The organism is Nonomuraea sp. NPDC003707 (genome assembly GCF_053587055.1).
In genome coordinates this window covers 1-56127 of record NZ_JBSFNK010000026.1, presented here as the reverse complement: position 1 = coordinate 56127, position 56127 = coordinate 1, and the positions used below count along the sequence as shown (strand labels likewise).

Genomic DNA, 56127 nt, shown 5'->3' with positions numbered 1-56127 from the left:
CGGTGAGGGGGCGGTGTCGGCGAAGGCGATCTCCGGGGCGCCACCGTGGTCGAACGGCAGGACGAAGCGGCGCGGCCACGACAGCACGCCCTCCAGCCACCCCGCCCCCATCGTCTGCCCCACGTGCCGCAGCCGCGCCGACGACTCGATCCCGATCGCCACCGTCGTGATGTCCCGCTGCACCCCCTCGTTCTCGTCGTCCCCCAGGATGACCCGCCAGGCCAGCGCCCGGTTCCGGTCCACCTCCATCGACAGCGGGTGGTGCCGCAGCGCCTTGGCACGGTGCCCGAGCAGCTCGGTGTGCACGAGGTCGGGGTTGGCGCCGTTGCCGTTCGAGGGCTGGCGGAAGAGGGCGTACTCCATGGGCGGCGCCGGGCTGCGCAGGTTGGGGGCCGCGTGGCCGTGCGGGAAGAGCCTGTCCACCTCGTGCAGCCACCGGACCTGCGGGATCACCCACGAGGCGCCCGGCCGGTCCCCGCCGCCGTCGAGCCCGGCGAGCAGCCGCGTGGCGGTCTCGGCGGCCTTCTCGGTGAGCAGGGCGGGGTCGAACCAGCTGCGCAGCGACCAGGCGCGCCGCTGCACCGAGCGTTCGATCAGGGTCGCCAGCAGGCACTCGCCGCGCCGCGCCGGCAGTTCGCCCCAGGCGGCGCCCAGGGCTCGCGGAACGCCGGGCAGCGGCCGGTTGCTGACGAAGGCGAGCACGACCGTGTCGCACCAGATGCGCAGCCAGGCCCACTCGGGGGCGTCGGCGAGCACGTCGGCCTCGCGCAGCTCCACCAGCGTGCACGCCTGCCCGGTACGGCAGGACGCGCCGCACGCCGCGGACCGGCGGCCGCGGATGGGCGGCGGCGGGCCGGGCAGCACCTTCTCGCGGGACTCCCCCAGCGGTACGCGGACCCGCAGCGGCCGGTCCATCCCGTCGGCGAAGACCGCGGCCGAGCCCGGCTGCAGGGAGACCACGTGGCGGGACTGCTCGTCGCTGAGGTTCATGGCGGCGCCGACGAGCTTCCTGTCGTCCTCCGCCGGGAGCCGGTGCACGACCTTCAGCGCGGTGTTCTTGACGACGTCGGAGACGAGCTTGGTCGGGATCTGCTCCGCCACCACGATGCCCTCGCCATACGCGCGGATCTCCGCCAGCAGCCCGGCCAGCAGCTCCACCGCGTGCGTGGAGGCCCGGCCGTGGCCGCGGTCGCGCAGCAGCCGGTGCGCCTCCTCGATCACGATGACGTGGCGCAGCTCGTGGGACTTCTCCCGGCGGGCCCGCATCCGCAGGTGCTCGACGATCCGGATGATCAGCGTGCCCATGAGGAACGCCTTGTCCTCGTCGTTGGCCACGTCCTCGATCGCCAGCACGACGTCCCGCTCCAGCAGGCCGCCGATGTCGGCGGGGTGGCCGCCCTCGAAGAAGCGCCCCGCCGAGCCGACCCGCAGGGACCGGAGCCGGAGCGAGATGAAGCCCTCCACGTCGGCCTGGACCTCGCGGCCGTAACCGATCTCCTTGATCACGTCCATGGCGTGCTGCTGGAGCTGTTCGAGGGTGGGGATGCTGGGCGGGACGTTCGAGCCCGGCACGGCGCCGCCGGTGACGACGTCCCAGCCGGTGGCCTCGTAGACGCGCTGCAGCGCCAGCGACATGATCTGCGGGAACGGCTCCTCGGCGTCGAATGCCGCCATGAACAGCGCCCTGACCATGTCGATGTGGGCCTGGACGGGGTAGCCGGGCTCGGGTTCGAGCGGGTTGATGCTGAACGGCACGCCGTCCGGCGCCGACGGGTTGATGACGGTGACCGGGTCGTCGAGGCGCCCGGCCATGGCGGCGTACTCGGACTTGGCGGGCTCGATGGCCAGCCACGGGATGCGGGCCCGGCTGAGCTGCTCCAGCAGGTGGCGCACCGTCTGCGACTTGCCCGAGCCGGTGGCCCCGGTGACGAACGCGTGCCGGTTGAGCGTGGCCAGCGGCACCCGGAACGTCCCGACCCCCCTGTCCTGCCCGTCGAGGATCTCGCCCAGCTCCAGCTCGCCGCCGTCGGCCTCGGACGTCACGTCGAAGAAGCCCGACTCGAGCACGCGCACCCCCGGGACCTCCCGCCTGGGCAGCCCGGCCAGCGCCGCGAGCGCCCCGGCGGTGGCGGCGAACGGGGCGGCGGCGCCGTCCGTCGGGTCCTGCATGGTGATGGCGAGGGCCTCCGACAGGCCGTAGGCGGCGCCGTGCGAGCTGCGCAGCCGGTACGGGTGATGGCTCATCTCGACCGACCCGACCAGCACGGGAGCGATCTGCCGCAGCTCCTCGGCGGTGGCGCCCCCGGCCAGCACGCGAACGTTCCAGAGCCCGGCCTCCCTGAAGGCGTCCAGCTCCTGCATGCGCCGCTCGGCCCGCTCGGCGTCGAAGCGGGAGCGCTCGGAGGCGTCCCCGTACTGCCTGAGCACGTTGAGCTGGGTACGCAGGTGCGCCACCTCGGCGTCGAGCAGGTCGGTCGGCTCGGCCACCACCAGCCAGGCGAAGGGCCTCGACATGAGCGTCACCAGCGTCGACTCGAACAACGTCGGCCGTCTGAGCTCGTCCGGGTCGAACTCGCGACCCTTGTTCCCCAGCGGCGGCGCCTGGCGGCCCGGGCACGGCGTCCACACCAGGTCCGCCAGGTCGGCGAGATACTCCTCGTCGAGCTGGACCCCGCGCGCCCCGCCCGGGAACAGCAGCGGCTGCGGCCCGCTCGGGCGGCCGGGCGCGTCGGTGGACCTGCGCGGCTGGCGCGGCGGCGACAACGGCCCGGCGTTGGTGATGAGCTCGAGCGGCGCGCCGGATCCCCGCGACAGCCACCCGATGACGAACGGCCGGTCGCGTTGCGCCGCCGACAGCACCGCGGGCAGCACGGTGACGAAATCCCACTCCGCCGACGAGCTTCGCGAAGGCGCTGCGATCGACTGGATTCGATACCAGGGCCCATTCAACGACACACTCGGCTGCATTTCATTCCCCCACAGACGGTTCTTTGTTAAATTCCGCCAACCGTCAGCTCGTCACGTTGACATTGACCATGTCATTGCCTGCCCTTGCGCCAGTCCAGGCGTGGCGGTGGTGGCCCGAGGTTCGGTGGGGGTTCCCCGTCGGTGCCCTGTGCCTGGGGGTCGAGCGCGAGCACGGCCTCGCGGACGTCCTCCAGCTCGCCGAGCGTGGTCTTGGGGAAGGTCAGGATGGCGGGGTTCGCGTCGGCGAGGCGTACGCGCCTGCCCTGGGCCGTGGCGTCGGTGACGATCACGGAGGTCGTGGGGAGCTGCTGGAGCTGGTGCGGCTCGACGAGGAACTCGCGCGAGCGCTGCAGCACCCGCTCCTTCTCGGAGATCTTGTCGGCGGTCCTGCCCCACTCGGTGGACTCGGTGATGTCGCCGGCCAGATCCGCGAGGTTCTCGTCGCGGTCCTCCGTGCCGTCGTCGTCCATCTGGGAGATCGTGGAGGTGTAACCGCCGTCGAGGCCGGGCAGCGAGTCGCTGATCGTCTCGGTGAGCTGGGCCAGCTCCAGCCGGTGCTCGGTGCCGACGTGCTCGCTGGCGACACGCGCGTCCTCGGCGTTGCCCAGCCGCATGAACGCCACCGCCGCGTGCCCCCTGCCGAGCCGCTCCCGCACGGTGGGGGTCAAAGACCGATAAGTCAGGACCAGTCCGGTACGGGAGGTCTCGCAGGCGTCCATCAGCCGGTCGAGCACGTCGCCCCTGAGCTTGTCCGCGCCCGCCACGATGATCGTGTGATACCAGGGCCGGTCCGAGGCCGGGGACTGGCGCAGGATGTGGGTGAGCGCGGTGGCCACGTACGTGCCGAGCACCCGGTTGCCGAAGGCGCCCGCCTGCCGGTCCATGCTCACCACCCGCAGCCGCGCCGGCGGCAGCCGTACGGCCTCCGAGCCGAGCGTCTCCAGCTTGCGCAGCTGCGACTCCAGCGCCCAGGCCCGCTCGATCACCACCCGCTCGCTCACCCCGCGCCCGAACAGCGTGCCGATGCGCTCCAGCTGGGTGGCCGTGATCAGCCCGAACCTCAGGTCGTCGCGCGGGTCGCCCACCTGCGCGAGCGCCCGCAGCGCGGCCGTGACCTGGCTGATCGTGGCGTTCTCGCCGAGCACCTCGAGCACCCGCTCCAGGATCGCGTTGTCGAAGCTGAGGTCGCGCGTGGTGCGGTGCTCCTCGCTCACGCTCACCACGTGCGCCAGCACGTCCGCGAACGCCTCCGGCTTGAGCGTGGCCCCCAGGTCGAGCTTGGGCAGATCGACCGGCAGCACCCAGACCAGCGGGTCGTCGCCGCCCTTGCGGGCCAGCTCGATCAGGTCCTTGGCGATCGCGCCCTCGGACAGGTCGAGCACGGTCAGGTGGCCGCCGCTGTAGAGCCGCGTGGCGCCGAGCAGCGTGATCAGCGCCGACCAGCCGGGGAGCGTGCCACCCGCCACGTCGATGCGGTCGATCTCGTCCGGCACGGCGACCGCGTACCACGAGAGCTGCCTGTCGTGGCGTTCCTTGGAGTCCTGCCACTCGCGGTAGCGCTGGGCGTGCTCCTCCTGGGCGCGGAACAGCTCCTTGTCACGTTCCTCGCGCCGGCGCTCGTTCCTGGCCTGCTGCTCCAGCACGCGGTACTTCACCGCCCGGTCGCCCTGCAACAGCGCGTAACTGCAGATGCCCGCCACGCCTCCGGCGGCGGTGAGCCCGGCGATCGCGAACGGCCACGCGAGGTAGCCCGCGATCCCGGCGGCCAGGATGAGCACGGCCAGCACCAGCATGAACGTCCGGACGAGCCGCACGGGCTTGTTGAGCATGTCCTCCTGGAGCCGCTCGCGGCGCAGCAGGTCCGGGTCGACGGGGCCGGGCGGGTCGGCGGGCTCCTCGAGCGGAGAGGGGCGCTTGGGCGGCGGGCCAGGGTCGGAGTGCAGCAGGATGTACTGCCAGCCCAGGTAGATGCGGTCCGCCTGGAGCTGGGCATGCTCGGGATGCACGTCCGTCACGTGACCCTCCGGCCGCCGATATGTCGTTAGGAGTAAGGGCCAACCCTTTCCGCTCCGTGACAGCGTATGAGCTTCGAGGCCCGTAGCGGCAGGGTTTCTCGGCAATTCTCCCAGTCCGATGGGAGTATTGCGGCAGATGGGACAAGCGAGACCTACTACCATCCTTACCCATGACGGAACCCTCCGGCGCAAGCAGTGACAAGCCCAGACGCCCGGTAGTGGTGCCCGCCCTTGCCCTGGTGGCTTTCACCGCCATCGGCATCACCGCCCTCCTGGGCGGACTGAGCGAGGCCGCTGAGGAGCCCGAGGCGCTGGGCGCGGGCGCGGTGCTCGATCAGGGCCTGTACGCCACCAAGTTCGTCGAGTCGCGCGTGACGGTGCAGAAGGCCGAGTCACAGTGGGACGAGGACAAGCGGTTCGTGGAGCTGGTCTTCGAGGTCACCAACAAGGGCGACAAGACCTACCAGGTCGGCCTGCCCCCGGCGAAGCTGGAACAGGCCTTCACGAGCGACTCCTTCGCCGGCTCCCTGGTGAAGATCACCCCCGCCTTCCCCAAGGACGCGGGGCCGTTCACGTTCGCCCAGGCCAAGGGGGGCGAGACCGGCCAGCTCCACCCGGGGGTGACCAACCAGGTCATCCTCCGCTACCGGCTCGAGGACAACGAGCAGCCGCCGGAGAAGATCACGATGGACGTCGCGTCGTTCGAGTACGAGCCCGGCTTCAACAGCAACGTCCCGCGTTGGCAGATGGTCGCCAACGAGGACCTCGACACCATGAAGTTCTATCCCGAGATCAAGGCGCGGGTGACTCTTGCGGTCAAGAAGGGTGACGCAACGTGACCGCCACGCAGCAAAGATCAACTGTCGCGCCCGGTCGCCGCGGCAGGAGGGCCGGCCGGGGACCGGGGATCGGCACCCGGCTGCTCAGCGGCGTCGTCGGGCTGGTGCTGCTGGGCGGCGCCGCCTGGCTGCAGACCCTGCACATGGCCGAGGGTGAGATCACCGACCCGATCACGTACACGGGCGCCAAGGGCGAGGTGGTGGACGCCCGGCGGTTCTCCCTGCGGCTCGACTCGTTCACGGCCGCGAAGTCGATCCAGAGCGGCAGCAAGACGATCGGGACAGACAACCTCTTCCTCGTCGTCAACGTCACGGCCAAGTCCAGCCTCAAGCCCTATCACCTGGAGCAGCCGGAGCTGCTGACCGCCGACGGGAAGAGGTTCGACGCCACCGACCGGGTCAACAACGACCTCACGATGGCCATGTCGTGGGTGCAGCCGGACATCTGGAAGAGCGGGCGCTTCTTCTTCGAGGTGCCGTCGTCCGAGCTGGCGGGGGCGCATGTCGTGTTCGGGCTGAACAAGGGGTTCGTGGTGGAGCCGTACCAGCCGGAGGTCGAGGTGGATCTCGGCCTGGACGACGAGGGCGCGCGCAAGCTCGCGGCCTCGCCTCAGGACGTCTACTCGACCGACAAGAAGTGATCTCAGGATGAGCACGAACGAGCGCGACTGGTTCTCGCCCAGGAACGACCCACGGCGCGAGGACGACCCGGCCCCGCCCCCGCCCCCGCCCAGCCAGGAGCCGCCCCCGGGTCTCGGCAACCACTCCGGCGGCGGCGCACCGCCGCCCGGCCAGGGGCAGCGCTCCGGGCACGACCCGCGCCTCGATCAGGATCTGCTCGGCGAGGAGACGGCGCCGGTCCCCCGGGTGCCGTCCGCGGGCGACCTGCCCGGCCGTGGCGGCCGTGGAACGCCGCCTCCGGGCTACGGCGCGCCGAACGGGCCGCAGGAGGCGATGGGCTGGCCGGAAGCGCCTCGGGAGGCGATGGGCCGGCCCAACCCGCCGCAGGAGGCGCTGGAGTGGCCCAACGCGCCACAGGGCCCCACGCACCCCCAAGGCCCCGCCCACGCCCGGCCTCCGGCGGACGCCCAAGGCCCCGCCTACACCCAAGGCCCCTCGCACGGCCAGGGCCCGGCGCACGGTCAGAGCCCCGCCCATGGGGAAGGCCCGGCACACGCGCGAGGCCCGGCACACGGCCAGGGACCGGCACACGCGCAAGGTCCCGCACACGCGCAGGGCCCGGCGCGGAGGCCGGGGCTGCCGCCTCGCCCCACCCCGCAGCAGCCCCGCGCCCGGCACGCCGCCCAGCCAGACCAGCAGGTGTGGCCCCCGGCCCCCCGAGAGCCCGTAGGCGGCTCCACACAGCCTCTGCCGGCCGTCCCGGCCGCCATGCCCGTGTCGCCGCAGCAGGGCCCCGGCACGCCCCTCCCGCGCCGGCAGAGCCCCGATCCGGAACCCGCGGCCCACCAGATGTCCGGGCCCGAGCCGTCGCCTGACGCTCCGCAGGAAGCCCCTCCCGGGTCGCGGCGGGCCGCCGCCCCTGGAGGCCGCAAGAAGCGCACGGTGCTGGTCGCCGTGGCCGCCGTCGTCGTGTCGCTGGTCACCATGGGCGCCCAGTCGTACGACGGCTACCTCTTCTACGAGAAGACCACCACGAAGGAGACCAAGGAGACCGTCGTCTCCGCCGGCCAGGCGGCCAAGGTGAAGAACATCGAGTGGCGGGCCACGGTCACCCGCATCGAGATGCCCGACAACCTCCCGTACGGCCCCGAGGTGACCGCGCTGAGGGTGGACATCACCAAGAAGGTCCTCGACGCGGGCAGCGTCACGAAGACCGGCCTGTTCACCGAGGCCAAGCTGGAGGACCGCGCCGGCCGCAGCTGGGTCGTGAGCGTCGATCCGCAGAGCGACCGGCCGACGGACCGGCTGGAGGTCGGCAAGGAGTACAAGTTCCTGGCGGCGGCGGTGGTGCCGACCGCTGTGGCGGACGAGGTCGAGCTGTCGTTCAGGCCGAGCAACTACCGTTCGGACACGCCCACGGCGGACCTCTTCAAGCGGGACACCGTGGCCAAGCTCGAGGGCGACGTCGACGTCCTGAGGTTCAGGCGGCGCTGAGCGGTCGCGGCCGGCGACCGCCCGTGGGTCGCCGGCTCAGACGTCGTCGAACGGCTCGCCCCTGAGGCGTGCCCTGGTGGCCGCGAGGTCGTACGTGGCCGCCAGGAGCGCCATCGTGAGCACGGCCACGACCGTCTCGCGCACGAAGCTCAGCGGCGGCCCCTGGAACTGCCACACCCACTCCCGCTCGGTGCCGATGAGCCACCGCAGCCCCCGCTCGGCGTACTCCCCGCCGACCAGCAGGGCCACGTAGCACAGGCACATCATGCCGAACAGCGGGAGGCCGGCCTTGACCACCATCCGCAGGGAGTTGGCCAGCGGCAGCCAGCGGTCCCTGAACCCGCCGGTGAGCTGGTCGAACGACTTCTGGGTGAGGTCGTGGGTGCCTTCCAGCCGGTCCACGCCCCGCTCCAGGCGGGTGCCCTTGACCAGGGCGCGGGTCTCGTCGGAGTACGAGCCGAAGACGAGCATCGCCACGGTGAGCCAGGCCAGCGGGACGGCCACGGCGTCGAGGAAGAACGGCCAGGCGTCGCCGAGGAAGCCGGTGACGCTCTCCCACAGCGGCACGTTCTTCTGCGCCTGCGCCCAGAGCTCCTCCGTGCCGGCCACCACGTTGCGGTGCTCGACCCAGTCGGTGCGCGCGGTGCCGATGTAGAGGGTGGCGTTCAGGCCGTAGAAGACGAAGGCGAACTCCGAGAAGGCCGCGCAGAAGCCGTAGAACTTGCCGTTGCCCTCGGTCTTCTCCAGGAGCTTGGCGAAGAGCAGCTTCAGCCCGAACATGACGGCCATCGCCCCTAGCGACACCCGCCAGTCGAGGTCCGTGAGTCCCCGGCCGACCTGGGACTGCTCCCCGAAGAAGGACGCCGACGTCTGGTCGTAGATGTGGTGGAACAGGTCCATCTGGTAGACGTCCCTGGCGTCCTCCGTCTGGAACCCCCACGCCAGGTAGAGCACGGCGAAGGCCGGGGCCACCCGGTCGAGCACCCGGAAGAAGCGCTCGTCCTGCATGCCCTCCTCGGTCTTCGCGCGCATCTCCCACAGGGCGTTGCGCAGGGAGTACAGCATGCCGGCGGTGACCGTCATCACCGACAGAATGATCAACGTGAGCAGCGTCATCACGAGGACCAGGCGGACCTGCCGGAAGTCGCCGTAGGCGACCTCGGTGGCGGCGTAGAGCAGGACGTAGCGGGTCAGCTGACCGGCGGCGTACCAGAGGATCAGTGGCAGGGCGCACTTCCCCGCCAGCCGTAGGGCGTGCAGGGGCAGCGAATACGGAGACGGCATCCCCTGAGCCGGCGTAGGCCCAGGTCGGGGAGGTGCCGCCACACCTGTCGAACCGGACATCTGCAGAATCGTATCGGTCTGTCACACATGTCGCAGCAGCAACCCCGGAAAGCGCGATGCTCCGCATGCCAGTGCGGGTGTGGTCCCTGGGCAGTGACAAAAGAATTATCGGCGGGGAAATGGCGGTCCCGCGGCGGGGCGCGTGCCATTGCTCTATGGAGCCACGGCCCGCACTCGACGCCGATCCCCACGTCGTGGGAGATCGCCTCCGGCGGCTGCGGCACGAGCGCGGCGTGTCGCTGTCGGAGCTCGCCAAGCGCGCGGGCATCGACAGGGAGACCCTGTCGGACGTCGAGACCGGCAAGGTCGACGCGACGGCGGAGACGCTCTGGGCGATCACCGCGCAGCTCGGGGTGCCGATCGGGGCGATACTCGACGCGCCGCCCGAGCCGCAGATCATGCGGGGCAGGGCGATGGAGGCGGAGCTGCTGGAGGTGTTCGAGGACGACCGGGTCACGTACGAGCTCTACCGGGTCACCGTCCCGCCGGGCCTCACCCAGACCTCGCCCGCCCACCACGAGGGCGTGAGCGAGCACGTCACGGTCTTCACGGGCACGCTCAGCGCGGGCCCCATGCGCGAACCGCTCACCGCCGGGCCGGGCGACCACATCTCGTGGATCTCCGACGTGCCGCACGGCTACCGCGCGCACGGCCCCGACGTCGTACGCGCCACGCTCCTCATGCGCTACCCGATCAAGCCGCCCTAGGCACTGGCGGGCCGGCACGTGCGGCACGGCCGGTAGCCGGCGGCCCTGGCCTGGGCGATGGTGCGGAAGCCGTGCCGGTGCCGCGGCGTGATGCGCCGCGCGTTGTGGCAGGTCGGGAAGCACACCACGCCCGTGGTGTCGCTGGCCAGGTAGAACACCCGGTCCCCCGCCAGCTTCCGCACCCGCTCCAGGTCGGCGCCCTCGGCCAGCAGCAGCCGCTCCTTGGCCACCGGGCCGAACACGTAGTCCCCCGCGACGCCGTCCGACCGGGTGACGCGGTGGCACGGGATCAGCAGCGGCACGGGGTTGCGGCCGAGCGCCGTGCCCACCGCGCGCACCGCCCTGGGCCGGCCGATCCGCTCCGCGATCCACGAGTACGGCCTGACCTCGCCGCGCGGGATCGTACGGACCGTCTCCAGCACGTCGCGCTGGAAGTCGCTCACCCCGCGCAGGTCCAGCCGCAGCCGGCCCAGGCGCCCCGTGCGCAGCGCGGGCAGCAGCCCGGCGGGCGGGCGTTCGGCGGGCAGCAGCGGGCGGGCGAAGCGCCCTCTGAACGCCTCGGCGAACCCGTCGCCCGGGCGCACGTAGGCCACGCCCTGGTCGGTGAACGCGACCCGCAGCTCCCCGATCGGGCTCGGGACGCGTACCCAGCGGGCCGCGATCCGGTCGAGCAGTCCCTCGGGCGCGTCGGCGGCCAGCGCCGACAGCCCGGCCAGCAGTGGATCGTGGGTCATCGGGCACCTCCCAGTGCGCGCAGCCGCCGCAGTCCCCGCGACACGTGCGACTTGACCGTGCCCTGGGGGATCCTGAGCACGGTGGCGATCTCGCTGACCGGCAGGTCGACGACGTGCCTGAGCACCACCGCGACCCGCTGCTCCTCGGGCAGCAGGCCGAGCAGCCCGGCCAGCTCGTCGCCGGTCTCGCGGCGCACCGCGGCCTCCTCGACGTCCTGACCGGGGTCGACTTCCTCGATCGGCTGGTCCCGCAGCTCCGGTGGCGGCTTGCGGGACCTGGTCCTGGCGCAGTTGCGCCAGACGTTCATCAGAATCGTCATCAGCCACGCCCTCGGCTGGAGCGTGGCGATGCGGTCGCGCTCGTATCCGGCCAGCGCCCTGTACGCACGCAGGAACGCCTCCGCGGTGAGATCCTCGGCGTCGGCCCAACGCCCGCTCAGCCGCAGCGCGGTCGAGAAGACCAGGCCGCGGTAGGCGCCGTACAGCTCGGCGAACCCCTCGTCGAGGTCGTCGAGCAGCGCCTTGCGCACCGGGTCGGGACAGTCGGTTTCTCTCACGTTGGTACAACACCGGCGCGCCCGGATCCGTTGCACCGAAAAGACCCGCGTCCGGATCGGACGCGGGTCTTTACCTCAGCAGCCTCAGACGGCGACCGCGAGCGAGGAGACCTCGCCCAGCTTCGCCTCGACCTTGATGTCCCTGGTGACGCCGCCGCCCGCGATGATGCGGACGGTCCAGTCGCCGGGGGCGGCGAAGAAGCGGAAGACGCCCTCGTCGGACACCACGACTTCGCCGGTGAACTCGCCGGAGTGGTCGAGCAGACGCGCGTACGCCGTGCCGGCGCCGGTCACCACGCCCTGGATCACGGCCTGGGTGGACAGGTCGATCCCGGCGGGCAGAGTGATCGTCTGCTCCGGCGCTCCGCAACCCTGTGCAGCAGTCATCAGCGGGCCTCCCCCAGCTCGATCGGCACGCCCACGAGCGAGCCGTACTCGGTCCACGAACCGTCGTAGTTCTTCACGTTGTCCTGCTCGAGCAGCTCGTGCAGCACGAACCAGGTGTGCGCCGAACGCTCGCCGATGCGGCAGTAGGCGATGGTGTCCTTGCCGAAGTCGACCCCGGCCTCGCCGTAGAGCGTGCGCAGGTCGTCGTCGGACTTGAACGTGCCGTCGTCGTTGGCGGCCTTGGACCACGGGATGTTGCGGGCGGTGGGCACGTGGCCGGCGCGCTGCGCCTGCTCCTGCGGGAGGTGCGCGGGAGCGAGCAGCTTGCCGGTGAACTCGTCGGGCGAGCGCACGTCGACCAGGTTGAGCTTGCTGATGGCGCCGACCACGTCGTCGCGGAAGGCGCGGATCTTGGTGTCCTGCTCCTGCGCCACGTACTGCGTCTTGGCCCGCTCCGGCACGTCCCGAACCAGCTCGCGGGAGTCGAGCTCCCACTTCTTGCGCCCGCCGTCGAGCAGCTTCACGTTGGAGTGGCCGTAGAGCTTGAAGTACCAGTACGCGTAGGAGGCGAACCAGTTGTTGTTGCCGCCGTAGAGCACGACGGTGTCATCGTTGGAGATGCCGCGGTCGGACAGCAGGGCCTCGAAACCGGTCTTGTCCACGAAGTCGCGGCGCACCGGGTCCTGCAGGTCCTGCCGCCAGTCGACCTTCACGGCGCCACGGATGTGGCCCTTGTCGTAGGCGCTGACGTCTTCGTCGACCTCGACGAGGACGACTCCGGGGGTGTCGAGGTTGGCCTCGACCCAGTCGGCGTCCACCAGGGCGGCGGAGCGGCTCATTTGGAAACCTCCATTTTGGCGGCGGGCAGTAGACGGCGAATGAGCAGGTACATTTCGCAGCCAAGGCAGAATCCGAAGGCTGCGTTGAGGAAGGCGGCGAGGAGAGCCGCCGCCGTGGCCGCGAGGGCCAGCGGCGTGATCCCGGTGAGATATCCGACCAGGCCCGCGATCGCGAAGACCAACCCCACCGCCTGTGCGAACCGCGGCGGGCGGGCGTCTTCGGTCTCCTTCGGGGCGCTCTTGACGAGCGCCTTGAAGAGCATCGTGTACGGCGAGCGCGCCACGACTCCGAGTGCGAAGACCATCGCCTGGACGGCGAGAAGCCAGGCACTCCCCGTCACCAGGACGAGGGCGAGGACCAGGGTGGTGATGGCCGCGCCGAAGCGCAGCGCTCTAGGATCGGCACGCATCGCGGGATGCTCCTGAAGGGTCGACGGGGCGGACCGGATGTCCGCGGGATCGTCCTCAGGCAGCGCGACAGAGCGCGGTGGTCACGCGGCAGAAATCAACCGCGCGCCGCTTCGTCAGCAGCTCTGTCGTTGGGTACATGCCGAAGACACTACTCGGCGTCTCGTCATCTGTCACATCTCGTCCGGTTGGTGAGACGATTCGTGAGACGACGGCGGCGACACGGCCGCGGCGAGGGCCGCCAGGACGTCCGCCTTGCGGGGCTGGCCGGCGGCCCTTTTCACGATCTTTCCGCTGGTGTCGAGCACCAGGACCGTCGGGGTGCGCATGATGTCCAGCCGCCGTACGAGGTCAAGCCGGGACTCGGCGTCGATCTCGACGTGGGTCACCCCCGGCACGATCCCGCTGACGTCGGCCAGGATCCTTCTGGTCGCCCGGCACGGCTGGCAGAACGCGGTGGAGAACTGCACCAGCGTCGCCCGCTCCCCGAGACCGGCGCCGAGGTCGGCCTCGGACAGCCGGTCGCCACCCGTGTCACGCACCCGTCCGTCGCGGCGCAGGCGAACCACCCCGATCACAGAGCCGAGCGCCAGAGTCGCCAGCGCCACCCACCAACCAGTCATCTCCCGATGCAACCACGCGCACCCGCGTTTACTTCCGCACCGGGATCCTGATCAGTACCTTCTCCTTCTGGTCGACCACGTAGAACGCGGTGATCTCGGACATGGGCAGCGTCGTCGACCGCTTGAAGACGGCCTTGTCCTGGTACGCCTCGCGGCTGATCGTCCAGCTCTCCGTCAGCTCGTGCCGCCCGCCGGCCACGACGAGGAGGCTGCAGGTCGTGTCGACGGGCACGCCCCGCACGCTCACGTCCAGCTCCGTGCCGCTGCCGCCGGGCCAGACAGACACGGTGGCGGAGTACTTCTCGGCCCTGTTCACGCCGGAGAACTTCAGGCCCTCGGCCATCTTGAACGGCGACGCGGACGGCGCCGCCTTGCTGGGCCGTTTGGCCTGCGGCGTCGGCTCGGCCAGACGGCTCAGCGGCGCCTGGTCGGACTCCGAGGCCGAGTCCCGCATCGTCTGCGGCTCCTCGCTGGACACGGGAGCCGCCACCCCGGAGGCCACCTGCTGCTGGGTGCCGCCGTTCACGACCGACACGATCGTGCCGCCGACCCCCAGCAACGCGACGGAGGCGGCCGCCACCAGCAGCAGCCGGCCGCGCCTGTTGCGCTTCGCGCTGGCGTTCAGCAGCCGGTCGAGCACCTGCCGCGGCGGGCTTGCCACCAGCTCCACGTCTCGTTCGGACACCTTGCCAAGAAAGGAGGCCACGCCTTCGAGGTCGAGCAGCTCGCGGCCGCACTCCTCGCAGGTCGCCAGGTGGTTGTCGATCTCCAGCGCCTCGTCGGGGTCGAGCGCGCCCAGCGCGTGCGCGCCCAGGGCGAGCCTTACCTCCTCGCACGTCATCATGGCGCCAACCCCCGCTCCTCGAGGGCCAGTTTGAGCGCCCGCAACGCGTAGTAGGTGCGGGATTTGACCGTGCCCGGCGGTATGCCCAGCGTCGCCGACGCCTCCTTCACCGATCGCCCCCGATAGTAGACCTCCAGCAGCACCTCACGGTGCTCCTGCCTGAGCACGGCCAGCGCCTCGGCCACCGCCCACGACTCGACGGCGCGCTCCAGGTCGTCGTCCGCCGGCATGACGGCCAGCGCCTCGTCCCCGGTCTCCTGCGGTCTGGCCTTCTTGGCCCGATGCTGGTCGACAACAAGGTTCCGGGCCACCGTGAACAGCCACGCGCGCACCGGCCGGCCCGAGAGGGCGTCGGGATGTCGCCAGGCCCGCAACAGGGTCTCCTGCACGACATCCTCCGCCCGCCCGGAATCACCGGTCAGCCGCAGGACGTAGCCGTAGAGTGGCCCGGCATGCTCGTCGAAGAGGGTTCTCACGAGTTCCTCATCCGCGGTGGTGCCGGCTGCGCTCACTCCCTCTTCACGTACGGAGCCCAGGTCCGGTTCAGACTCATCCACGGATCGGCACGTCAGACGCTTCGGCCGAGATCTCCAATCCTTCGGCCACGCTCTTGACCCCGGTCACCTTCACGTCGAAGGGCAGTTTCCCCTTGAACTTGATGGTGTAGGAGACGAGCGACGCGAGCTGGTCGGGCACGCCCTCGATCTTCTCGGCCTGGATCTTGATGCCGCCGTCGACCAGCTCGACCCGCATCTCGGCGTTGAACTTCACCTTGTTCACCCCGACCGTCACCTCGCCCGACGCCGTGAGCCGCTCACCGTTGCCGCCGATCTTGACGCCGCTGGGGGCGTACTTGTCGATCGTCGCCCTGGTCAGGGTGCCGGCGATGGCCACGCGCCCGGCCTGGATGTTGGCTCTGTTCTGCAGGACGTCCGCCAGGGGAGCCGTCACGTCGTAGGCGGCGCCCCGGAGGTTCTTGATCGGCACGCCACCGTAGGTGAACGTGCCGAGATTGAACCGTACCTCCGGATAGCGCCCCGAGATGGCCTGCGTGAGAAAAGGGATGCCCTCAATTGTCACGGTCGGCTTGTCGGACAGGTCGGTCGCGGCGGCGATCCGGTTGGAGAGATCGCGCTCCACGCCCGCCACCGCGACCCGGTCGACGGCGACAAGGAGAATGACCAGCACGATCAGGAAAATGATCAGCTTCCGCATGGGGCTCCCTGTCTGTGGCGGGGGTCAAGAGCCTATCGACTGGCCCCACTCATTCCCCCACGGACGGCCCCATCACCCGCCGGCGAACGGCGGCAGCACCTCTACGGTCGCCCCGTCGGCGAGAACGACCTCGTCATGAGGGCGTTTTCCGACCGGAGAGCCGTCCACGAGGAACGAGCAACGCCTCACCACGCGTGCCAGATCTCCATGGTTCTGTGTGATTTTCGTCATGAGTTCACCAAGAGTGACCGCGTCGAACGGCTCCTCCGCCACCCCGGCCGCCTCCTTCGCCGCGGCCCAATAACGTACCTTTCCCGTGGCCATGGGCACCTCACAATCCCTTTCCGGTCTATTGTGCGTCGCCCTTAACAAGGTTGTTTCGAGAGACGCGCTGTTCACCTGCTGGACGCGCAATGGACGCGACTTACTCGTGGGATATCCTCGCCTACAGGACCTGGGCGACGAAGCCCCCGGGTCCTTGCGTGTTTGAGGAGGCCGTAATGAGCAACCTGCTCCTGCTGACCAACGCCCTCGAGCCGTCCGCCGAGGTGCTCCCGGCGCTGGGCCTGCTGCTCCACTCGGTCCGGGTCTCACCCGCGGAGGCGTCCGCGCTGATCGACACGCCTCCCGCCGACGCGGTCCTCGTCGACGCGCGGAAGGAGCTCGTGCAGGCCAAGAGCCTGTGCCGGTTGATCCGCACGACCGGCATCGACTGCCCGCTGCTGGTGATCGTCACCGAAGGCGGGCTGGCCGCGATGACGGCCGAGTGGGGTGTGGACGACGTGCTGCTCGACAGCGCGGGCCCGGCAGAGGTGGAAGCGCGCCTGCGCATGGCCACAGGCCGCATCTCGCAGGCCGCGACGGAGGAGGTGCCCGACGAGATCCGCAGCGGCGACCTGTCGATCGACGAGGCCACCTACACCGCGCGGCTGCGCGGCCGGGTGCTCGACCTCACGTTCAAGGAGTTCGAGCTGCTGAAATACCTCGCCCAGCACCCGGGCCGGGTCTTCACCCGCGCCCAGCTGCTGCAGGAGGTCTGGGGTTATGACTACTTCGGCGGCACCAGGACGGTCGACGTCCACGTGCGGCGCCTGCGCGCCAAGCTCGGCACCGAGTACGAATCCCTCATCGGAACGGTCCGCAACGTCGGCTACCGCTTCGTCCCCGACCGGCAGGACACCGCCGCCGTCTGATCGTTGACAGAGGCACCCGCCGATATGACACATTGTCGTTGAGGTTGTTTCGCGTCTGTCATACGAGGACACCGCCGTCCCCAGATTGGTGGTGTCGGGGTGGGTCTGTTCCGGTCGTTGGTGGACGAGGGCGCCAGGCCCCGCGTCTTCCGGCGTAACGAGACCATTTGCTCGCCGTTGCGGCCCGCCCACCGGATTTACCTCATCGACCACGGCTACGCCCGCGAATACACCCCCGCGGGCGAGCGCGATGCCATCCACGACCTGCGCGGCGCGGGCGACCTCGTCGGCGAGCTCGCCTTCTGGAACCCGGCCGAGCGCGCCAAGGTGGACGCGCTGACCGAGGTGCGGGCCTGGCCCATCGACATGCGCCGGCTGCGCGAGCACGCCGCCGCCGGCCCGGCCGTGGCCACGGCGCTGGTGCAGGAGCTGTTCGCCAGGAACGTGGCCGCCCGCAGGCACGAGTCGCTGGCCCGGGCCCCCGTCGCCGCCCGGCTGGCCGTGTGGCTGCTGCACCTGGACGAGCGTTACGCGCTGGCCGCGGAGTCCGCGCCGCCGCTGTCCATGGAGACGCTGGCCGATCTCGTGGGCAGCTCCCCCGACGTGGTGCAGCGCCAGCTCACGCAGTGGGTCCAGCGGGGCTGGCTGGTACGGCCCGGCTACCGGCGGCTGCGCATCGCGGACCCGTCCGCGCTGCGTGATGTGGCGGGCGGCTGGGAGCACCTGTCGGAGCCGTGGCAGGGACGGGTGACGCCGTTCCTGACCAGGCCGGGGGCGCTCGCGGAGCCGCTGCCCCTCGGCGAGGTGCCGAAGCCGCGCCAGCTCCCCGCCGACGTGTCCGACTTCACCGGCCGCCAGCAGAGCCTGGACCTGCTCACCGCCTGGCTGGAGCGGCCCAGGCGGACGAACACCATGATCGTGCAGGGCCTGCCGGGCGTGGGCAAGACCGCGCTGGTGACGCACTGGGGGCACCTGCACGCCGGCCGGTTCCCCGACGGCCAGATCGTGATCGACCTGCGCGGGCAGTCGCCGAGCCAGCCGCCGATGACCCCGGCCGAGGCGCTCGGGCAGATCCTGCGCTCGCTCGGGGTCGGCGAGCACATGCCCGCCGACGACGAGGCCGAGCTGACGCTGCTCTACCGCAGCAGGATCGCCGGGCGCAGGCTGCTGCTCATCCTCGACAACGCCGCCGACCCGGCGCAGGTGCGGGCGCTGCTGCCGGGCGGCAAGGACTGCGTGGTGCTGGTGACCAGCCGCACGCGGATGGCGCCGCTGCGGGCCACCGGGCACGCCGACCTCATGGACCTGCCGGTGCTCGACCCCGGCAACGCGGTGGCGCTGCTGGTGGCCGTGCTCGGGGAGCACTCCCCGCGGGCCGCCGACCGGGACGCGCTGGCCGAGCTGGCCAGGGTGTGCTCGTACCACCCGTTCGCGCTGCGGATCTCGGCGGCCAAGCTGGCCGAGAGCCCCGGGCTGAGCGTGCAGGAGCGGGTCCAGGAGCTGCGCAGGCCGGGCACGCTCCTGGTGGGCGATCCGGAGGAGGCGTTCAGGTCGGCGCTCGACCTGGCGTACGAGTCGCTGAGCCCGGGGCAGCGGCGCGCGTTCCGGCACGTGGGGCTGCTGCCGGGCCGGGACTTCACGCCCGAGGTGCTGGCCGCCGCGCTCGGCGCCCCGGTCAGCGAGGCCGTGGTGGCGGTGGAGGGGCTGCACCGGGCGTATCTCGTCGAGCCGCTGGCCGGGCCGCGCTACCGGGTGCACGACCTGGTCAAGCGGCTGGCCAGGGAGCTGGGCCGGCACGCCGAGGCAGGCGTGCGGGAGGCCAGGGCGCGGCTGCTCGACCACTACCTGGCGGTGGCCACCGACCCCGCGACGGCGCCCGAGTGGTTCGAGGCCGAGCGGCGCTCGCTGGTCTCGGCCGTGCGGCTGGCCGAGGAGAGCGGCGCCCAGGGGATGGCGTGGCGGCTGGCCGAGGCCGTGTTCGAGCCGTTCAGGAAGCTGCGGTACAACGAGATCAACCTGGAGATCCAGCAGGCCGGGCTGACCTCGGCGATGCAGGTGAGCAACCGGCGGGCGATCGCGCGCATGCGCAGCAACCTGGGCTCGATCCACCGGGACATCGGGCCCTCGACGCTCGCGGCCAGGTTCATCGGGGAGGCGCTGGAGGAGTTCGCCTCGCTCGGCGACGCCGAAGGGCGGGCCCGCGCGCTCAACGACCTGGCCGAGGTGCACGGCATCGCGGGCCACAACGAGGAGGCCCTGCGGTGCGCGGGCGAGGCGCTCGACCTCTACCGCGAGATCGGCGACCTGGCCGGGGTGGCGAGCTGCCTGCACACGCTCTCGCGGCTGCACCTTTCGCAGGAGCGCTACGAACTGGCGTTGCAGCACGCGGGCCAGGCCCTGGAGGTACGCGAGGAGCTCGGCGACCGTAGGGGCACGGCGCAGAGCCTGATCATCCTGGCCACGGTGCAGCGGGACCTGGGCGAGCCGAACGCGGCGCTGTCCGAGGGCCTGGAGGCGCTGTCGATCTGCCACGAGCTGGGCGACGAGCACGCCGAGGCCGAGACGCTGCTCTGCCTGGCCGAGATCTACGACCTGCTGCGGCTGCCGCACGACGCGCAGCGGGACGCCGAGCGGGCCCTGGCCGGGTACACGGCGACGGGCGACCAGCACGGCTGCGGGCGCGCCCTGTGCGCGCTCGGCCGGATCGCGCGCAACGGCTCCCGGTACGACGAGGCCCTCGCCTACTACGAGCAGGCGCTGGCCGTGCAGGTGGAGCTCCACCACGAGCAGGGCAAGGCGGAGACGCTCGGGGACATCGGGCTGGTGCACTGGCGGCTGTCCGACTACCTGCGGGCCGACGACTACCTCAACCAGGCGCTGACGATCAGCCGGGTGATCCGCGACGAGCCGGTGGAGGCCCGCATGCTCAACCGGCTGGCCAGGGTGCGGCGGCGGCAGGGGCTGCCGCACGTGGCGTTCGTGTACGCGCTCGAAGCCCTGGACATCGTGCAGGGCCTGGGCAACCGGCGGGCCGAGGCGGACGTGCAGGAGACGCTGGCGAACACGTACCTGTCGCTGGGGCAGCACCAGCCCGCGCTGCGGGCGGCCAAGTCGTCGCTGGCGATCAGGGAGGAGCTGCGGGACAACCGGGCCAGCGCGCTGCTGTCGATGGCGCAGGCGCTGCACAAAGCCGGCGAGCCGCAGGAGGCGCTGAAGCTCGCGTGGGAGACGGTCGAGCTGCAGAACGAGACCGGCACGAAGGACCGGTGGGCGGCGGCGCTCACGACGCTGGCCATGGTGCTGCTGGACCTCGGTCTGGCCGGGGAGGCGCTGGTCCACGCGCGCCAGGCCAGGGACGTCCACCTGGAGTGCGGGACGAGGCGGGACCTGGGGTGCGCGCTGCGGGCGCTGGGGCTGATCTCGGCCAGGCTGGGGAACCGGGGCCCGGCCGGCGGCTATCTGCGGGAGGCGCTGCGGCTGCTGGAGGAGGTGGGGGACGTCTTCGAGGTACGGCGAGTGTCGGAGGATCTCCGCGAGCTGGGGACCAGCCCCACGTCCTGAAATATCGCTAAAAGTCGTGAAATCTCGGATGTGAGGTCGCAGATCTTCTCCGGAAATTTCCGTTAGCTGGTGCGACCAGCTACTCCAACGGGGGTGATCCGGATGCTCAAGAACCATCTGCGTCGAGACCTTCAGTGGCTCAAACGCCAGGCGCGCAAGGACCGGCGGATCACTGTTGTCCTGCTCACCGGCGTGCCGGCCGCCTGGGTCCGCCAGCTCCCGCCGTCGGACCTCCTGGGCGGCTCCCCGATCCTGCTGGCCCTCTCCCTGGGGCTGCTCGGCGGGTCGGGGGCGGCCTGGCTGATGTCGGCGTACTTCATCACCAGGACCCTCAAAGCGCGCAGGGAGCCCGCGGAGGAGCTCCGGTGGATCTCCAGGATCAGCCGGGGCAAGGAGTGGGCCTTCTGCTCGCTGAGCGCCTACGTGGCCTGGCACCTGCTGCAGTTCGTCACCGCGGTGGTGCTGGGCTGACCTGGACGACGGCGGGGCGCCACCCTCGGAATGGGGCCGGGTGGCGCCCCGCCGTCATGCTCGGGCCGTCACGCCCGGCCCAGCCGGGCCTCCTCCAGCGCCTTGACGTGGATGCTCGTGTCCGCGAGCACGAACTGCACGATCTCCGCCGTGTCCAGTTCGGCCAGGCCGAGGTCGACGTCGGCGTGGGCGTCGCACCAGTCGACGATCGGGCGGGGGCTGGCGAGCGGGCCGGCGAAGTGGACGAGGCTGATGTACCAGCGGTCGCGTACGCGTCCGTGCTCCAGGTCCCGCACCCCGCGCGAGGCCATCGCGGCCGCGAACCGCTCCCACAGCCTGACCAGCGTGTCGTCCTCCGGATGGCCGCAGACCAGGACGCCGCCGGGATGCGGGCTCACGCCCGCCAGCCGCACCCGCGCGGCCGGGACCCCCTTCGCCGCCTCGGCCAGCGCGTCCCGGTAGACCGCGCGGAGCGGGTCGGCGGCCGGGATCCGGTCGCGGTAGGGCTCCAGGGACCTGAGCGTGACGTGCAGGGTCCGCCTGCCGTGCACCCAGTGCCCCGGCGCCTCGATGGTCCCGGCCAGCGCCGCCAGCCGGTCCAGCACCTCGCCCGAGGGCCGGAGCACGGCCGCCGCTCCCCACCGCCTCGCGCCCTCCACCATGGGACTGTCGTGGGTCGCCCGGCCCGCCAGCAGAGCCGCCCGCCCCTCGATCCGGAAGTCGGCGAAATCGGACATCCGTGCAGTATGCCTGATCACGCCATACCGGCGCGGATACACCAGGACTTGTGCGGGCAGTGGCAGGTGGACGAGGAGGGAGGTGGGGCACGTGTCCGGCGATCTGGTCGTTCCCGACGCCGCTCATGGAGTGGTGGTGTTCGCGCACGGCAGCGGCAGCAGCCGGCTCAGCCCGCGCAACCGCTACGTGGCCGGGGCGCTCAACAAGGCGGGCCTGGGCACCCTGCTGTTCGACCTGCTCACGCCCCAGGAGGAGGCCGACAGGGCGAACGTCTTCGACATCGCGCTCCTGGCCGAGCGGCTGCTGGAACGTACGCGCCGGCTGCGCGAGCAGGAGGACGCGGCGGGGCTGCCCATCGGCTACTTCGGGGCCAGCACCGGCGCGGCGGCGGCGCTGTGGGCGGCGGCCGAGCCGGACAACGCGGTCTCCGCGATCGTCTCGCGCGGCGGGCGGCCCGACCTGGCGGGACCTCGGCTCGCGGCGGTACGCGCGCCCACGCTGCTCATCGTGGGCGGCCGGGATCCGATCGTGGTGAAGTTGAACGAGGAGGCCCAGCAGCGTCTGAGCGCCGAGAGCCGCATCACCGTCGTGCCCGGGGCCACCCACCTGTTCGAGGAGCCCGGCGCGCTGGAGACCGTGGCCGAGCACGCCAGAAACTGGTTCACGACCCATTTCAGGAGTCCCGTATGAGGTTCAGGTGGTCGACCGTCTGTCTGGAAGCGCTCGACGGGCCGGCGCTGGCCGCCTTCTACCGCGAGTTGCTCGACTGGCGGGTCAAGGACGAGGAGCCCGACTGGGTGCTGCTCGCCGCGCCGGAAGGCGGCCCCGGGCTGGCCTTCCAGAGCGACCCCGGCTTCGTCCGCCCGGCCTGGCCCGCGCCGCCCGGCGGGCAGCAGATGATGATGCACCTGGACATCGAGGTCGACGATCTCGAGTCGAGCAGCGCCCGCGCCGTCGAGCTGGGCGCGACCGTGGCCGATTTCCAGCCACAGGACGACGTACGCGTGCATTTCGACCCGGCAGGGCACCCGTTCTGCCTCTGGGTGAGCGGGTAGCGCCGGATCGACACGTTGCGGAAGCGGTCAATTACGTTGCCGTGATCCACTGTTTGTGAAAGCGTCGAATGATGGTCGAGGTCGCGCCGGTTCTTGAGCTGTCCGGCCTCGCCTGGCAGGCGCACGGCACGCGCCGCGCCCTCGCGCCCGATCCCCTGACCGTCGGCCCCGGCCGCACCGCCGTGGTGGTGGCCGCCGACTGCGCCGAGGCCGACGCGTTCACCGACGTCCTGATCGGCCTGGAGATGCCCGACGACGGCCAGATCCGCATCCACGGCCAGGAGATCACCATGCGGCTGCCCGCCGAGCGCGAGATCGGGCTGGTCCCGGCCGGGGCGGGCCTGCTGCCGCACCTGACCGTCGAGCAGAACCTCGCGCTGACCGCCCGCGACGACCAGGCGTCCCCGCCCATCCGCGGCATGGTCGCGTACATGGCCAAGAAGACCGACATCCAGGGCTTCCTGCGGTCGCGGCCGCACGAGCTGGCCCACGACGAGCGGCTGCACGTGGCGCTGGCGCGGGCCCTGTGCCGGCGGACGGCGGTCAAGGTGATGGTGGTCGAGGACCGCACGGGCTGCGGGCCCTGCCACGCGGCCGTGAGCGCGGCGCTGGGCACCGACCCGAGCCTGGCCGTGCTGGTCGTCACCGACGACCGGACCAGGGTGGCCAGCCTCGCCTCCCCCTCGCGCTTCTGGGAGATCGCCGATGCCCCTGACCCGTAGAGCGTTGCTGGCCGCGTTGCCGGCGGCGGCCCTGGCCGGCTGCGCCCGCGAGCGGCCGCTGCAGGTGGCGGTGGTGTGGAGCGGCGACGAGCTGCGGCGCTTCCTCGGCGTGGTCAAGGAGTACGGGCGCCCGGTCCACGTCTTCTCGGCGGGCGACAACATCGCCGCCGTGCTGCGCGGCCCCGCGGAGGAGGTCGTCCCCGACGTGGCCGTGATCCCGAGGCTGGGCCTGCTCTTCGATCCGATGATCCGGCCGCGCATCCGGCCGTGGACGGGAGACCACCGGCAGCAGGAGTTCTGGCGCGGGCTCGTGACGCCGCCCGGGAGCCACGAGGAGCTGGGCGCCTGGTTCAAGCTCGCGCACAAGTCGCTCGTCTGGCACCGGGCCGGGGAGTACACGCCGCCCGCCGACCTCACCTCCTGGCAGCCCACCCCGGGCAGCCTGGCGATCGGGGCGGCCGACGGGTGGGTGCTCAGCGACTGGTTCGAGAACGTGCTGCTCGCCTTCGCCCCAGAGGTCTACGGCGGCCTCTTCCCGCCCGGCCTGCCGGGCAATCCCGACTGGTGGAGCGTGCCGCAGGTCGCGGACGCGCTGGAGCTGCTCGGCACGATCTGGCGCGGCGCGTTCACCCCCGAGCAGGCCCGGCGGGCGCTCACCATGCAGTTCCACGACTCGATCTTCGACGTCTTCGCCTACCGCACCGCCGGCGTGGTGGCCGCGCCGGACTTCGCCCTGCCGGTCATCGAGCACTACGGCGGCAAGGGCGTCGCGGCGCACTTCCGCTTCCCCGCCTACGGCAGCAATCTGCCCCCGCTGGTCGTCGGCGGCGACGTGGCGGTGGCGATGCGGGCCGGGCCGGCGCACGCGATCGACTTCGTCAACTGGCTGACCAGGCCGCGGGCGAGCGGCGAGCGCGACGCGCTGACCGGCTGGATCGCCGACGGCGGCTTCCTGACGCCGTTCACGCCGCCCTCCCACCAGTTGCTGCGCGGCCCCGCCCAGGAGCTGAACGCCGCCGTGAACGCCCACTACGACCTGTCCGACCGGCTCATCGGCGGCCTGGAGGGCGGCGACGGGCGCGGGCTGTGGCGGGTGCTCACCGAGCTGTTCACCGACGTCGCCGTCAACGCGGTCGATCCCGCCACTGCCGCGGCCGCGGCCCGCGACAAGCTGGTCGCGGGCAGCAAGGAGGGGGCCCTGTGAGCCGGCGGAACGCCTTCCTGTTCGAGGCCGCCTCGCACCACGACGCCAGGATCCCGCTGGTCGGGCACGGGATCGGCCGCCTGCGCGCCTCGCTCTACCTCCTCCTGGCGGTCCTGCTGTCGGCGGGCGTCATCCTGGTGCCGCTCTGCGCGACGGTCGTGCTCAGCCTCTCCGCCGGGCCCGGCGCGTACGACGTGCTGCTCGACGGCCGGGTGCTCCAGTCGCTCGGCAACTCGTTCATGTGGCTGGTGCTGGCCGTGGTCGTGTGCGCCGTCGGACTCGGCCTGGCCTGGCTGGCCAGGAACGCGGGCCCGGTGCTCGGCGGCGTGCTGCGCTTCCTGCTGGTGCTGCCGGCCGCGGTGTCCCCGCTCACCACGGGTGCGATCTTCCGGCTGATGTTCGACACCAACCCGCGCCGCGGGCTGGTCAACGCCCTGTTCGGCACGGAGGTGGCCTTCCTCGGCCCCGTGTGGATCTGGCTGGTGTTCGGGCTGGCGCTGGTCTGGCAGTGGGCCGGGGTCGCGTTCCTGGTCTTCCACGAGGCGCTGGCCCGGCTGCCCACCAACCTGCTGCGGATGGCCAGGGCGTTCGGCGTCGGGCGGCGGCGCAGGCTCTGGTCCGTCGTGGTCCCGGCGCTCGCCGGGCCGGCGGCGCTGGCGTACCTGTTCGCGCTGGCGGCGGCGGCCCGCGTGTTCGACGTCGTGCTGATGGGCGCGCCCGGGTCGATGCAGGCCGAGATCGAGGGCGGCGGGCTGTTCTGGTGGCGGCACCACGGCGACCTGGGCGACACGCGGGCCTCCGCGCTCTCCGTGGGGCTGTCGGTTCTCGTGGCCGTGATGGCGGTGCCCGCCCTGTTCGGGCTGCGCGGGCGGGTGACCTGGGCCGAGCCGGTGGTCCCGCCGCAGCCCAGGAAGGGCTGGCGGATCTGGCTGCTGTGCGCGGCGGTGTCGGTGCTCTGGGTGCTGCCGTTCCTGGTGCTCGTGCTGACCTCGCTGCGCGACCCGGTCGCCGCGGCGCTGTCCGGGTGGTGGGGCGGCGGTCCCTGGACGCTGGGCTCGTACACGGAGGCGCTGGCCGACGGCGGGTTCGCGGGCGCGCTCGGCACCACGTTCCTGCGGGCCGTCGTGGTGGTGTGCCTGGTGCTGCTGGCCGCCGTGCCGGCCGCGTACGTGCTGGCGCACGAGCACCTGCTGCCGCGCCGCGCCTGGCGGCCGGTGCTGCTGGTCGCGGTGGCCCTGGCCGTGCTGCCGCCGCAGGCGTTCGCGGTGCCGCTGCAGCGCTGGCTCAGCCCGGTCGTCGGCACCGCTCCGGCGCTGGCCATCGTGCACGCGGCGCTGGTGATCCCGCTGGCGGTGCTGGTGCTGTACAACGCGTTCGTCCGCGTGCCGGCTCCCATGCTGGCGCGGGACCGCTGGGAGCTGTTCCACGTCGTACGCGAGGCGCGCCCGGCCCTGGTGCTGGCCGCGGTCCTGGCCTTCGTCCTGGTGTGGAACGACACGGTCGTCGGGCTGCTGCTCAACTGGCCGTCGGGCGACCACCTGCCGCTGATCCTGCTGGAGCAGGCCCGCCACTTCATGAGCGCCGCCGGGCCGCTGGCGGCGCAGTCGGTGATCGCGACCGCGGTGCCCGTGCTGCTGGTGGTCGTCACCGGGCGCTGGCTGTACCGGGGGCTGACGCGAGGAGTACGCCGATGACGGATATCTCGCGAAAGGACCGGCTGCGCTTCCGCCTGTCCCAGCTCTCCCGGCAGGCCGGGGCGCACCTGCCCGAGCTGGGGCTCGGCGGGCTGCTGACCGCGGGCGGCACGGTCCTGCTGCTGCAGGAGAAGCTGATCGAGCGGGTGACGGAGTGGCTGCCCGTCTGGCTGCTCGTCATCCTGATCGTCTCCCTCCCGGTCGTGGCCGGCTGGCTCACCCATTTCGTACGCAGCCGCCGCAAGGCCCCACCCCAGACGATCTTCCAACGCCTGCCCTTCCCCGACCGGATCGACGGGCTCGTCGGCAGGGACGCCGAGGTCCAGCAGGTCAAGGAGCGCGCGAAGGAGCGCGGCATCGTCGTCGTGCAGGGCGCGATGGGCATGGGCACGTCCTCGGTGGCGACCCTGGCCACGTGGGACCTGACCGCGGACGCCCGCAAGCAGCGCTACGCCGATCTGCGCGGCCCCGACCGGGACCACGCGGAGACGCCGCTGAGCGTGGCCCAGCGGGTCCTGCGCACCCTCGACCGGCCGCCCGGCGCGATCCAGGAGCCGGAGGACGCCACCGCGCAGGTGATCGACGCGCTCACCGGCACGGACCGGGTGCTCCTGCTGGACAACGTCAGCACCTGGAGCCAGATCGCCTGGCTCCCGCCCCGGGTGCCGGGCGCGCACATCGTGGTGGCGGGCACGTTCACCGACGAGCTGCCACAGCACATCGAGCCGATCCAGCTCGGCCCGCTCGCGCCCGGGGCCGGACAGGCGCTGCTGGCCCGCCACATCGGCGACGAGCGCGTCAACCGCGACCCGAAGGCGCTCGGGCTGCTGGTGGACGCCTGCCTGGGCAGCCCGCTGGAGATCGTCAGGATCGGCCGCTGGCTGGCCCGCAACCCCGGCGTCGCGCTCCAGTCCCTGGTCGACGACCTGCGAAACCTGTCCGTCGTCAAGACCCTCGACTTCGTGCTCAACCTCAGCATCAGGCAGCTCAGGCCGACGGCCAAGCAGCTGTTCGTCCTGCTGGCGAGCCTGCCGATCGCCGAGGTGGACCACCGGGCGGCGGCCGCGCTGCTCGGCGTGCCCTCCGCCGCCGACGCGATCGGGGAGCTGGCCGACCTGGGCCTGGTGGAGAACGTACGGATGACGCGCGTCAGGGTGACCGGCGCGTTCCCCAGCGGCACGCCCGGGCCTCCTCCCTCGCCGAAGGACGCAGCGGCCTGGCGCCGGCTGGTCGAGCACTTCGCCGACGAGGCCGACTCGTTCGCCGCCCTGTTACCCGGCGAGGAGGCCCGCGCCTGGTTCGCGATCGAGGACAGGGTGCTGCTGGAGGTGCTGGCGCACGGGAGCCCCGCGCCCAAGACGGCCCGGGCACTGGCGCGCATCGCGGACGGGCTGGAGACCTGGTTCCGGCTCGAACAGCGGCACGAGGACCGGCTGCGGGCCGCGGAGGCGCTGGCCGAGGCGGCCAAGGCGCTGCGCGACGAGCACGTGCAGGCCACGGCCGAGCTGCGCCAGTGCGCGATCCTGCTCACCTGGGGTGACCCGACCACGGCCCGCCAGCACTTCAACCGGGCGGCCAGGCTGCGGGTCAGGGTGGAGTCGTGGCCCGCCGAGCTGCACCTGGAGCACGCGGCCATCCTCCTGGCCGCCGGCGACGAGTTCACCGCCGTCGAGTCGGCGCTCGTACGGTACGGCCAGGCGCTGTCCGGCGGCGACCTGGCCGGGCACTCGCTCCGGCTGATCAACGTGGCCGCGCTGCTCCTGCGCAAGGGGCAGACGCTCGACGGCGACGGGCGCGACCCCGAGGCGCGCCGCCTGTACGCCGACGCCCGCGCCGTGCTGTTCGAGTCGCTCGACCTGGCCACCCGGGCCGACGACGACGGCGCGGCGGCGCACGCGCAGGAGTTGCTCGCGCTCGCGCACCACTACCTGGGGCTGCGCTTCGACGCGAGGTCCAACCTGAAGGAGGCCGAGCGGCTCTACGCGGAGACCGCCGACGAGATCGGGCGGGCCCGCTGCCTCGTGCAGCGGGCCGGGGTGCTGCTGGAGGAGCCCGATCACCGTCCCGAGGAGGTCGTCGCGCTGCTGGCGGAGGCCGAGCCGCGGCTGCCCCCGACGGGGGTGAGCACGGCGCTGGCCCACCTCCACCTGGCCCGGCTGCGGGCCGGGAGCGCCGCCGAGCACCGCGACGCGGGGCTGGCGGCGCTCTCCCCCTGGGACGGGATCGCGGAGCCGCGGCAGGTCCGCGAGCTGCGCGCGAGCCTGTCGGAGCTGTGAGCTCACACCGGGATCGTGGCCAGGCTCCTGCCGTCGAAGGTCTCGACCGTGAAGTGGTTCAGCTCGGACTCCGGGAGGCTGGTGCCGCCGTGCAGCAGCAGGGGGTCGGGGGCTCCGGGCACGCCGTACCCCTTGTCGGGCACGCCCCAGCTCGCCACCACCTCGGAGCGGCCGTCGTTGCCCACCGCCAGGAGGCGGCACTGCAGCGGGCCCTTGACGCCCTTGAGCTCCAGCGCGACGTGGCTGCCCCAGCCCTTGTCCTCCAGCCCGACGAGAGCGGACACGCCGGTGCTCTTGTCGGTGGCGGAGTAGGTGTGGCCGGTCATGAGGAGCGCGCGGGCCGGGCTGTGGACGCTGTCGGGGTTGGGGCCGCTGGTGACCGAGCTGACGGCGAGGAAGACGCCGGCCGCGACGAGCACGCAGGCGGCGGCGGACATGAACGTGCGGTGCAGGCTCCGGCGGCGGCGTTCGGTGGCGGCGCGGCGCACCAGGAGTGATTCGACCTCGGGGTCGGGCGGGCTGGGCAGGAGGTCGTCCGGGTGGACGGTCTTGATCAGCTCCCCCATCGCGGCGAACGCCCCGGCCTCCTCCGCGCAGCTCGGGCAGCCTCTCAGGTGGCGCTCGAAATCGGCCTTCTCCTCCCCGCGGAGCAGGCCGAGCGCGTATGCGGCCACGTCTTCGTGACGCACCTCGGTCATGAGAGCGTCACCCCCCTTGCTGCGTGACGCATCTCCGACATGAGCGCGTCACCCCCCCTTTCGCGGTGGCTTCCGTAGTGACGCGCCTCCCTCGTCATGGCAACGTCACCCCCCTTTCGGTGTGGCTCTCATCGTGACGCGCCTCCCACGTCATGGCAGCGTCACCCCCCTTTCCTCCAGCGCCACGCGTAACGCGCGCATGGCGTAGTACACGCGGGACTTCACGGTGCCCACGGGCACCCCGATGATCTCCGCCGCCTCCTGGACCGTGCGGTCCAGGAGGAACGTCTCCGTGAGCACCTGCCGATGGGCCGGTGAGAGCGACATCATCGCGTCGGTCACGACGATCTCGCGTAACAGCTGCTCGTCCTCCGCGGCCACCGAGTTGAGGCGTTCCGGGACGTCCTCGACGGTGTCGAGCGGGCGCGAGCCGGAGCGGCGCCGGTTGTCGATGACCACGCGGCGGGCGACGGTCGCCAGCCAGGGCATCAGGGAGCCGGAGTCGGTACGCAGGTCGGGGAGGTTGCGCCAGGCGCGTACCAGGGTCTCCTGCACGACGTCCTCGGCCCAGCGCCGATCGCCACCCGTCAGCCGGACGGCGAAGGCCATCAGGGGGGCGCCGTATTCGCGGTACAGGGCTCGGACCATGGCCTCGTCGGTCACGCGGTGATTCACCCGCGACTCCTCGCGCTGCGGATACCAGGGAATATCCCGCCGATATTGGAATCATCACTCTAGCCACGGAGGGGGCCAGATGATGGCAGTTTTCCCTTCTCACCGCTTCGCTGGATTTACCGCCTAAATCATGCTTTGCCCACCTGCGGCGACCCCGCAGACCGACGGCTCAGTGATCTTCCGGCTCGGCGGTGAACAGCTCGTAGCTGTGGCCGTTGGGGTCGCGCACGTACACGCCGCGGCCGCCCGCCAGATGGTTGATCTCGCGGTCCCAGCCGTTCATCGGGCCGGAGCCGTAGTCGATCGCCGGGTCCCTCTCAAGCCGCTCCATGAGCGCGTCGAAGGTGTCGTCGTCCACCAGGAAGGCGTAGTGGCCGGACTGGGGCGCGCGGCGGTCGTCGAAGTCGAGCGTGAGGTCGTCGTTGACGCTGACGGGCGCGAACGGCCCGGCGGGCGGGCCGACCCGCAGCCCCAGCAGGCCGGCGAAGAACGCCGCCGCACCCTCGCGGTCGGCGGCGGGGACGATCAGGTGGTTCATGACGATGGCCATGACGGCATCCCTTCCGGAGAAGATGTATGTGATACGCACATAATCATACGTGCGTATCGCATGCAACCTGTCGTAGGGTGAGGGCATGAGCGAGGAGGCCGACGGCGGACCGGCGCTGTTCCACCTGGTGCGCTTCTGGTCCCGCCGGTGGGCCGGGCGGGCGTCGGAAGAGCTGACCGGGGAGCAGCGTCACGTGCAGCACATCCTGGTGGTGGAGGCCGTGCACACGAACGCGCGCGCCGGCGGAGAGGCGCCCGAGCCGCCCACGGTCGGCACCGTGGCGCACCAGCTCGGCCTCGATCATTCGGGCGCCAGCCGCATGGTCAGGGACGCCGTCGAGGCGGGCTACCTCGCCCGCGACACCTCCGAGCGGGACCGGCGCCGCGCCTCCCTGCGGCTCACGGACAGCGGGCACGCGCTGCTGGCCGGGGCCAGGCAGTGGCAGCGCCGGGCCTTCGAGGAGCTGACCGCCTCCTGGGACGAGCTCGACCGGCGGCAGTTCGCGACCTACCTGAGCCGGCTGGCCGACGACCTCGGCGCCTGATCCCCCGGCCCCGGCGGTCTCAGGCTCCGCCCGTCTCCGTGAGCCGGTCGAGCCTGAGGCCGAGGTCGATCATCTCGCAGCGCAGCGAGTCGATCTTCCCGAGCAGGTCCGAATGAATGGCCTTGTAGTTCTCGGTCATCTGCACGCGGACCCCGGCGACCTCCACGATCAGAGCCTCGAAGTCCTGGCTCACCTCGGTGCGGATGTCCGCCATCTCGGCCCTCAGCTCGGCCACGCCGATCGACACCTGCGCGACGAGGGCCGGCAGCTCGGACCGGTAGGGGCCGGCCTGGGCGGGGATGATGTCGTCGTGCCGGGCGTTGGAGCGCAGGGCCGCTTCGAGAGCTTCCACCCGGAGCTTCAGGTCGAGGATCTCCGCCTCTACGTTCACGCACACCTACCTTCGCTGCGGTCGGAAGGGATCCCGGCCCAGGTGGCCGGGGCCCTTGCTTTGTGTGAGCACATGATGGCAAGCCGTTCATGATCAGGAGTGATCGATCGTCGAAGCGGGTACGGATTTTTCTCCGCCGGCAGGCGTGCTGTCCTCCCGGGACGTGGAGATTCGACCCCGGGCCGGATGACCTCGCCGGTTTGCGGGTGTCATGTCCGCAATGGTGACGGCCATCGCATGAACGCTCCCGCGAAAGAGCCACGCTTCACGTTTCGCGGAGAGCCGACGATGGCCGCAGGGACAGTCTGCTGTCTGGCCGATCGCCGGTGAAGTCCCATCGCGATCGGTGACTCCTACTTGTTGGGTGCGGAGCCGCATGACCGTACTTTCGGCCGGTGCGGCGGGCGGGCGGCGGCTCCTAGCCTGGGCGGTGTGCGGGTGCTGGAGTGGCGGGCCGGGATCGCGGCCGACGTGATGATCGGCGCGGTGTCCGCGGCGGTGCTCGCCTTCTACGGCTACCGGATCGGCGCGAGCTGGGGTGGCGCGTACTGGGTGTCCGGGTGCACCGCCGGGGCGGCGGTCTGCGCGCTCGCGCTCGTCCGCCGGCGGAGCCGGTTGTGGACGGCGGTCGCGGGGATGGGCGTCGCGGCGGCCGCCATCGTGGTCGCCCGGGTCGCTCACCTGCCCACCGAGCCCGGTCCCGGCGTGACCTTCGGGTTGTCCGTCCTCGTCGGGTCGGCCGTCCGGGTGCTTGCGCCCCGTCCGGCCTGCGCCGTCGCCGGTGGCGGGCTCGTGGTGGTGGCGGGGGCCTTCGCCGCCGGCTCCCAGGCGGCCGTGGGGACGATGAGCGCCGTGGGCTGGGCGGGCGCCGTCGTGGCCGGGCTGTGGCCGCGGCTGCTGGCCAGCCGCCGCCGGGCCGTCGAGGAGCGCGTACGCCGTGGCGAGCGCATGGAGCTGGCCAGGGAGCTGCACGACGTCGTCGCCCACCACGTCACGTGCGTCGTGCTCCAGGCGCAGACCGCGCGGCTGCTCGCGCACAAGCAGCCGGAGCGGCTGGCGACCTCGCTGGCGGACATCGAGACGGCCGGCTCCGACGCCCTGGCCGCCACCCGCCGCGTCGTCGGCCTGCTCCGCGACCCGGCCCGGGGCCTGCCCTCCCTCGACGGCCTGGACGAGCTGGTCAGGCGCTTCGGCGGCCACGGACCCGCCGTACGGCTGCGGCTCCCCGAAGGCGAGGACACCTCGCTCTGGCCGCCCGAGGTGGCCACCACCGTCTACCGGATCGTGCAGGAGTCGCTGACCAACGTCTCCCGCCACGCCCCGCAGGCCCGCTCGGTCAACGTCACCGTCACGCGAGCCCGGAACTCGGTCACCGTCGAGGTCGCGGACGACGCCCCTCCCGCCCCGGCCCGGCGGCTCCGACGCTCCGGATATGGCGGATACGGCCTGGTCGGGATGCGCGAACGCGTCGAGGCCCTCGGCGGGACGCTTCGCGCGGGCCCGCGCGCCGGCGCCGGCTGGTCCGTGGTCGCCGCCCTCCCCGTCCCGGCGCGGGAGCACCCATGAGCGCCGCGGACATCACCGTCATGCTGGCCGACGACCAGGCGATGATCCGTGACTGCCTGCGCCTCATCCTGGAGGACCAGCCCGGCATCAGGGTCGTCGCCGAGGCCGCCGACGGCGCCGAGGCGGTCGCCCTGGCCCGCCGGCTGCGCCCCGACGTGTGCCTCGTGGACATCCAGATGCCCGGCCTCGACGGCATCGAGGTCACGCGGGCCCTCGCGGGGCCGGAGGTCGCCGACCCGCTGCGGGTGGTCGTCGTCACCACCTTCGACCTCGACGAGTACGTCCACGGCGCCCTGCGCGGCGGGGCGACCGGCTTCGTGCTGAAGGACGTCGGCCCCGATCTGCTCGTCGAGGCGGTCCGGGCCGCGAACGCCGGGGACGCCCTGATCTCCCCCTCGCTCACCCTCCGGCTGCTGCGCCACCTCACGGCCACCGCCTCCCCGGTCACCCATGCGCCCGCGCAACCGCTGTCGGACCGGGAGTTCGAGGTCGTCCGGGCGGTCGCCAGGGGCCGTACCAACCAGGAGATCGCCGCCGAGCTCTTCATCTCGCTGAGCACCGTCAAAGGCCATGTGTCCGGCATCATGACCAAGCTCGGCCTGCGCAACCGGGTCGAGATCGTCGCCTGGGCCTGGGAGCGCCGCCTGGTCGACTGAGCCGCTACAGATCGGCGAGACCGCCTTGGGCCCGCAGCTCTCTGCGCGACGGGAGGCCCAGCTTGCGCAGGGCGCTGGAGATGTGGCTCTCCACCGTCCGCCTCGACAGGAACAGCTCGGTGGCGATCTCCTGGTTCGTCTTCCCCTCCGCCGCCAGCAGCGCCACCTCCCGTTCCCGCGACGACAGCGTCTGCCCGTGGGACGGCCGTCCGCCCCGCCACGGATAAGGGATCGGCACGCCGTTCTGGCGCATGATCCGGCTGATCCGGGCGAGGTCCCGGTCGGCCCCCATCGCCGCGTACAGGCGCAGCGCCGCTTCGAGCAGGGGCCCACCGTCGCCCGTGCCGCGTTCGCAGCGCCATCGGCCCAGGCGCTCGGCCGCCTGGGCCTCCTCGTAGCGCAGCCCGGCCTCCTGGAGGGTGGTACGCGCCGCGTCAAGCAGTTCGTCGGCCTCCGGCGGGTCCTGGGAGACGACGGCGCGGGCGGTCAGGAGCGCCGCCCGCGCGATCGGGGCGTCGGCGCCTTCGAGGCCGGCGCCCAGCTCGTCCACGAGCTCCACGGTCCCGGACGTCCTGCCGAGCGCGTCCACCAGGCACAGGACGGTCTCCGCGCCCCACACCCAGTTCCCCTTGGCCCGTACGAGGGAGAGCGCGGCGGTAGCGTGCGCGGCGGCGCCGGCGACGTCGTCCAGGGTCAGCAGGAGGCGGGAGAGCGTCATCTTGGCGGGGATGAGCGGCCAGACGGCGCCGGCCCGTTCGGCGACGGCGATCACCTCGCCCAGGCACGCCACGGCCTCCTCGGCCGGACCCGTCGCCGCCAGCAGCGCGCCGAGCAGCAGCCCCGCCTCCATCGACGCGGCCGGAAAAGTGGCCGTCCCCGCGCCCGGGGAGGCGGTCGTCCCGGCGCCCGGGGAGGCGGTCCAGCCGGGCGCGCCACCCAGGCGGCGGACCCGGGCCTCCAGGCCGTCCCAGCGCCCCGCCGCCCGGTCGACCGCGGCCGTCACCAGCTCCACGACCTCCGCGACCCGCAGGTACTCGGCCTGGTCGGCCACCCGGCGCCCCTCCGCCAGCAGGGCCTCGGCGCGCTCCAGGCATCCGATGTGCAGCGCGCCCTGGGCCCAGTTGAGGCAGGCGCGGGCGTGTTCCCGGGGCACGCCACGGAGCCGGTCGTCGCGCAGCAGGTCGTCGATGAGCCGCCCGCTCCCCGGGTGCCCCTGCTCCAGCAGCAGGGATGCCCGCGCGATGCGTACCGCGATGTCCACGTCGGGGTCGCCGCTGCGGCGGGCGGCCTCCTCGGCCTCGTCGCACCTCGCGGTGTGCTCGCTCACGTGCCGGTCCACGACGGTCTCGGGCGCGGCGAGCACGGCCAGCGCCCGCCCCAGCAGCGCGGGCCGGTCGCCGAGGTCGCCGACCGCGCGCTCGATCTGCAGGTGGCCGGCCCGCGCCTCCCCCTGCTGGCGCAGCAGCCGGCCGAGCGCGAAGCGCAGCTCGCCGCGCAGATGGGCGGGCAGCGGCTCGGTGGCGAGGAGGCGTTCGAGCATCGGTACGGCCTCCGCGTGGGCCAGGCCGTCCACCGCCACCCGGCCCAGCTTGACGGCCAGCCGTACCCGCGTCTCCCGGGGCAACGAGCCGACCTCCAGCGCCTGGAGTAGGAAGCGGGCCGCTGTGGCGTCGTTCCCGTGGGACAGGGCGGTGCCGGCGGCGGCCTCCGCGTTCGCCACGAACTCCTCGGTACGCCCCGCGAGCCGGAAATGGTGGGCCAGCCGGGCCACCGGCCTGGGACCTGACCCGGCCTCCAGGGCCTGCGCGGTCCTGAGATGCAGCCACCGCCGCTCCGGCGCGGTCACGGACTCGTACACGATCTGCCGCGCCAGCGCGTGCCTGAACCGGGACCTCCCGTCCTCCTCGTGCAGCAGCCCCACGGCCTGCGCCGACGCGAGGGCCTTGGCGATCTCCAAGGGGCCGCGGCCCGTGACCTCCGCGAGTGTCCGGTCGTCGGGCGTCGTGCCGATGACCGCGGCGGCCCCGAGGATCTCCCGCGCGGCGCCGTCGAGGGAGGACAGGCGCTGCAGCACGACGTCGCGCAGCACCGTCGGGACGGCCAGGGCGGACAGGACGTCGGGGCGGCCGGGGATCTCATCGGCGGGCAGGCGCTCCAGCAGCGTGCGGAGCACCTCCTCCACGACGAACGGGATGCCCCCGGTCTTCTCGTAGAGCAGGGCCGCGAACGTGCCGGGGAGCTCGGCCTTGAGGATGCTCCGCGCGAGCTCCTCCACCTCGGGCGGGCTCAGCGGGGTCAGGCTGACCACCCGCGCCGGCCCGGACGGCGCGCGGGCGAGGGCCTCACGGATCGGCAGCGCCCCCGACCCGGTGCGGACGGTGAGGATCACCGAGACGTCGCTCGGCTGGTGGGCGGCGAGGAAGGCCAGGAAGTCGTGCGTGCCGCCGTCTGCCCAGTGCACGTCCTCCAGGACGAGCACCAGCGGGCTCAGGTGGTCGAGCAGGGCCACGGCCGCCCGGAACACCCGGTGCCGCTCGGCCCGCTGGTCCGGTAACGGGGGCAGCGGCGGCGGCAGGCGCTCGGCGAGCTCGGGAAGGAGCGGCACGAGCGCTCCCACCACTGGGCTGACCGGCCGGGACGCGGTGAGGTCGGCCGCCAGGCGGAAGGCGTCGAGCAGCGGGGACAGCGGCAGGGGCTCCTGGAGCTGCTCGCACTGCCCCACGAGCCGGCGCGCCCCGGACGCGGACAGCAGCTCCCCCACCAGGCGGCTCTTCCCGATGCCCGCCTCCCCCTCGACGAGCGCGAGCGAGGGCGGGGCGGCGATGACGGTACGGAGGAGGGCCAGCTCGGAGCGGCGCCCGATGAGCACATCGGAGAGGGAACCCGAGGGGGCGACGCGGGGCATGCGGCCACCCCCTACCTGCCCTAATGGCGATATATCAGAGGAAAACAGGCTACCTGATCTCCCTCTTGCGATAGGTGCTGCCCAAAAATCCGTATTCGGTACGGATGCCGCCCCCGGCCGTCCTCATTAGCCTCGGCGATCGTTCCGCGTGATCAGCGGGCGATGTACAGAGGGGCGACGATGGACCTGTCCGAACCTACGCGTGGCCGCCGCTTACTCGTAGCGGCGACCGCGCTGATCGCGGTGGCCTGGCCGGGAGCGGCCGCGGCCGAGACCGCGCCCGAAGAGCAGAAGACCTACATCGTGCAGATGGCGGCGGACCCCGTCGCCACGTACGAGGGCGACGTGGCCGGGCTGTCCACCACCAAACCCGCGCAGGGCGAGAAGATCGACCCGGGCTCGGCCGACGTGACCAAGTACGTGGACCACCTGCGCGGCCGGCACGACGCCGCGCTCAAGAAGGTCGGCGGCGGCAGGAAGCTCTACGAGTACGTGTACTCGTACGGCGGCTTCGCGGCCAAGCTGACCGGCTCGCAGGCCAGGGAGCTGCGGGCGATGCCCGACGTCGTGGCCGTGACCGAGGACAGGAAGGTGACGGTCCAGACGTCCTCGACGCCGCACTTCCTGGGCCTCGACGCCCGCGGCGGCCTCTGGGACCAGCTCGGCGGCCCCACCGGCGGCCGGCACGGCAAGGGCGCCGGCGACGGCCTGGTCATCGGCGTGATCGACACCGGTGTCACACCGTCCAGCAAGAGCTTCGCCAACCCCGACGGCAGCGGCAAGCCGTACAAGCCGATCCGCGGCTTCCGCGGCGCGTGCCCGCAAACGAGCCCGGCGGTGTGCAACGGCAAGGTGGTCGCGGCTCGGCACTTCGACGCGGCCTGGGGCGGTGACGCCGCCGTGCAGGAACTGCTGCCGTGGGAGTTCACCTCGCCGGTCGACTACAACGGGCACGGCACGCACACGGCCTCGACGGCGGCCGGCAACCACGCCGTGCCCGCGACCGGGCCGGCGGCGGCGTTCGGCGCGATCAGCGGCATGGCGCCGCGCGCGCGGGTGGCCGTCTACAAGGCGCTCTGGTCGGCGCAGGACTCCTCGACGGCCAACGGCTACTACTCCGACCTCGTCGCCGCCATCGACCAGGCGGTCGCGGACGGCGTGGACGTCATCAACTACTCGGTCTCGGGCACGAGCACGGACTTCCTCGACCCGGCGGAGATGGCGTTCCTGGCGGCCGCGCAGGCCGGCATCTTCGTCTCCGCCTCCGCCGGCAACGACGGCCCCGCCGCCTCCACCGTCAACCACCCCTCCCCGTGGGTGACCACGGTCGCGGCGGGCACACACAACCGCGGCACGCAGGGGTCGGCGACGCTCGGGAACGGCACGACGTACGGCGGGGCCTCGCTGGCGGCGACCAAGGCCGGCCCGGCGCCGCTCGTCGACTCCACGGCCGTGGGACTGCCCGGCGCCGACCCCACCATGGTGGCCCAGTGCTACGCGGCCAGGAACAACGACGGCAAACCGGTGCTCGACCCGGCCAAGGTGAAGGGCAAGATCGTCATCTGCGACCGCGGCGTGACGCCGCGCGTCGACAAGAGCCTGGCCGTGGCCGAGGCGGGCGGCGTCGGCACGGTACTCGTGAACGTCGACGAGAACTCCCTCAACGCCGACTTCCACTCCATCCCCACCGTGCACCTCGCGGTGAAGGACCGGCAGGCGGTCAAGGACTATGCCGCCACGAGCGGCGCGACGGCCACGATCGACCAGGCGAAGATCAGCGACGACGTCCCGGCGCCGTACCTGGCCGCCTTCTCCTCCCGGGGCCCGCTCAGCGCGGGCGGCGGTGACCTGCTCAAGCCGGACCTGACCGCTCCCGGGCAGGACATCCTGGCCGCTACGGCGCCGCCGGGCAACAACGGGGCCGAGTTCGGGCTGTCCAGCGGGACGTCGATGTCCGCCCCGCACGTCGCCGGGCTCGCCGCGCTGCTGAAGGACCTGCACCCGGACTGGTCGCCGATGGCCGTCAAGTCGGCCCTGATGACCAGCGGCACCGACGTCCTGGACGGGCCCGGCACCGACCCGAAGGTGATCTTCGGTCAGGGCGCCGGCCACGTCGCCCCGAACAGCGCCGCCGACCCCGGGCTCGTCTACGACAGCGGGGTGAAGGACTGGACGGCGTTCCTCTGCGGGACGACCACGGGCATCGACCGGAAGGTGTGCGACGCGCTGAAGAAGCGGGGGTACTCGCTGGACCCCAGTGACTTCAACGGCCCGTCGATCTCGGTCGGCCGGCTGCCCGGCACGCAGACCGTGACGCGCTCGGTGACCAACGTCGGCCGCTCGACCGCCACGTACACGGCCTCCGCCTCCGGTCTGGCCGGGATCACGGCCAAGGTGACGCCGAGCCGGCTCACGGTGCGGCCGGGGCAGACGAAGTCGTTCACGGTGACGTTCACGCGGACCACGGCCCCGATGAACGCCTACACGGGCGGGCAGCTCACGTGGAAGGACGGGCGGCACAGCGTACGCGTGCCCGTCCTCGTACGGCCGGTGCCCGAGACCTGGTCGGCCACGTACGGGGCCGCGGGCGGCGCCGACTCCGCCGAGTTCATCGCGCTCGACCCCAAGGGCAAGCAGGTGTACGTGACGGGCGCCAGCTTCGGAACGTCCCCCGGCGCGCTCAGCCCGAGCATCGCCACCGTCGCCTACGACGCGGCCACCGGCGCGCAGCTGTGGAGCAAGAGCTACAAGGGCCCCGCGGGGACGTACGACGAGCCGGCGGCGATCGTGATGAGCCCCGACGGGAGCAAGCTCTTCGTCACCGGCATCAGCGCGGGCACCGACACCGGCAACGACGCCGTCACCATCGCGTACGACACCGCCTCGGGCGCGGAGCTCTGGGTCGCCCGGCACACCGGGCCGGGCAACCTGTCGGACTTCGCCAACGCGGTCGCGGTCAGCCCCGACGGGAAGAGCGTCTACGCCACCGGCATGAGCACGCTGGCCGAGGGCGGCAAGGACGACTACTTCATCGTCGCGTACAACGCCGACAACGGGGAGCGCACCTGGCTGCAGCACTATGACGGGCCCGGGGGCGGCACCGACGACGCCCGGGAGATCGAGGTGACCCCGGACGGGTCCAAGCTCTTCGTCACCGGCCAGAGCCAGGGCGTCTCCGGCACGGGCTTCTCCGACTGGGGCACCGTGGCGTTCAACACGGCCACCGGCGAACAGCTCTGGGCCGCCCGGCACAACGGCCCCGCGAACGGGATGGACATCCCCTCCGGCATGGCCGTCGACGACAGGTCCGTCTACGTCACCGGGTCCAGCGAGGGCCGGGGCACGCAGACCGACCTCGCCACGGTCGCCTACGACGTCGCCACCGGCAAGGAGCTCTGGACGGACCGCTACGACGGGCCGGCGCACGGCAGCGACACCCCGCACGCCGTCGCCCTCGCCGCCGGCAGGCTGTACGTGACCGGCAACACGGAGGGAGAGGGCACGCGGTCCGACTTCACCACGGTCGCCTACGACCCGGGCACGGGTCAGCGGGCGTGGGTGCAGCGCCGCGACGGGCAGGGGAAGGGCGAGGACTACGCCTGGGACGTCGCCGCCACCCCGGACGGCTCCAGGGTCGTCATCACCGGTGAGAGCTCCGACTCCGAGGATGGTGTCGGCGGGAGTGACTACGTGACGGTCGCGTACGACTCGGCCACGGGGCAGGAGGTGTGGACGGGGCGCTACGACGGGGCGGCGGGGGCGCAGGACCGCTCGCACGCGCTGGCGGTGGACGCGGCGGCCGGCATCCGCATCTTCGTCACCGGGGCCACGGCCACGGCTGGGAGCGCGGACTCGATGGATATCGACTTCGGCACGGTGGCCTACTTCAACCCCTGGAAGTAACCCTGACCCACGGAGGGGGCCTTCACCCCGAAGGCCCCCTCCCAAGGATCCCGTCCACCCCGATGTACGGCGGGATGTGGACGCCGGGCGACGTTTCGGGAGCGGTGGCAGCGGGTAAGGCCGTCGGTGATTTCTGAGCTACCTGGTCTTCAGGAGCCACAGATGCCCCGTGTCACGCTCACGCCGGCCGCCCGTGAAGCACTGCGCGACGACGAAGTGGTGTTCTTCGACTGGCACGTGACCGGCCTCTGCTGCGCCGACGCGGGTGAGTTCTCGGTCCGGCCGTTATCCCGCTCCCGGCTCCCACGGCGAGCGCGCCGGCTCGGCGACGAGGACGAGAAGGTCTACGCCCATCCGACCGCCTGGGTGCATCTCGCCGAACTCCCCGTCACGATCGACTGCCGCCCGCTGTGGCGCTGGCGGCGTTTCACGACCGATCTGCCGCCGGACGCCGGACTGCGCTGCTGCCTGGGGCGACCTCTGTATGGCCCTTCACATATGGGAGGTAACCGGTGAAGTTACGTTCCATCATCATCTGGACGGCGGTCGCGCTCGCCGGGGCCGTGGGGTGGGCCGTGCTGGCCCTGTCCAGAGGGGAGAACGTCAACGCGGTCTGGCTGCTGGCCGCCGCACTCGGTTCGTACGCCATCGCCTACCGGTTCTATGCCCGTTTCATCGTCCGCAGGGTGCTGGGCGCGGACGACCGCAGGGCCACCCCGGCCGAGCGGCTCGACAACGGCATCGACTACCAGCCGACCGACCGCCGGATCCTGTTCGGCCACCACTTCGCCGCCATCGCCGGGGCGGGGCCGCTGGTGGGACCCGTGCTGGCGGCCCAGATGGGCTACCTCCCCGGCACCATCTGGATCGTCGCGGGAGTGATCTTCGCGGGGGCCGTGCAGGACATGGTGATCCTGTTCTTCTCCATGCGGCGCAACGGCCGCAGCCTCGGCCAGATGGCCCGCGAGGAGATCGGGCCGATCGGCGGGGTGGCGGCGCTCGTCGCGGTCTTCGCCATCATGATCATCCTGCTCGCCGTGCTGGCCCTGGTCGTGGTCAACGCCCTGGCCAAGTCGCCGTGGGGCGTCTTCTCCATCGCCATGACCATCCCGATCGCCCTGTTCATGGGCTTCTACCTGCGGGTGCTCAGGCCGGGCAGGGTCGTCGAGACCACCGTGATCGGGGTCGCGCTGCTGCTGCTGTCGATCGTGGCCGGCGGCTGGGTGCAGGAGTCGAGCTGGGCGCCGTTCTTCACGCTGAGCCCGTCCGCGCTGGCGCTGTGGCTCATCGCGTACGGGTTCGTCGCCGCGGTGTTGCCCGTCTGGATGCTGCTCGCGCCGCGCGACTACCTCTCGACCTTCATGAAGATCGGCACCATCGTGCTGATCGCGATCGGGATCGCCGTCACGATGCCCACGCTGCGGACGCCGGCGTTCACGGACTTCGCGTTCAGCGGCAAGGGCCCGGTGTTCGCCGGGTCGCTGTTCCCGTTCGTGTTCATCATCATCGCGTGCGGCGCGCTGTCGGGGTTCCACTCGCTGATCTCGTCCGGCACGACGCCCAAGATGATCCAGAAGGAGACCCAGGTCCGGATGATCGGGTACGGCTCCATGCTGATGGAGTCGTTCGTGGCCGTCATGGCCATCACCGCGGCCTGCGTGCTGACCCCCGGTCTCTACTTCGCGATGAACTCCCCGGCCGGCGTCGTCGGGGCCACCGTGCAGAGCGCCTCGCAGGCGGTCACCGACATGGGCTTCGTGATCACGCCGGAGCAGTTGCAGGCCGCGGCGGCAGCCGTACAGGAGCAGACCCTGATCGCCCGGACGGGCGGCGCGCCCACGCTGGCGGTGGGGATCTCGCAGATCTTCTCCGGGTTCATCGGCGGGGCGGGGCTGCAGGCGTTCTGGTACCACTTCGCGATCATGTTCGAGGCGCTGTTCATCCTCACGACGGTCGACGCGGGCACCCGGGTGGGGCGGTTCATGCTGCAGGACACGCTGGGCAACCTGTGGAAGCCGATCTCCAGGGTGAGCTGGTGGCCGGGGCTGGTGGCGGCCAGCGCCGTCGTCGTGGCGGCCTGGGGATACTTCCTGTACGTGGGCGTCAACGACCCGCTGGGCGGCATCAACCAGCTGTTCCCGCTCTTCGGCATCGCCAACCAGCTGCTCGCCGCGGTGGCGCTCACGGTCGCCACGACGTTGCTGATCAAGAGCGGCCGGCTGAAGTGGGCCTGGGTGACGGGGGTGCCGTTGGCCTGGGACGTGGCCGTCACGCTGACGGCCAGCTACCAGAAGGTGTTCTCCTCCGACCCCACGCTCGGCTTCTTCGCCCAGCGCGACCGTTACCAGACGGCGCTGGACCAGGGGAAGCTGCTCGCGCCGGCCAAGACCCGGGACGCGATGGAGCAGGTCGTGCTCAACTCCACCGTGGACGGGATCCTGGCGGCGCTGTTCGCGGTCCTGATCATCATCGTGATCCTCGACGCGCTGCGCGTGTGGGTGAAGGCGGTCAGGTCGCGTGAGCCGCTGCCGACCACGGAGGCGCCGTTCGAGGAGTCGAAGATCCTCGCGCCCGCCGGGTTGATCCCCACCCGCGAGGAGCGGGAGACGATGGCCAAGGCGGCCCCCTAGAACGCGTTGATGACGCGGCTCAGCGTGGTGTTCAGCTCGGCGAGGCCGTCCTCGCCGAGCAGGGCCGCGAGGCGTCGTTCGACGTCGTCGATCGCGGTGTAGCCGACCCTCAGCGCCTCGTCGCCGCGCTCGGTGAACTCGATGAGCTTGGCACGGCGGTCGGCCGGGTCGGGCACCCGGCGCAGGTAGCCCAGCTCCTCCAAGTCGTCGACCAGCGCCCCCATCGCCTGCGGGGTCATCTGCGCCTTCTCCGCGAGCCTGCTCAGCCGGATGCCGTCGTGCTCCATGTGGAAGAACACCGCCGAGTGCGCGGGCCGGATGCGGGCGTCGTACGACCTGCCGACGTCGAGCACGACGTCCTGCAGGCGCAGGTACGCCTCGTAAAGCAGGGCTATGACGTGCGGTGGATGTGTGGCGGCCAAACCCCTTCTCCAATCGCTCAGGAAGCCTTATATTAAGGCCACCTTAGCAATGGGAGGGTGCGATGAACCAGGAAGAGATCTGGGCCGCCCTCGAGATCGAGCGGCGCGGCGTGGCCGACCTGCTCGGCTCGCTGCCCGCCGACGACTGGGAGCGGCCGTCGCTCTGCGAGGGCTGGCGGGTCCGCGACGTGGCCGCCCACCTCGCGCTCGCCACCAACGTGAACGTCCCGCGGGCGCTGGTGGACTTCGTCCGGGCCCGTGGGAGCTTCGATCGTTTCGTCCGCGACACGGCGGTACGTCACGCCAGGCTGCCGGTCGGCGAGCTCGTCGCTCAGGTGCGCGAGTCGGCCACCTCGCACCGCCGGGCGCCGACGACCAAGCCGCTCGACCCGCTCTTCGACGTGCTGGTCCACGCGCAGGACATCGCCGTGCCGCTCGGCCTCGACCGGGCCATGCCGCTGGAGGCGGCCCGCGCCTGCGCCGTGCACATCTGGGAGCGCGGCTTCCCCTTCCATCCGCAGCGCCGCCTGCGCGGGCTGCGGCTCGTGGCCACGGACGTGGACTGGTCGGTGGGCGAAGGGGACGTGGTCGAGGGGCCCGTACAGGCGTTGCTCCTGCTGATCAGCGGGCGGCCGGCCGCGCTGCCCAGCCTGCGAGGAGCTACAGGCGCAGCTCTGGCGGGAATCCGGTCCACCTGAGCTCGGGCGGCAGGTGCGCCATGTCGTTGAAGAAGAGCACGGAGGACGGGCGGTCCGACGCATATCGGATGACCGTCAGGGCGGCGTTGCAGTGGTTGAGGCCGAGCCAGCGCCAGCCGGGGGCGTCCAGGGCGGCGCGGACGAGCCAGCCGATCAGGAAGTTGTGCGTCACGACCAGCTCGTGCCGCGTCTCCTCCACCGGACCGGTGAACAGCTCCTCGGCCTGGCGGACGAGGCGCGCGCCGCCGTCCGCCGGGAAGTTGGCGAGGAAGCCGAGCAACCGGTCCGCGTGCTCCGGGGGCAGCTCTTCCTTCACCGGCACGTACGGGAGGTAGTCCCCGGCCGCCTCCGAGACGCGCACGGGCACACCGGTAAGGTGCTCGGCGATCAGGCGCGCGGTCTGGGCGGCCCTCGGGAGCGGGCCGTGGTGGACGGCGGAGAGGGGGACGTCCTTCAGCCGCTCGCCGAGCAGCGCGGCCTGGCGGCGGCCGTTCGCGGTCAGGCCGGTCTCGTCCGGCGTGGCCTCGCCGTGGCGGGTGAGGTAGAGGTAGCGAGTCATCGGGCTCCAGTTGTTGACCTCGGACACACGTCATGGGCATCGTAGGGCGGGTGGCCGGCGATGAGACACGTGACGGGGTGGCGCTCACCAACCTCGACCAGCCCCTGTTCGACGGGGCCGGCGCGACCAAGCGCGACCTGGTCGACTACCTCGACGCGGTCGGCGACCGGATCATCCCGGCCCTGCGCGACCGGGCGCTCTCGGTCATCCGCGTGCGGCCGGGGCAGGAGCCGTTCATGCAGAAGAACCTGCCCAAGTACGCCCCCGAATGGGTGCAGTCGGTCTCCGTGTGGGCCGAGGCGTCGCGCAGGCAGGTGACGTACGCGCTGTGCAACGACCGCAGGACGCTGCTCTGGTTCGCCAACCAGCGGGCGGTGGAGTACCACCCCGGGCTGTTCGTGCGCTCCCATCCCACCCACATGATCCTCGACCTCGACCCGCCCGACGGCAGCGACGCCTTCGAGCTGGCCGTGCGCGGGGCCTTCCTGGTGCGCCAGGCCCTGGACGACGCCGGGCTGGCGGGCGCGGTGAAGACCAGCGGGGCGAAGGGCGTGCACGTGTTCGTGCCTGTGGCCGAGGGGACGGGCGTGGAGGACCTGGCCGCGGCCACGCGCGCGCTGGCGGCCCGGGCCGAGCGGGTGGACCCGGCGCTGGCCACCACGGCGTTCATCCGCGAGGACCGCGCGGGCAAGGTGTTCATCGACTCGACCCGGGCGGGCGGGGCCACGGTGGCGGCCGCCTACAGCCCTCGCGTACGCCCCGGCACGCCCGTGTCGTTCCCCGTGGCGTGGGAGTCGCTCGATCAGGTGGTGCCCGCCGACTTCACCGTGCACACGGCGGCCGGGCTGCTCAAGGACGCGGACCCGTGGGCCGAGTCCATGCCCGAGCCGCAGCGGCTGCCCGCCGACCTGGTCGAGGAGGGGCACACGATCCCGGTCGCCCGCGTACAGGCGATGCACGAGGGCAAGCGGCGCGCCCGCGCCCGCCGCGCCGAGTGACCCTCGGCGCGCCCGTGCCCGCCGGGCCGAGTGAACCAACCGGATATGTCCGGATATTGACGCACTAGTGGGCCTTCTCAGTGATCCTCCGCCGGGTTACGTTCACGTGGCGGCTCGGGGGAATCATCGAATTCGTCCACCAGGGGAACCCTTATGCGTCGAATCGCCATCGCACTGATCACCGCACTGGCCCTACCACTGGCTCTGACCACCCCGGCCAACGCCGGCGGCCTTGACGACCTCTTCGCCAAGTTGCTCGTCAAGCAGGTGAAGGGCCCGAACGCCAAGAAGCACCTCGACGCCCTGCAGGCGATCGCCGACGCCAACGGCGGCACCCGCGCCGCGGGCACCCCCGGCTACAACGCCTCCCGCGACTATGTGGCGGGCAAACTGCGCAAGGCCGGATACAAGGTCACGCTCCAGCCGATCAACTTCGTCGAGAGCTGGACCGAGAACTCCCCGCCCACGCTCAACCTCACCGCGCCGGGCTCGAAGACGTACGTGCCTAACGACGACTTCTTCTCCTTCGAGCCCTCCCCCGCCGGTGACGTGACCGCGCAGGTCCAGGCCGTTGACCTGACCCTGCCGCCGACCCCGACGCCCACCTCGACCAGCGGCTGCGAAGCGTCCGACTTCGCCGGGTTCGTGGCCGGGCGGATCGCGCTCATCCAGCGCGGCACGTGCGCCTTCGCCCTGAAGATCCGCAACGCGGGCCGCGCCGGGGCGTCCGGGATCATCGTGTTCAACGAGGGCCAGCCGGGCCGGACCGACGCCTTCCCGCTCGACATCGGCGAGTGGCGGGCCGGGGTCCCGATGGTCTTCGCCGACTTCGCGGTCGGCAACGAGCTGGCGGCCACGGCCGGGGCGACCGTACGGCTCAAGGTCGACTCCACCCTCGTGCTGGGCACCAACGACAACGTGATCGCCGAGTCCCGCTTCGGCGACCCGCGCAACGTGGTGATGGTCGGCGCCCACCTCGACAGCGTGCCCGCCGGTCCCGGCATCAACGACAACGGCTCGGGCTCCGCCTCCATCCTGGAGGTCGCCGAGGAGATGGCGCTCTACCCGGTCAAGAACAAGGTCCGCTTCGGCTTCTGGGCGGGTGAGGAGATCGGGCTGCTCGGGTCCGACCAGTACGTCGCGTCGCTGTCGGAGACGCAGCGCGACCGGATCCGGGTCTACCTGAACTTCGACATGGTAGCCTCGCCCAACTACGCGTACAAGCTGTATGACGGGGACAACTCCGACAACGAAGGCTCCCCGGCCGGGCCGCCCGGATCCGACCGGATCGAGAAGCAGCTCGAGGCCTTCTACGGCTCGCGCAACCTGCCCACCGTCGGCACCGACTTCGACGGGCGCTCCGACTACGGCCCGTTCATCGACGTCGGCATCCCGGCGGGCGGGATCTTCACGGGCGCCGAGGGCATCAAGACGCCCGAGGAGGCGGCGAAGTTCGGTGGCACGGCGGGGGTCGCGTACGACGCCTGCTACCACCAGGCGTGCGACACGACCGCCAACATCAACGACACCGCGCTGGACGTGGACCTGGACGCGATCGCGGACTCCGTCGCCCGCTTCGCCTTCAACCTGCGCTCCATCCCGCCGCGAACCGCCCCCGCGGCGGCGCCCCTGGCCTCTAAGACGGCCGCCTGACGGCTCCACACCGGGTGGGCAGCACCCCTGCCCACCCGGGCACCACCTAGGCACCACGGCACTTCGGCACCACCGCACCATCGAACCTTCGCACCACGGCACCACGGCACCACCGGTTCCAACGAGCACCATCTCGGGATCTTCCACCCTCGACCCTCGGATGGAGGCGCCGCAATGCGATCGATCATCGTCGCGGCAACAGCGTTATCCCTGGCCATCACCGCCCTGACGGCCGTGCCGGCGCAGGCCGCAGCAGCCCCGAACATCTCCCTCACCAACGTCAAGGCCCACCTCACCCAGCTCCAGTCCATCGCCACCGCCAACGGCGGCAACCGCGCACACGGCCGCCCGGGCTACCTGGCCTCCGCGAACTACGTACGCGGCCAGCTGGACGCCGCAGGCTTCACCACCACGCTCCAGTCGTTCACCTACAACGGCGCCACCGGCTACAACGTCATCGCCGACTGGCCCGGCGGGGACCCCAACGACATCCTCATGGTCGGCGCGCACCTCGACAGCGTCACCGCGGGTCCCGGCATCAACGACAACGGCTCGGGCAGCGCGTCCATCCTGGAGACCGCGCTCGAAGTGTCGCGCCAGGCGCTCCAGCCGGCCAAGCACCTGCGCTTCGCCTGGTGGGGCGCGGAGGAGCTGGGGCTGCGCGGGTCGCAGTTCTACGTGAACAACCTGCCGGCCGCGGACCGGGCGCGGATCAAGGGGTACCTGAACTTCGACATGGTCGGCTCCCCGAACCCCGGATACTTCGTGTACGACGGCGACAACTCGGACGGCACCGGCTCCGGTCCCGGCCCGGCCGGATCCGCGGAGCTGGAGAAGGTCATCCAGGACTACTTCACGTCGATCGGCGTGCCGACCCGGGGCACCGACTTCGACGGCCGCTCCGACTACGGCCCGTTCATCGCGGTCGGCATCCCGGCGGGCGGCACGTTCACGGGCGCGGAGGGCATCAAGAGCTCGGCCCAGGCCACGCTGTGGGGCGGCACCGCCGGTCAGGCGTTCGACGTCTGCTACCACCGCTCGTGCGACACCACTTCCAACATCAACGACACCGCGCTCGACCGGAACGCCGACGCGATCGCGTACTCGGTGTGGACGATCGCCACCGCCGTACCACCCGCCGTGGTCTGGCAGGACACGTTCGAGACGGCCAACGGCTGGACGGTCAACCCGTCGAGCGCCGACACCGCCACCACCGGCCAGTGGGAGCGCGGCGACCCCGAGGACACCAACTCCAGCGGCGCCAAGCAGCTCGGCACCACGGTCAGCGGCACGAACGACCTGGTCACTGGCCGCCTGGCAGGCTCGGCCGCCGGTGACTTCGACATCGACGGCGGCATCACCTCGATCCAGTCGCCCCCGATCACGCTCCCGTCCACGGGTCCGCTGAACCTGTCGTTCTCGTGGTACCTGGCGCACGGCTCGAACGCCTCCAGCGCCGACTACTTCCGGGTCCGCGTGGTCGGCACCACCACCACGACGGTCCTGAACCAGGCGGGCGCCGCGTCCAACCGCAACGGCGCCTGGACCACGGCCACGGCCGGCCTGAACGCGTTCGCGGGCCAGACCGTCCGCATCCTCATCGACGCCGCCGACGCCTCGGGCGCCTCCCTGGTGGAGGCCGGCGTGGACGACGTCAAGATCACCCGCTAACCGCGCGGAGGGCCGGGCCCGTTACGGCCCGGCCCTTTGCTCCCTCGCGGGCCGGGCTCCACGGCCCGGCCCGCGACGCCCCCGAATCAGGCGGCCTCGGCGGTCCGGTCAGTACGCAACGCCCCCGGATCAGGCGCGCTCAGCGGTCCTGTCAGTACGCAACGCCGCCACGACCTTCTCCGGCTCATCCGCGAAGAACCGGATCGACGTGGCCTCCCCCCGGCGGCCGAACGGGCGCACGAAGGCGACCGGCTCGGTCAGCTCCACCGTCATGTTCGTCTGCGAGGAGACCGCCACGCCGAGCCGCCCGTCCTTGACGGTGACCATGCCGCTCTCGTTGTAGTTGCGACTCGTGCGCACGGCGGCGATCCGCTCGACCGGCACGCGCACGTCGAAGTACACGCCGAACCGGATGCGCAGCTCACCAGAGGTGATGACATGCGGCCTGGTGGCGCAGGCGGCGGCCAGCATGACCCCGAACAGCAGCCCGTACACGTCGGCGATCAGCACCGCGAACCGCAGCCACGCCGGCACGTCGAGCGCGACCAGCAGCAGATCGACCACCACGGTCTCGACCGCCATCGCGAACAGCATCAGCGACAGCATGAACGTCTGCGCCTTCGTGTACGTCACGACGGTCGCCCCCGCCGGCACGCCATCACGACGCCGGACGATCCACTGCCCGATGGCCAGCAGGCCTTTCAGCTCGAACACCACGATCCGCAGCGCGGCTCTGACCATCGGTCCCCTCACTTTCGGCTCTCTGGGCCCGGTCGATCCCGATTAGACACGTTGACGTCGCGTCAAGGTCAACCCGATGGGATTCCGGCTCTCCCGACTGCTCAGTCCCCGGCACGCGAGGACGACTACCGGGAGGGCTGCGCCGGGGTCGTGGCGGCGGGTTCGTCGGCGGACTTCGTAGTGTTCATCTCTGGCCTGGTGGGCCGCATCGCGGCGGCTGCCAGTGTGCCCAGGAGGAGGATCGCGATCAGGGGGATCAGCGTCTCCTTGGCTGCCTGGGTGAGCCCGTTCTGCATCGACTGTTCGGCGAGTTGCCGGCCCTGGCGGGCCAGATGTGCGGGCAGCGCCTGCACGCCCTGGCCGTCGATCTGGCCGGTCTCGGCGGCCTGGCGCATGCCTTTGCGGAAGATCTCCTGGTAGAGGGCCGGCAGGTGTGCGGCTGCCGTGTTCGTTTCGCGGGCCAGGGACAGGGCGATGCGGGCTTGCAGCAGGACGCCGATGGTGGCACTGCCCAGAACCGAGCCCAGCTGGCGGGCGGTGAAGAAGATGCCGGAGGCGGTGCCGCGCAGGCCGGGCGGTACGGACCCCATCGCGACGTTGTTGACGGGGACGAGGACGAGGCCCATGCCGAGGCCGCAGAGCAGCAGGCCGGGGACGAGGTGCCAGGGCGGGAGTTCTGCGTCGGCCTGGAGCGCGAGGGCGCCCAGGCCGCCCGCCATGCCGAACAGGCCGGACATGATGAGGTACTTGCCGCCCACTCGGTCCGACAGACGGCCGATGAACGGGCCCATCACGCCGGAGATCAACGCCATCGGCGCAGTCAGGAGACCGGCCTGCGTGGGTGAGAGGCCCAGCGCGGACTGCAGGTAGATGACCAGCGGCAGGAACATGCCGGTCATGGCGAAGCCGATGATCGCGGTGCTCAGGGAGCCGGCGGAGAAGTTGCGATCGGTGAAGACCCGCAAGGGGACCAGCGGCTCGTCGCGGTTGACGCGCTGCCAGATCACGAAGGCGGCCAGCAGCACCACGCCCGCGGCGATGACCTCGAACACGGTGATCGGGCCGAGGAGCTCGCCCCAGTCGTACGTCTCTCCGTTCTGCACGCCGAACACGATCAGGAACAGGCCGGTGCCCGACAGCAGGATGCCCGGCACGTCGAGGCGCCGCGCGTGGCCCAGCCGCAGGTCCGGCAGCACCGACAGGCTCAGGGCCAGGGCCGGGACACCGACCAGAACGTTGACGTAGAAGATCCACTGCCAGCCCAGGGTGTCGATGAGGACACCGCCGAGCAGCGGGCCGGTGACTGTGGCGAGACCGGAGACGCCGCCCAGGACACCCATGGCGCGGCCGCGATCGCCGGCCGGGAACAGGTGGGTGATGAGGGCGAGGGTCTGCGGGGTCAGCAGGGCGGCGCCCATCCCCTGCGCGGCGCGGGCGGCGATCAGCGGCTCGACGCTGCTGGACAGGCCGGCGCACAAGGCGGCGCCGGTGAAGACCGTCAGGCCCGCCACGAACATCCGCTGGGGCCCGTAGCGGTCGCCGAGCCAGCTGGTGAACAGCATGGGCACGGCGTAGGTGAGCAGATAGACGCTGTTCACCCAGACCACCGCGTTGAGTCCGGTATTCAGGCCGCGCACCATGGCCGGCAGCGCCACGGACACGATCGAGATGTCCACCACGATCATGAACAGCCCGAGAGAGAGGGCCGCCAGTGCGGCCCAGGCTCCGGTGGAGGGGACCGGATGCCCGCTCATCGATGTGGTTGATACGTCCGTCAATGCTCAGCCGACCTCATGGTGATGGATGGGTCCTGTCCCACGCGGCCCGGCCGTCGCCAAGCGGCCGGGCCGCGCGGATCAAGGGGCCGGCCCTGGCCCTGGTGGAGGGGGCCGGCGTTCAGCTCGTCAGTAGCGGACCGCCCCGTAGTCGATCTCCTCTGCGGGGTAGGTCGCGGCGCGGCGGCCGAGCCCGCGCATGCGTCGCCTCATCTCGTCGGCGGGGAGGCGGTGCATATTGCCGTGACCTGGCAGTACCCACTCGAAGGTCAGCTCCTCGGCTCCGCGGGCGACCGACTCGGCAAGCGTCTTGATCGAGTCGTAGACCACGCTGTGGGCGACCTCCAGGGTCTGCTGGGAGTTCGACCAGAAGAACGCGTCGCCGGTGAAGCAGTACTTCTCGTCGGCGATGAAGAGTGTGCTGCCCGCGGTGTGCCCGGGGAAGGGGTGGGCGACGACTCCTGGCCCGATCTCGACCGGTTCCGTGCCGCGGATGACCTGGTCGGCGGAGGGCAGGGAGTGCAGGTCTCCCTCGTGGATCCACAGCCGGGCGCCGAAGGCGTCGGCGTACTTGCGCGCGTGGGCGACGTGGTCGAGGTGGGTGATCAGCACGTCGGTGATCTTGCCGACCTTCTCCTCGTAGCGGCGGGCGAGCGCGGGCCGCCAGCGCGGGGTGTCGATCATCATCGCGCTGCCGCCGGGGCGGCGCAGGAGGTAGGAGGTGGCGCCGTACGTCTGTGGGGAGGAATGTCCACAGAGGTAGACGACGCCGTCCTGATCCAGGGGCTTGGGGTAGGGGTCGGAGTCGGCGTCCCACTCATCGGCCGGCGGGTGGATGGAGCGGGTCGGGCAGGCGTGCGCGGCCATGTACAGCTTCTCCACGTCGGCCTCGGTCTCCGGTTGGCGGATGACGGTCGACAGGCCGCCGTACTCGCCGCCCTCCTTGTAGGCGATCATGCCGGGGGCGACCTGACGGGCGATGTTGCAGTTGAGGCAGCGCTCATCGACGTGCCAGCCGTCGTAGCGAGCCTCCGCCGCCGGGCTTTCGTGCGCTGCTTGAGTCGTGCTCATGACTCCACTTCCTCCAGCTTGTGCTGCTGGTCGTCGTGTTGCGGTGGGTGTTGGAGAAGGTCTCGATGCACCGCCGGGCGTCGACGGTGGCTTGCGGGTGCGGGCCTATGCCGGTCCCGCGGAACAACGGGCAGGCGGCGGGGGCGTGCGCGAAGCGGCGGTCACAGATCGAGGACCAGCCGAGGGCTGCGAGAGCGGGAGACGCAGATCATCATGATCTCGTTGGACTCCCGTTCTTCCGCGCTGAGCACGGAGTCACGATGGTCGGGCTCCCCTTCCAGCACCTCGGTCTCGCAGGTGCCGCAGATGCCCTCGGCGCAGGAGGAGAGCGCAGTGACGCCGGCCTCGCGGACGGCTTCCAGCACGCTGCGGTCCGGTGGTACGCGGACGATCACCCCGGACCGGTCGAGCACCACCTCGAAGGTGTTCTCCGACGCCGTCTCCCTCTTCCTGGCCTGGAACCGCTCCACTTGGAGCGCCCCGGACGGCCAGGCACCGCACCATTCCTCGACCGCCGCGAGCAGCGGCTCGGGGCCGCAGCAGTAGACCAAGGTGTCGGCATCGGGCTCGCCGAGGAAGCCGTCCAGGTCGAGCAGGCCATGCTGGTCCTGCGGGCGGACGGTCACCGCGTCGCCATAGGCGGCCAGTTCGTCCAGGAACGCCATCGAGGAGCGGGTCCGGCCGCCGTACAACAGCCGCCAGTCCGCGCCGGCGGCCTGGGCCGCGAGCAGCATCGGCAGCAACGGCGTGATCCCGATGCCGCCCGCCACGAACCTGTAGCGCCGGGCCGGCCGAAGGGCGAAGTTGTTGCGGGGTCCCCGTACCCGCACCTGTGCGCCCGGGTGAAGCCTGCCGTGGACGTGGGCGGACCCTCCGCGGCCGTCCGGTACGCGCAACACGCCGATCCGCCACGCCGTGCGGTCGCCGGGGGCACCGCACAAGGAGTAGCTGCGGACCAGGCCGTCGTCGAGCAGCAGGTCGACGTGGGCACCGGGCTCCCACTCCGGCAGCGGGGCGCCGCCGGGGTGACGAAGCGTCAGGACGGCTACGCCGTCGGCGGCGTCGGCCCGTTCCGCGACAACGAGCCCGCTCTCGAACTCGCGAGTGGAGGAGTTGCTCACGCTGGTTTCCCGCTTTCACAGGAGACGGAGCGACGCCCACGCCGCCGAAGCAAGGCTTCCGACGCATGAGCTGACGCTGGGGACGAGTCAGTTCATGGATCGCGCGACGGAAGGCAGAGCAACGGACGACGATTTCCGGGGCCAACTCTACCGGACGTACGGGACCAGCGTTATCTGATCGTTATGTCCGTTTCCGACGGCGGCCAGCGCCGGCGCGGCTGTGACACAACCATGACGCGGCGCGAACGAGGCGGGGACGCGGCCGGCCGACAGTGGACGGGGTTGACCGGCGGGCGAGTCACGGAGCGTGCTGCGAAGCGATCCGGCCGCCCGCATCGGGACGACGCCGTACGGCCCGGGTGGCCCCGGCACCACGGCGTCGCCCTCATCAAGCAGGGCGAGGCGAACCGTCCGGAGCCGCTGGGACAGCACGTTACGACCAAGGCGATCAAGAAAAAGGAGAAGGCGTGGCAAATGACGGGAAATGGGACCGGCGTTCGCTGTTTCAGGGCGCCGCTGTGCTGGCCGGTGCCGCCGCGGCCGCGCCGCTGATGGGCGAGGCAGCCACGGCGCTGGCCGACAGCGGTGACGCCGACGCGCTGTTCAAGGCCGGGAAGTTCGAGCAGGCCGGCCGGGCGTACGAGGAGATCCTCAAGACAGACCCTGCGAACCTGCACGCGGCCCGCCGGCGCGGCTATGTCGGGCTGCTGTCCAACCGGTTCGCCGATGCCGAGAAATACCTCAAGATGGCCCTCCAGTTGGCGCCCGACGACAAGGAAACCAACGGGCTCCTGGGCGACTGCTACATCCGGCAGGACAAGTTCGGCCTGTCCGCACCGCACTGGAAAGCGGCCGGTGAGGACGGCTACGCCAAGTGGTTCGCGGCGGTCAGTGGTGAGGCGTACCAGGTCCACGGCGACATCGCGCGGCTGGAAATCAAGCAGATGGACCCGATTCCGCTGGTAGAGGCCTCGGTCAACGGCGGACCGACGAAGCGCTTCACGTTCTACACCGGCGCCCCGAATCTGAGCATGCGGGCGTCGGTAGCAAAGGAGGCCGGGCTGAGTCCCGTTGCCAGTCAGAAGATCGAGTACGAGAACGGCATCATATGGGCGTACTACGGGATACTGGACTCCTTCAAGCTGGGTGGCATCGAACTGCGCAACGTCCCGGTGGGCTGGTCGTCGACGGAGTCGGGCGAGGATGTCGGAACCGACAGCGACGGCCTGATCGGCACGTGGGTCTTCTACCACTTGCTGACCACCTTCGACTATGCGGGCCGGCAACTGATCCTGCGCCGCCGCACCCCCGAAACGGCCAGGAAGGCACGCGCCGCCGCCAAATCGGCGGGCGCACAGCCCCTTCCCATATGGCTGGCCCGTGAGCAATACCTGCACAGCACGGGCAGCTTCGCCGGCACCGCCGGCTCCCGCACAGGGGTGGTGGGCGTCAACTTCGGCGGAACCAGCGAGATCGTGGCGGGCTTGCGGGGAAGAACGGCCGCGCAGTTGGGAGTCCGCAGCGACTACGACCGCGAGATCGGGACTTTTGGCAGCAGCCACCCGGCCGTCGTCTACCCCTGTTACCCGAAGGAGATCCGCCTTGGCAACGCCGTCGCCAAGGAGGTCTACTGCTACACGAACCCCAACCAGCCGGCCAACGTGCCCTGGCCCTATGGGACAGGGTTCGACTCGATGGGCTGGTTTTCCCACTGCTTCTGGAAGCCCTATAACATCACCGTCGATTTCACCGGCATGAACCTCTACATCGCCCGCGGCAAGGCCACCTGATCAGGAGCTACGTGGAGCTGCCGGCTCCTACGGGCGACGGGGCAAGGGCGAACCGGACGCCTTCACCCCCTCGCCCGGTGTCGTACCAGGAAGCGTCCCGGGCGCGGCCGGAGCCCAGGGAGTCGCGTCCCAGGTGTCGCGGGCGGGAATGCCGGTGAGAAGTGGCAGCACTCCCCGCTGGGGGACTCCAGGCTGAGTGAGCTCGCGAGCCAGGTAGTCGTGAGCCGCGGCCGAAGGATTCGAGCGATCTCGTCGACGGTCTCGGCCATGGCAGCGGTGCCGAGGGGGCGTCCATGCCGTTCTTGAACTCCGGCGCGAGATCGAGCAGCCGGGCGGGATCGCGTCGCGGGTGGGGAACATGGGTCCGACCAGTGTATTTCGACTCCCATCATAGTTTGACAACCATCGACATTCGGGGTTGTCTAAGGAGCCGACAACGGTCACACCCGGGAAGGAAGTTGACGAGACATGCCCAAGGCAGTGCGGTTCGATGAGTTCGGCGGCCCGGAGGTGCTCCAGGTGCGCGAGGTCGAAGTCGGCGATCCCGGACCCGGCGAGCTGCGGATCCGCGTCGACGCGATCGGCCTGAACCGGGCCGAGAT

The 56127-nt window shown here is 71.5% G+C and carries 49 protein-coding genes (1 of these 49 only partly in view); 24 read left to right on the top strand and 25 right to left on the bottom strand.

Annotation, left to right across the window (positions count from 1 at the left end; all coding sequences use genetic code 11):
• Positions 1-2871: the 5' portion of an ATP-binding protein gene (locus ACWDRB_RS45430; RefSeq protein ID WP_449904941.1), read on the bottom strand. 6 nt of this gene lie to the left of the window's left edge; the window shows 2871 of its 2877 coding nt (coding positions 1-2871); it begins with the start codon at positions 2869-2871; its stop codon lies off the left edge, out of view.
• Positions 2872-3038: 167 nt separating this feature from the next.
• Positions 3039-4982, bottom strand: coding sequence for a hypothetical protein (locus ACWDRB_RS45425; protein WP_350733205.1), 1944 nt, complete (start codon positions 4980-4982; stop codon positions 3039-3041).
• A gap of 170 nt (positions 4983-5152) precedes the next feature.
• Here ACWDRB_RS45425 and ACWDRB_RS45420 point away from each other — a divergent pair, with 170 nt between their 5' ends.
• Genes ACWDRB_RS45420 through ACWDRB_RS45410 form a run of 3 tightly spaced genes read left to right on the top strand, consistent with a single transcriptional unit; the run spans position 5153 to position 7936 of the window.
• Complete coding sequence (locus ACWDRB_RS45420; RefSeq protein ID WP_449904939.1) at positions 5153-5821, top strand: hypothetical protein; 669 nt, start codon at positions 5153-5155, stop codon at positions 5819-5821.
• The gene (locus tag ACWDRB_RS45415) at positions 5818-6462 is read left to right on the top strand and encodes a hypothetical protein (RefSeq protein WP_449904937.1); all 645 of its coding nucleotides are present in this window, start codon (positions 5818-5820) and stop codon (positions 6460-6462) included. Before ACWDRB_RS45420 ends, ACWDRB_RS45415 begins: the two co-directional genes overlap by 4 nt.
• 7 nt (positions 6463-6469) lie before the next feature.
• Positions 6470-7936, top strand: coding sequence for a hypothetical protein (locus ACWDRB_RS45410; RefSeq protein ID WP_449904935.1), 1467 nt, complete (start codon positions 6470-6472; stop codon positions 7934-7936).
• 36 nt (positions 7937-7972) lie between these two features.
• On the opposite strand, the gene ACWDRB_RS45405 is transcribed toward ACWDRB_RS45410, so the two are convergent.
• Complete coding sequence (locus ACWDRB_RS45405) at positions 7973-9220, bottom strand: hypothetical protein (RefSeq protein ID WP_449904933.1); 1248 nt, start codon at positions 9218-9220, stop codon at positions 7973-7975.
• A gap of 215 nt (positions 9221-9435) precedes the next feature.
• On the opposite strand from ACWDRB_RS45405, the gene ACWDRB_RS45400 reads away from it, so the two are divergent.
• Positions 9436-9987: a helix-turn-helix domain-containing protein gene (locus ACWDRB_RS45400; protein ID WP_449904931.1), complete on the top strand. Its 552-nt coding sequence runs from the start codon at positions 9436-9438 to the stop codon at positions 9985-9987.
• Here ACWDRB_RS45400 and ACWDRB_RS45395 read toward each other — a convergent pair.
• The 10 genes from ACWDRB_RS45395 to ACWDRB_RS45350 all read right to left on the bottom strand — a co-directional run bounded on the left by ACWDRB_RS45395 (position 9984) and on the right by ACWDRB_RS45350 (position 15918).
• Positions 9984-10721, bottom strand: coding sequence for a methylated-DNA--[protein]-cysteine S-methyltransferase (locus ACWDRB_RS45395; RefSeq protein ID WP_449904929.1), 738 nt, complete (start codon positions 10719-10721; stop codon positions 9984-9986). The genes ACWDRB_RS45400 and ACWDRB_RS45395 overlap by 4 nt on opposite strands.
• Entirely contained in the window at positions 10718-11278 is a 561-nt protein-coding gene (locus ACWDRB_RS45390; protein ID WP_350733193.1) for an RNA polymerase sigma factor, read from the bottom strand. Before ACWDRB_RS45390 ends, ACWDRB_RS45395 begins: the two co-directional genes overlap by 4 nt.
• An 84-nt stretch (positions 11279-11362) precedes the next feature.
• The gene (locus tag ACWDRB_RS45385; protein ID WP_185070393.1) at positions 11363-11665 is read right to left on the bottom strand and encodes a DUF1416 domain-containing protein; all 303 of its coding nucleotides are present in this window, start codon (positions 11663-11665) and stop codon (positions 11363-11365) included.
• Entirely contained in the window at positions 11665-12504 is an 840-nt protein-coding gene (locus ACWDRB_RS45380) for a sulfurtransferase (protein ID WP_449904926.1), read from the bottom strand. Before ACWDRB_RS45380 ends, ACWDRB_RS45385 begins: the two co-directional genes overlap by 1 nt.
• Positions 12501-12914, bottom strand: coding sequence for a DUF4395 domain-containing protein (locus ACWDRB_RS45375; RefSeq protein ID WP_364258928.1), 414 nt, complete (start codon positions 12912-12914; stop codon positions 12501-12503). The genes ACWDRB_RS45380 and ACWDRB_RS45375 overlap by 4 nt, the downstream gene beginning before the upstream one ends.
• Before the next feature lie 171 nt (positions 12915-13085).
• Positions 13086-13535, bottom strand: coding sequence for a thioredoxin family protein (locus tag ACWDRB_RS45370; RefSeq protein ID WP_350733187.1), 450 nt, complete (start codon positions 13533-13535; stop codon positions 13086-13088).
• Positions 13536-13563: 28 nt separating this feature from the next.
• A complete protein-coding gene (locus ACWDRB_RS45365; protein WP_449904923.1) occupies positions 13564-14379 on the bottom strand; it encodes an anti-sigma factor family protein in 816 nt (271 codons plus the stop codon).
• The gene (locus tag ACWDRB_RS45360; protein ID WP_363962056.1) at positions 14376-14891 is read right to left on the bottom strand and encodes a sigma-70 family RNA polymerase sigma factor; all 516 of its coding nucleotides are present in this window, start codon (positions 14889-14891) and stop codon (positions 14376-14378) included. The genes ACWDRB_RS45365 and ACWDRB_RS45360 overlap by 4 nt, the downstream gene beginning before the upstream one ends.
• A 37-nt stretch (positions 14892-14928) precedes the next feature.
• On the bottom strand, positions 14929-15594 hold the full coding sequence (locus tag ACWDRB_RS45355; RefSeq protein WP_355204244.1) for an LmeA family phospholipid-binding protein: 666 nt from the start codon (positions 15592-15594) through the stop codon (positions 14929-14931).
• 72 nt (positions 15595-15666) lie between these two features.
• Positions 15667-15918 (bottom strand): MoaD/ThiS family protein, encoded by a 252-nt coding sequence (locus tag ACWDRB_RS45350; protein WP_350733178.1) that lies wholly within the window; start codon positions 15916-15918, stop codon positions 15667-15669.
• 176 nt (positions 15919-16094) lie between these two features.
• On the opposite strand from ACWDRB_RS45350, the gene ACWDRB_RS45345 reads away from it, so the two are divergent.
• The 3 genes from ACWDRB_RS45345 (at position 16095) to ACWDRB_RS45335 (ending at position 20819) form a co-directional block, all read left to right on the top strand.
• Positions 16095-16787, top strand: coding sequence for a response regulator transcription factor (locus ACWDRB_RS45345; RefSeq protein WP_185070386.1), 693 nt, complete (start codon positions 16095-16097; stop codon positions 16785-16787).
• A gap of 99 nt (positions 16788-16886) precedes the next feature.
• Positions 16887-20348 carry a tetratricopeptide repeat protein gene (locus ACWDRB_RS45340; RefSeq protein ID WP_449904919.1) on the top strand — a complete coding sequence of 1154 codons (3462 nt, stop codon included), beginning with the start codon at positions 16887-16889 and terminating at the stop codon, positions 20346-20348.
• Positions 20349-20450: 102 nt separating this feature from the next.
• Positions 20451-20819, top strand: a complete 369-nt coding sequence (locus tag ACWDRB_RS45335; protein WP_449904917.1) for a hypothetical protein — start codon at positions 20451-20453, stop codon at positions 20817-20819.
• 68 nt (positions 20820-20887) lie between these two features.
• Here ACWDRB_RS45335 and ACWDRB_RS45330 read toward each other — a convergent pair whose 3' ends face one another.
• Entirely contained in the window at positions 20888-21556 is a 669-nt protein-coding gene (locus ACWDRB_RS45330) for a 2'-5' RNA ligase family protein (RefSeq protein WP_449904915.1), read from the bottom strand.
• A 91-nt stretch (positions 21557-21647) separates the two neighbouring features.
• On the opposite strand from ACWDRB_RS45330, the gene ACWDRB_RS45325 reads away from it, so the two are divergent.
• The 6 genes from ACWDRB_RS45325 to ACWDRB_RS45300 all read left to right on the top strand — a co-directional run bounded on the left by ACWDRB_RS45325 (position 21648) and on the right by ACWDRB_RS45300 (position 28508).
• Positions 21648-22247 carry a dienelactone hydrolase family protein gene (locus ACWDRB_RS45325; RefSeq protein ID WP_449904913.1) on the top strand — a complete coding sequence of 200 codons (600 nt, stop codon included), beginning with the start codon at positions 21648-21650 and terminating at the stop codon, positions 22245-22247.
• Positions 22244-22612, top strand: a complete 369-nt coding sequence (locus ACWDRB_RS45320; protein ID WP_350733169.1) for a VOC family protein — start codon at positions 22244-22246, stop codon at positions 22610-22612. The genes ACWDRB_RS45325 and ACWDRB_RS45320 overlap by 4 nt, the downstream gene beginning before the upstream one ends.
• A 68-nt stretch (positions 22613-22680) precedes the next feature.
• The gene (locus tag ACWDRB_RS45315; RefSeq protein ID WP_449904911.1) at positions 22681-23334 is read left to right on the top strand and encodes an ATP-binding cassette domain-containing protein; all 654 of its coding nucleotides are present in this window, start codon (positions 22681-22683) and stop codon (positions 23332-23334) included.
• Complete coding sequence (locus ACWDRB_RS45310; RefSeq protein WP_449904909.1) at positions 23318-24538, top strand: hypothetical protein; 1221 nt, start codon at positions 23318-23320, stop codon at positions 24536-24538. The genes ACWDRB_RS45315 and ACWDRB_RS45310 overlap by 17 nt, the downstream gene beginning before the upstream one ends.
• Entirely contained in the window at positions 24535-26232 is a 1698-nt protein-coding gene (locus ACWDRB_RS45305; protein ID WP_397369148.1) for an ABC transporter permease subunit, read from the top strand. The genes ACWDRB_RS45310 and ACWDRB_RS45305 overlap by 4 nt, the downstream gene beginning before the upstream one ends.
• Positions 26229-28508 (top strand): hypothetical protein, encoded by a 2280-nt coding sequence (locus tag ACWDRB_RS45300; protein WP_449904907.1) that lies wholly within the window; start codon positions 26229-26231, stop codon positions 28506-28508. The genes ACWDRB_RS45305 and ACWDRB_RS45300 overlap by 4 nt, the downstream gene beginning before the upstream one ends.
• 2 nt (positions 28509-28510) lie before the next feature.
• Here ACWDRB_RS45300 and ACWDRB_RS45295 read toward each other — a convergent pair whose 3' ends face one another.
• The 3 genes from ACWDRB_RS45295 to ACWDRB_RS45285 form a co-directional block, all read right to left on the bottom strand.
• Positions 28511-29206, bottom strand: a complete 696-nt coding sequence (locus ACWDRB_RS45295; protein ID WP_350733161.1) for an anti-sigma factor — start codon at positions 29204-29206, stop codon at positions 28511-28513.
• Between the two features lie 150 nt (positions 29207-29356).
• Positions 29357-29881: a sigma-70 family RNA polymerase sigma factor gene (locus ACWDRB_RS45290; RefSeq protein WP_350733159.1), complete on the bottom strand. Its 525-nt coding sequence runs from the start codon at positions 29879-29881 to the stop codon at positions 29357-29359.
• Between the two features lie 169 nt (positions 29882-30050).
• The gene (locus ACWDRB_RS45285; RefSeq protein WP_449904904.1) at positions 30051-30431 is read right to left on the bottom strand and encodes a VOC family protein; all 381 of its coding nucleotides are present in this window, start codon (positions 30429-30431) and stop codon (positions 30051-30053) included.
• A gap of 85 nt (positions 30432-30516) precedes the next feature.
• Between ACWDRB_RS45285 and ACWDRB_RS45280 the strand changes: the two genes are divergently transcribed.
• Entirely contained in the window at positions 30517-30975 is a 459-nt protein-coding gene (locus ACWDRB_RS45280; RefSeq protein ID WP_449904902.1) for a MarR family winged helix-turn-helix transcriptional regulator, read from the top strand.
• A 19-nt stretch (positions 30976-30994) separates the two neighbouring features.
• Here the strand turns inward: ACWDRB_RS45280 and ACWDRB_RS45275 are convergent, their stop codons facing one another.
• Positions 30995-31366, bottom strand: coding sequence for a hypothetical protein (locus tag ACWDRB_RS45275; RefSeq protein WP_397369145.1), 372 nt, complete (start codon positions 31364-31366; stop codon positions 30995-30997).
• Between the two features lie 432 nt (positions 31367-31798).
• Here ACWDRB_RS45275 and ACWDRB_RS45270 point away from each other — a divergent pair, with 432 nt between their 5' ends.
• Together ACWDRB_RS45270 and ACWDRB_RS45265 are read left to right on the top strand one after the other, a co-directional pair.
• A complete protein-coding gene (locus ACWDRB_RS45270) occupies positions 31799-32932 on the top strand; it encodes a sensor histidine kinase (protein WP_449904899.1) in 1134 nt (377 codons plus the stop codon).
• Positions 32929-33588, top strand: coding sequence for a response regulator (locus tag ACWDRB_RS45265; RefSeq protein WP_449904897.1), 660 nt, complete (start codon positions 32929-32931; stop codon positions 33586-33588). Before ACWDRB_RS45270 ends, ACWDRB_RS45265 begins: the two co-directional genes overlap by 4 nt.
• A gap of 4 nt (positions 33589-33592) precedes the next feature.
• Here ACWDRB_RS45265 and ACWDRB_RS45260 read toward each other — a convergent pair whose 3' ends face one another.
• Positions 33593-36493 (bottom strand): helix-turn-helix transcriptional regulator, encoded by a 2901-nt coding sequence (locus ACWDRB_RS45260; RefSeq protein ID WP_449904895.1) that lies wholly within the window; start codon positions 36491-36493, stop codon positions 33593-33595.
• Positions 36494-36673: 180 nt separating this feature from the next.
• Here ACWDRB_RS45260 and ACWDRB_RS45255 point away from each other — a divergent pair, with 180 nt between their 5' ends.
• The 3 genes from ACWDRB_RS45255 to ACWDRB_RS45245 all read left to right on the top strand — a co-directional run bounded on the left by ACWDRB_RS45255 (position 36674) and on the right by ACWDRB_RS45245 (position 43026).
• Positions 36674-40396 (top strand): S8 family serine peptidase, encoded by a 3723-nt coding sequence (locus tag ACWDRB_RS45255; RefSeq protein WP_449904893.1) that lies wholly within the window; start codon positions 36674-36676, stop codon positions 40394-40396.
• A gap of 162 nt (positions 40397-40558) precedes the next feature.
• Entirely contained in the window at positions 40559-40912 is a 354-nt protein-coding gene (locus ACWDRB_RS45250) for a hypothetical protein (RefSeq protein ID WP_355204211.1), read from the top strand.
• A complete protein-coding gene (locus ACWDRB_RS45245; protein WP_449904891.1) occupies positions 40909-43026 on the top strand; it encodes a carbon starvation CstA family protein in 2118 nt (705 codons plus the stop codon). The genes ACWDRB_RS45250 and ACWDRB_RS45245 overlap by 4 nt, the downstream gene beginning before the upstream one ends.
• On the opposite strand, the gene ACWDRB_RS45240 is transcribed toward ACWDRB_RS45245, so the two are convergent.
• Positions 43023-43448, bottom strand: a complete 426-nt coding sequence (locus ACWDRB_RS45240; RefSeq protein WP_449904889.1) for a MarR family winged helix-turn-helix transcriptional regulator — start codon at positions 43446-43448, stop codon at positions 43023-43025. The genes ACWDRB_RS45245 and ACWDRB_RS45240 overlap by 4 nt on opposite strands.
• A gap of 62 nt (positions 43449-43510) precedes the next feature.
• Between ACWDRB_RS45240 and ACWDRB_RS45235 the strand changes: the two genes are divergently transcribed.
• Positions 43511-44146, top strand: a complete 636-nt coding sequence (locus ACWDRB_RS45235; protein ID WP_364258989.1) for a maleylpyruvate isomerase family mycothiol-dependent enzyme — start codon at positions 43511-43513, stop codon at positions 44144-44146.
• Here ACWDRB_RS45235 and ACWDRB_RS45230 read toward each other — a convergent pair.
• Entirely contained in the window at positions 44109-44705 is a 597-nt protein-coding gene (locus tag ACWDRB_RS45230) for a histidine phosphatase family protein (protein WP_449904886.1), read from the bottom strand. The two genes, ACWDRB_RS45235 and ACWDRB_RS45230, sit on opposite strands and share 38 nt — an antisense overlap.
• A 50-nt stretch (positions 44706-44755) precedes the next feature.
• On the opposite strand from ACWDRB_RS45230, the gene ACWDRB_RS45225 reads away from it, so the two are divergent.
• The 3 genes from ACWDRB_RS45225 to ACWDRB_RS45215 all read left to right on the top strand — a co-directional run bounded on the left by ACWDRB_RS45225 (position 44756) and on the right by ACWDRB_RS45215 (position 49027).
• Positions 44756-45703, top strand: coding sequence for a DNA polymerase domain-containing protein (locus tag ACWDRB_RS45225; RefSeq protein ID WP_449904884.1), 948 nt, complete (start codon positions 44756-44758; stop codon positions 45701-45703).
• 153 nt (positions 45704-45856) lie between these two features.
• Positions 45857-47356, top strand: coding sequence for a M28 family metallopeptidase (locus tag ACWDRB_RS45220; protein ID WP_449904882.1), 1500 nt, complete (start codon positions 45857-45859; stop codon positions 47354-47356).
• Positions 47357-47530: 174 nt separating this feature from the next.
• Entirely contained in the window at positions 47531-49027 is a 1497-nt protein-coding gene (locus ACWDRB_RS45215; protein WP_449904880.1) for a M28 family metallopeptidase, read from the top strand.
• A gap of 129 nt (positions 49028-49156) precedes the next feature.
• On the opposite strand, the gene ACWDRB_RS45210 is transcribed toward ACWDRB_RS45215, so the two are convergent.
• From ACWDRB_RS45210 to ACWDRB_RS45195, 4 genes are all read right to left on the bottom strand, one after another.
• The gene (locus ACWDRB_RS45210; RefSeq protein WP_449904878.1) at positions 49157-49768 is read right to left on the bottom strand and encodes a hypothetical protein; all 612 of its coding nucleotides are present in this window, start codon (positions 49766-49768) and stop codon (positions 49157-49159) included.
• A 125-nt stretch (positions 49769-49893) separates the two neighbouring features.
• On the bottom strand, positions 49894-51522 hold the full coding sequence (locus ACWDRB_RS45205; RefSeq protein WP_449904876.1) for a DHA2 family efflux MFS transporter permease subunit: 1629 nt from the start codon (positions 51520-51522) through the stop codon (positions 49894-49896).
• Positions 51523-51672: 150 nt separating this feature from the next.
• Positions 51673-52614: an MBL fold metallo-hydrolase gene (locus ACWDRB_RS45200; RefSeq protein ID WP_449904874.1), complete on the bottom strand. Its 942-nt coding sequence runs from the start codon at positions 52612-52614 to the stop codon at positions 51673-51675.
• Positions 52615-52775: 161 nt separating this feature from the next.
• Positions 52776-53735: a PDR/VanB family oxidoreductase gene (locus tag ACWDRB_RS45195; protein WP_449904872.1), complete on the bottom strand. Its 960-nt coding sequence runs from the start codon at positions 53733-53735 to the stop codon at positions 52776-52778.
• 467 nt (positions 53736-54202) lie between these two features.
• On the opposite strand from ACWDRB_RS45195, the gene ACWDRB_RS45190 reads away from it, so the two are divergent.
• Entirely contained in the window at positions 54203-55525 is a 1323-nt protein-coding gene (locus tag ACWDRB_RS45190) for an aspartyl protease family protein (protein WP_449904870.1), read from the top strand.
• The last annotated feature ends 602 nt before the right edge of the window (positions 55526-56127 follow it).

Coding starts and splice junctions, on each gene's coding strand:
- ACWDRB_RS45410 (WP_449904935.1), top strand. CDS start 6,470: ATGAGCACGAACGAGCGCGACTGGTTCTCGCCCAGGAACGACCCACGG.
- ACWDRB_RS45265 (WP_449904897.1), top strand. CDS start 32,929: ATGAGCGCCGCGGACATCACCGTCATGCTGGCCGACGACCAGGCGATG.
- ACWDRB_RS45255 (WP_449904893.1), top strand. CDS start 36,674: ATGGACCTGTCCGAACCTACGCGTGGCCGCCGCTTACTCGTAGCGGCG.
- ACWDRB_RS45420 (WP_449904939.1), top strand. CDS start 5,153: ATGACGGAACCCTCCGGCGCAAGCAGTGACAAGCCCAGACGCCCGGTA.
- ACWDRB_RS45370 (WP_350733187.1), bottom strand. CDS start 13,535: ATGACTGGTTGGTGGGTGGCGCTGGCGACTCTGGCGCTCGGCTCTGTG.
- ACWDRB_RS45210 (WP_449904878.1), bottom strand. CDS start 49,768: ATGGTCAGAGCCGCGCTGCGGATCGTGGTGTTCGAGCTGAAAGGCCTG.
- ACWDRB_RS45200 (WP_449904874.1), bottom strand. CDS start 52,614: ATGAGCACGACTCAAGCAGCGCACGAAAGCCCGGCGGCGGAGGCTCGC.
- ACWDRB_RS45335 (WP_449904917.1), top strand. CDS start 20,451: ATGCTCAAGAACCATCTGCGTCGAGACCTTCAGTGGCTCAAACGCCAG.
- ACWDRB_RS45310 (WP_449904909.1), top strand. CDS start 23,318: ATGCCCCTGACCCGTAGAGCGTTGCTGGCCGCGTTGCCGGCGGCGGCC.
- ACWDRB_RS45300 (WP_449904907.1), top strand. CDS start 26,229: ATGACGGATATCTCGCGAAAGGACCGGCTGCGCTTCCGCCTGTCCCAG.
- ACWDRB_RS45315 (WP_449904911.1), top strand. CDS start 22,681: ATGATGGTCGAGGTCGCGCCGGTTCTTGAGCTGTCCGGCCTCGCCTGG.
- ACWDRB_RS45280 (WP_449904902.1), top strand. CDS start 30,517: ATGAGCGAGGAGGCCGACGGCGGACCGGCGCTGTTCCACCTGGTGCGC.
- ACWDRB_RS45220 (WP_449904882.1), top strand. CDS start 45,857: ATGCGTCGAATCGCCATCGCACTGATCACCGCACTGGCCCTACCACTG.
- ACWDRB_RS45350 (WP_350733178.1), bottom strand. CDS start 15,918: ATGGCCACGGGAAAGGTACGTTATTGGGCCGCGGCGAAGGAGGCGGCC.
- ACWDRB_RS45215 (WP_449904880.1), top strand. CDS start 47,531: ATGCGATCGATCATCGTCGCGGCAACAGCGTTATCCCTGGCCATCACC.
- ACWDRB_RS45295 (WP_350733161.1), bottom strand. CDS start 29,206: ATGACCGAGGTGCGTCACGAAGACGTGGCCGCATACGCGCTCGGCCTG.
- ACWDRB_RS45330 (WP_449904915.1), bottom strand. CDS start 21,556: ATGTCCGATTTCGCCGACTTCCGGATCGAGGGGCGGGCGGCTCTGCTG.
- ACWDRB_RS45205 (WP_449904876.1), bottom strand. CDS start 51,522: ATGAGCGGGCATCCGGTCCCCTCCACCGGAGCCTGGGCCGCACTGGCG.
- ACWDRB_RS45365 (WP_449904923.1), bottom strand. CDS start 14,379: ATGATGACGTGCGAGGAGGTAAGGCTCGCCCTGGGCGCGCACGCGCTG.
- ACWDRB_RS45345 (WP_185070386.1), top strand. CDS start 16,095: ATGAGCAACCTGCTCCTGCTGACCAACGCCCTCGAGCCGTCCGCCGAG.
- ACWDRB_RS45260 (WP_449904895.1), bottom strand. CDS start 36,493: ATGCCCCGCGTCGCCCCCTCGGGTTCCCTCTCCGATGTGCTCATCGGG.
- ACWDRB_RS45320 (WP_350733169.1), top strand. CDS start 22,244: ATGAGGTTCAGGTGGTCGACCGTCTGTCTGGAAGCGCTCGACGGGCCG.
- ACWDRB_RS45400 (WP_449904931.1), top strand. CDS start 9,436: ATGGAGCCACGGCCCGCACTCGACGCCGATCCCCACGTCGTGGGAGAT.
- ACWDRB_RS45285 (WP_449904904.1), bottom strand. CDS start 30,431: ATGGCCATCGTCATGAACCACCTGATCGTCCCCGCCGCCGACCGCGAG.
- ACWDRB_RS45405 (WP_449904933.1), bottom strand. CDS start 9,220: ATGCCGTCTCCGTATTCGCTGCCCCTGCACGCCCTACGGCTGGCGGGG.
- ACWDRB_RS45355 (WP_355204244.1), bottom strand. CDS start 15,594: ATGCGGAAGCTGATCATTTTCCTGATCGTGCTGGTCATTCTCCTTGTC.
- ACWDRB_RS45235 (WP_364258989.1), top strand. CDS start 43,511: ATGAACCAGGAAGAGATCTGGGCCGCCCTCGAGATCGAGCGGCGCGGC.
- ACWDRB_RS45380 (WP_449904926.1), bottom strand. CDS start 12,504: ATGAGCCGCTCCGCCGCCCTGGTGGACGCCGACTGGGTCGAGGCCAAC.
- ACWDRB_RS45230 (WP_449904886.1), bottom strand. CDS start 44,705: ATGACTCGCTACCTCTACCTCACCCGCCACGGCGAGGCCACGCCGGAC.
- ACWDRB_RS45250 (WP_355204211.1), top strand. CDS start 40,559: ATGCCCCGTGTCACGCTCACGCCGGCCGCCCGTGAAGCACTGCGCGAC.
- ACWDRB_RS45375 (WP_364258928.1), bottom strand. CDS start 12,914: ATGCGTGCCGATCCTAGAGCGCTGCGCTTCGGCGCGGCCATCACCACC.
- ACWDRB_RS45395 (WP_449904929.1), bottom strand. CDS start 10,721: ATGACCCACGATCCACTGCTGGCCGGGCTGTCGGCGCTGGCCGCCGAC.
- ACWDRB_RS45385 (WP_185070393.1), bottom strand. CDS start 11,665: ATGACTGCTGCACAGGGTTGCGGAGCGCCGGAGCAGACGATCACTCTG.